55 protein-coding genes (1 of these 55 running past the window's edge) are annotated in these 57,671 nt (G+C 44.5%); 15 read left to right on the top strand and 40 right to left on the bottom strand.

What is annotated here, in order from left to right:
* From ACOTX5_RS20765 to ACOTX5_RS20740, 6 genes are all read right to left on the bottom strand, one after another.
* Positions 1-335: the 5' portion of a TerD family protein gene (locus tag ACOTX5_RS20765; protein WP_000301247.1), read on the bottom strand. 241 nt of this gene lie to the left of the window's left edge; the window shows 335 of its 576 coding nt (coding positions 1-335); the start codon lies at positions 333-335; its stop codon lies off the left edge, out of view.
* A 68-nt stretch (positions 336-403) separates the two neighbouring features.
* Complete coding sequence (gene terD, locus ACOTX5_RS20760) at positions 404-982, bottom strand: tellurium resistance membrane protein TerD (RefSeq protein WP_000116680.1); 579 nt, start codon at positions 980-982, stop codon at positions 404-406.
* Between the two features lie 48 nt (positions 983-1,030).
* Positions 1,031-2,071 carry a tellurium resistance membrane protein TerC gene (terC, locus tag ACOTX5_RS20755; protein ID WP_000255079.1) on the bottom strand — a complete coding sequence of 347 codons (1,041 nt, stop codon included), beginning with the start codon at positions 2,069-2,071 and terminating at the stop codon, positions 1,031-1,033.
* 22 nt (positions 2,072-2,093) lie between these two features.
* The gene (locus tag ACOTX5_RS20750; RefSeq protein ID WP_000007449.1) at positions 2,094-2,549 is read right to left on the bottom strand and encodes a tellurite resistance TerB family protein; all 456 of its coding nucleotides are present in this window, start codon (positions 2,547-2,549) and stop codon (positions 2,094-2,096) included.
* A gap of 22 nt (positions 2,550-2,571) precedes the next feature.
* Positions 2,572-3,729, bottom strand: coding sequence for a TerD family protein (locus ACOTX5_RS20745; protein ID WP_001054786.1), 1,158 nt, complete (start codon positions 3,727-3,729; stop codon positions 2,572-2,574).
* Positions 3,729-4,310, bottom strand: coding sequence for a tellurium resistance-associated protein TerZ (locus ACOTX5_RS20740; protein ID WP_000254137.1), 582 nt, complete (start codon positions 4,308-4,310; stop codon positions 3,729-3,731). The genes ACOTX5_RS20745 and ACOTX5_RS20740 overlap by 1 nt, the downstream gene beginning before the upstream one ends.
* A 320-nt stretch (positions 4,311-4,630) precedes the next feature.
* Between ACOTX5_RS20740 and ACOTX5_RS20735 the strand changes: the two genes are divergently transcribed.
* The 13 genes from ACOTX5_RS20735 to ACOTX5_RS20675 all read left to right on the top strand — a co-directional run bounded on the left by ACOTX5_RS20735 (position 4,631) and on the right by ACOTX5_RS20675 (position 18,038).
* The gene (locus tag ACOTX5_RS20735; RefSeq protein WP_012695441.1) at positions 4,631-5,689 is read left to right on the top strand and encodes an ATP-grasp domain-containing protein; all 1,059 of its coding nucleotides are present in this window, start codon (positions 4,631-4,633) and stop codon (positions 5,687-5,689) included.
* A 9-nt stretch (positions 5,690-5,698) separates the two neighbouring features.
* Positions 5,699-6,841 carry a phosphoribosyltransferase domain-containing protein gene (locus tag ACOTX5_RS20730; protein ID WP_001280115.1) on the top strand — a complete coding sequence of 381 codons (1,143 nt, stop codon included), beginning with the start codon at positions 5,699-5,701 and terminating at the stop codon, positions 6,839-6,841.
* Positions 6,834-7,607, top strand: coding sequence for a hypothetical protein (locus ACOTX5_RS20725; protein WP_001040058.1), 774 nt, complete (start codon positions 6,834-6,836; stop codon positions 7,605-7,607). The genes ACOTX5_RS20730 and ACOTX5_RS20725 overlap by 8 nt, the downstream gene beginning before the upstream one ends.
* Position 7,608: 1 nt before the next feature.
* A complete protein-coding gene (locus ACOTX5_RS20720; protein WP_001585166.1) occupies positions 7,609-8,688 on the top strand; it encodes a cysteine protease StiP family protein in 1,080 nt (359 codons plus the stop codon).
* Complete coding sequence (locus ACOTX5_RS20715; protein ID WP_011152965.1) at positions 8,688-9,644, top strand: HpcH/HpaI aldolase/citrate lyase family protein; 957 nt, start codon at positions 8,688-8,690, stop codon at positions 9,642-9,644. Before ACOTX5_RS20720 ends, ACOTX5_RS20715 begins: the two co-directional genes overlap by 1 nt.
* Before the next feature lie 10 nt (positions 9,645-9,654).
* Entirely contained in the window at positions 9,655-10,863 is a 1,209-nt protein-coding gene (locus ACOTX5_RS20710; RefSeq protein WP_011152964.1) for a DUF4236 domain-containing protein, read from the top strand.
* Between the two features lie 17 nt (positions 10,864-10,880).
* Complete coding sequence (gene terW / locus ACOTX5_RS20705) at positions 10,881-11,348, top strand: tellurium resistance protein TerW (protein ID WP_001176767.1); 468 nt, start codon at positions 10,881-10,883, stop codon at positions 11,346-11,348.
* A gap of 462 nt (positions 11,349-11,810) precedes the next feature.
* Complete coding sequence (locus ACOTX5_RS20700) at positions 11,811-12,449, top strand: vWA domain-containing protein (RefSeq protein ID WP_001253657.1); 639 nt, start codon at positions 11,811-11,813, stop codon at positions 12,447-12,449.
* Positions 12,450-12,471: 22 nt separating this feature from the next.
* Positions 12,472-13,113, top strand: coding sequence for a TerD family protein (locus tag ACOTX5_RS20695; RefSeq protein WP_000116681.1), 642 nt, complete (start codon positions 12,472-12,474; stop codon positions 13,111-13,113).
* Complete coding sequence (locus tag ACOTX5_RS20690) at positions 13,113-13,751, top strand: vWA domain-containing protein (protein WP_001253658.1); 639 nt, start codon at positions 13,113-13,115, stop codon at positions 13,749-13,751. Before ACOTX5_RS20695 ends, ACOTX5_RS20690 begins: the two co-directional genes overlap by 1 nt.
* Before the next feature lie 84 nt (positions 13,752-13,835).
* Positions 13,836-14,876, top strand: a complete 1,041-nt coding sequence (locus tag ACOTX5_RS20685; protein ID WP_001253656.1) for a TerY-C metal binding domain-containing protein — start codon at positions 13,836-13,838, stop codon at positions 14,874-14,876.
* Positions 14,876-16,513 (top strand): PP2C family serine/threonine-protein phosphatase, encoded by a 1,638-nt coding sequence (locus ACOTX5_RS20680; RefSeq protein WP_000081060.1) that lies wholly within the window; start codon positions 14,876-14,878, stop codon positions 16,511-16,513. Before ACOTX5_RS20685 ends, ACOTX5_RS20680 begins: the two co-directional genes overlap by 1 nt.
* 25 nt (positions 16,514-16,538) lie before the next feature.
* Positions 16,539-18,038, top strand: a complete 1,500-nt coding sequence (locus ACOTX5_RS20675) for a helix-hairpin-helix domain-containing protein (protein WP_001284318.1) — start codon at positions 16,539-16,541, stop codon at positions 18,036-18,038.
* 165 nt (positions 18,039-18,203) lie between these two features.
* On the opposite strand, the gene ACOTX5_RS20670 is transcribed toward ACOTX5_RS20675, so the two are convergent.
* On the bottom strand, positions 18,204-19,286 hold the full coding sequence (locus ACOTX5_RS20670) for a hypothetical protein (RefSeq protein ID WP_001232447.1): 1,083 nt from the start codon (positions 19,284-19,286) through the stop codon (positions 18,204-18,206).
* Positions 19,287-19,646: 360 nt separating this feature from the next.
* The gene (locus ACOTX5_RS20665) at positions 19,647-19,859 is read right to left on the bottom strand and encodes an Hha/YmoA family nucleoid-associated regulatory protein (protein ID WP_001285422.1); all 213 of its coding nucleotides are present in this window, start codon (positions 19,857-19,859) and stop codon (positions 19,647-19,649) included.
* 169 nt (positions 19,860-20,028) lie between these two features.
* On the opposite strand from ACOTX5_RS20665, the gene ACOTX5_RS20660 reads away from it, so the two are divergent.
* A complete protein-coding gene (locus ACOTX5_RS20660) occupies positions 20,029-21,204 on the top strand; it encodes a tyrosine-type recombinase/integrase (protein WP_000795949.1) in 1,176 nt (391 codons plus the stop codon).
* A 301-nt stretch (positions 21,205-21,505) separates the two neighbouring features.
* Here ACOTX5_RS20660 and ACOTX5_RS20655 read toward each other — a convergent pair whose 3' ends face one another.
* The 23 genes from ACOTX5_RS20655 to trhI form a co-directional block, all read right to left on the bottom strand.
* Complete coding sequence (locus tag ACOTX5_RS20655; RefSeq protein WP_001198595.1) at positions 21,506-22,411, bottom strand: hypothetical protein; 906 nt, start codon at positions 22,409-22,411, stop codon at positions 21,506-21,508.
* A gap of 9 nt (positions 22,412-22,420) precedes the next feature.
* Positions 22,421-23,383: a DNA replication terminus site-binding protein gene (locus tag ACOTX5_RS20650; RefSeq protein ID WP_000119428.1), complete on the bottom strand. Its 963-nt coding sequence runs from the start codon at positions 23,381-23,383 to the stop codon at positions 22,421-22,423.
* A 90-nt stretch (positions 23,384-23,473) separates the two neighbouring features.
* Positions 23,474-23,920: a hypothetical protein gene (locus tag ACOTX5_RS20645; protein WP_000549069.1), complete on the bottom strand. Its 447-nt coding sequence runs from the start codon at positions 23,918-23,920 to the stop codon at positions 23,474-23,476.
* A 16-nt stretch (positions 23,921-23,936) separates the two neighbouring features.
* Positions 23,937-24,473, bottom strand: coding sequence for a hypothetical protein (locus tag ACOTX5_RS20640; protein ID WP_000107167.1), 537 nt, complete (start codon positions 24,471-24,473; stop codon positions 23,937-23,939).
* 73 nt (positions 24,474-24,546) lie between these two features.
* On the bottom strand, positions 24,547-24,804 hold the full coding sequence (locus ACOTX5_RS20635) for a hypothetical protein (protein WP_001371933.1): 258 nt from the start codon (positions 24,802-24,804) through the stop codon (positions 24,547-24,549).
* A gap of 7 nt (positions 24,805-24,811) precedes the next feature.
* Positions 24,812-25,402 carry a hypothetical protein gene (locus ACOTX5_RS20630; protein ID WP_000578891.1) on the bottom strand — a complete coding sequence of 197 codons (591 nt, stop codon included), beginning with the start codon at positions 25,400-25,402 and terminating at the stop codon, positions 24,812-24,814.
* A 44-nt stretch (positions 25,403-25,446) separates the two neighbouring features.
* Positions 25,447-25,722 carry a hypothetical protein gene (locus ACOTX5_RS20625; protein ID WP_001004201.1) on the bottom strand — a complete coding sequence of 92 codons (276 nt, stop codon included), beginning with the start codon at positions 25,720-25,722 and terminating at the stop codon, positions 25,447-25,449.
* Positions 25,723-25,985: 263 nt separating this feature from the next.
* A complete protein-coding gene (locus ACOTX5_RS20620; RefSeq protein ID WP_000149830.1) occupies positions 25,986-26,942 on the bottom strand; it encodes a hypothetical protein in 957 nt (318 codons plus the stop codon).
* Between the two features lie 171 nt (positions 26,943-27,113).
* Entirely contained in the window at positions 27,114-28,052 is a 939-nt protein-coding gene (locus ACOTX5_RS20615; protein ID WP_000472041.1) for a hypothetical protein, read from the bottom strand.
* A gap of 66 nt (positions 28,053-28,118) precedes the next feature.
* A complete protein-coding gene (locus tag ACOTX5_RS20610) occupies positions 28,119-29,039 on the bottom strand; it encodes a hypothetical protein (protein WP_000991697.1) in 921 nt (306 codons plus the stop codon).
* Positions 29,040-29,107: 68 nt separating this feature from the next.
* Positions 29,108-30,043 (bottom strand): hypothetical protein, encoded by a 936-nt coding sequence (locus tag ACOTX5_RS20605; RefSeq protein ID WP_000691119.1) that lies wholly within the window; start codon positions 30,041-30,043, stop codon positions 29,108-29,110.
* Between the two features lie 69 nt (positions 30,044-30,112).
* Complete coding sequence (locus ACOTX5_RS20600) at positions 30,113-30,991, bottom strand: hypothetical protein (protein ID WP_000762003.1); 879 nt, start codon at positions 30,989-30,991, stop codon at positions 30,113-30,115.
* 78 nt (positions 30,992-31,069) lie between these two features.
* Positions 31,070-31,591: a hypothetical protein gene (locus tag ACOTX5_RS20595; RefSeq protein WP_001011130.1), complete on the bottom strand. Its 522-nt coding sequence runs from the start codon at positions 31,589-31,591 to the stop codon at positions 31,070-31,072.
* Positions 31,592-31,860: 269 nt separating this feature from the next.
* Complete coding sequence (locus ACOTX5_RS20590; RefSeq protein ID WP_000220379.1) at positions 31,861-33,093, bottom strand: DUF7146 domain-containing protein; 1,233 nt, start codon at positions 33,091-33,093, stop codon at positions 31,861-31,863.
* 113 nt (positions 33,094-33,206) lie between these two features.
* On the bottom strand, positions 33,207-33,428 hold the full coding sequence (locus ACOTX5_RS20585) for a hypothetical protein (RefSeq protein ID WP_000192120.1): 222 nt from the start codon (positions 33,426-33,428) through the stop codon (positions 33,207-33,209).
* 72 nt (positions 33,429-33,500) lie between these two features.
* Positions 33,501-35,507: a VWA domain-containing protein gene (locus ACOTX5_RS20580; protein WP_000762700.1), complete on the bottom strand. Its 2,007-nt coding sequence runs from the start codon at positions 35,505-35,507 to the stop codon at positions 33,501-33,503.
* A 77-nt stretch (positions 35,508-35,584) separates the two neighbouring features.
* Positions 35,585-36,712: a DUF3150 domain-containing protein gene (locus ACOTX5_RS20575; protein ID WP_000174396.1), complete on the bottom strand. Its 1,128-nt coding sequence runs from the start codon at positions 36,710-36,712 to the stop codon at positions 35,585-35,587.
* 63 nt (positions 36,713-36,775) lie between these two features.
* On the bottom strand, positions 36,776-36,949 hold the full coding sequence (locus ACOTX5_RS20570) for a hypothetical protein (protein WP_001176645.1): 174 nt from the start codon (positions 36,947-36,949) through the stop codon (positions 36,776-36,778).
* Positions 36,950-37,080: 131 nt separating this feature from the next.
* On the bottom strand, positions 37,081-38,139 hold the full coding sequence (locus ACOTX5_RS20565) for an ATP-binding protein (protein ID WP_000063335.1): 1,059 nt from the start codon (positions 38,137-38,139) through the stop codon (positions 37,081-37,083).
* Positions 38,140-38,196: 57 nt separating this feature from the next.
* Complete coding sequence (locus ACOTX5_RS20560; protein ID WP_000810361.1) at positions 38,197-39,174, bottom strand: hypothetical protein; 978 nt, start codon at positions 39,172-39,174, stop codon at positions 38,197-38,199.
* Between the two features lie 60 nt (positions 39,175-39,234).
* The gene (locus tag ACOTX5_RS20555) at positions 39,235-39,612 is read right to left on the bottom strand and encodes a hypothetical protein (protein WP_234101251.1); all 378 of its coding nucleotides are present in this window, start codon (positions 39,610-39,612) and stop codon (positions 39,235-39,237) included.
* Between the two features lie 57 nt (positions 39,613-39,669).
* Positions 39,670-40,542 (bottom strand): hypothetical protein, encoded by an 873-nt coding sequence (locus tag ACOTX5_RS20550; RefSeq protein ID WP_000041927.1) that lies wholly within the window; start codon positions 40,540-40,542, stop codon positions 39,670-39,672.
* Between the two features lie 394 nt (positions 40,543-40,936).
* Positions 40,937-42,721, bottom strand: a complete 1,785-nt coding sequence (gene trhI, locus ACOTX5_RS20545; RefSeq protein WP_000517885.1) for an IncHI-type conjugal transfer helicase TrhI — start codon at positions 42,719-42,721, stop codon at positions 40,937-40,939.
* A 179-nt stretch (positions 42,722-42,900) separates the two neighbouring features.
* Between trhI and ACOTX5_RS20540 the strand changes: the two genes are divergently transcribed.
* Positions 42,901-43,773 (top strand): hypothetical protein, encoded by an 873-nt coding sequence (locus ACOTX5_RS20540; RefSeq protein WP_000771834.1) that lies wholly within the window; start codon positions 42,901-42,903, stop codon positions 43,771-43,773.
* Positions 43,774-43,801: 28 nt separating this feature from the next.
* On the opposite strand, the gene trhN is transcribed toward ACOTX5_RS20540, so the two are convergent.
* The 9 genes from trhN to ACOTX5_RS20495 all read right to left on the bottom strand — a co-directional run.
* Entirely contained in the window at positions 43,802-46,990 is a 3,189-nt protein-coding gene (trhN, locus tag ACOTX5_RS20535; RefSeq protein ID WP_000776701.1) for an IncHI-type conjugal transfer protein TrhN, read from the bottom strand.
* An 18-nt stretch (positions 46,991-47,008) separates the two neighbouring features.
* Entirely contained in the window at positions 47,009-48,064 is a 1,056-nt protein-coding gene (gene trhU / locus ACOTX5_RS20530) for an IncHI-type conjugal transfer protein TrhU (RefSeq protein WP_181231580.1), read from the bottom strand.
* A 144-nt stretch (positions 48,065-48,208) separates the two neighbouring features.
* A complete protein-coding gene (locus tag ACOTX5_RS20525) occupies positions 48,209-49,720 on the bottom strand; it encodes a TrbC family F-type conjugative pilus assembly protein (protein ID WP_058685157.1) in 1,512 nt (503 codons plus the stop codon).
* Positions 49,707-50,219, bottom strand: coding sequence for an IncHI-type conjugal transfer protein TrhF (trhF, locus tag ACOTX5_RS20520; protein WP_001286760.1), 513 nt, complete (start codon positions 50,217-50,219; stop codon positions 49,707-49,709). The genes ACOTX5_RS20525 and trhF overlap by 14 nt, the downstream gene beginning before the upstream one ends.
* A gap of 277 nt (positions 50,220-50,496) precedes the next feature.
* Positions 50,497-54,801, bottom strand: coding sequence for an IncHI-type conjugal transfer protein RSP (rsp, locus tag ACOTX5_RS20515; RefSeq protein WP_001232109.1), 4,305 nt, complete (start codon positions 54,799-54,801; stop codon positions 50,497-50,499).
* A 119-nt stretch (positions 54,802-54,920) separates the two neighbouring features.
* Positions 54,921-55,475, bottom strand: coding sequence for a plasmid transfer protein (locus ACOTX5_RS20510; RefSeq protein WP_000235773.1), 555 nt, complete (start codon positions 55,473-55,475; stop codon positions 54,921-54,923).
* Positions 55,476-55,483: 8 nt separating this feature from the next.
* Positions 55,484-55,909 (bottom strand): hypothetical protein, encoded by a 426-nt coding sequence (locus tag ACOTX5_RS20505; protein WP_000836981.1) that lies wholly within the window; start codon positions 55,907-55,909, stop codon positions 55,484-55,486.
* On the bottom strand, positions 55,899-56,351 hold the full coding sequence (gene hdtA, locus ACOTX5_RS20500) for a H transfer determinant A (RefSeq protein ID WP_000952689.1): 453 nt from the start codon (positions 56,349-56,351) through the stop codon (positions 55,899-55,901). Before hdtA ends, ACOTX5_RS20505 begins: the two co-directional genes overlap by 11 nt.
* Before the next feature lie 604 nt (positions 56,352-56,955).
* Positions 56,956-57,671: IS5-like element IS903B family transposase (locus ACOTX5_RS20495; protein WP_285661412.1), on the bottom strand; the 716-nt coding region annotated here is incomplete at its 5' end.

The following is a 57,671-nucleotide window of genomic DNA, read 5'->3' as shown; positions in this document are numbered from 1 at the left end:
TAGATGGTAACGGCAAACACCAGTTTTTTGATATCTGCTGAGACTTTGGTCAGATCGATTTTGACCTGCTCATCGTCGCCGTCGCCTTCACCGGTACGGTTGTCGCCCTGGTGCTCTACCGCGCCATCAGGGCTGGTTTTGTTATTGAAGAAAATGAAATGCGCATCTGACAACACTTTACCGTCTTCGCCTACTGCGAACACGGAAGCGTCCAGGTCAAAACCCTGACCATCGGTTACACGGGCATCCCAGCCTAGGCCAACCATAGCAACATTCATGGTTGGTGCTTCTTTGGTCAGAGATACATTGCCGCCTTTTACGAGAGAAACTGCCATTTTTAGCTCCTGCAAACAGTTGAATGAGGGCTGCATTAACAGCCCCGGGTAGAAAAGTTACTTTTTGATCAGGACGCGTTAATGCCGTACTGAGCACATACAGATGCCAGACCACCAGCATAACCCTGACCTACTGCGCGGAATTTCCACTCACCATTGTGGCGATACAGCTCGCCGAACAGCATGGCAGTCTCAGTGGACGCATCTTCGGTCAGATCGTAGCGAGCAACTTCAGTCTGGTTATCGTCATTAACCAGACGAATAAACGCACCGGATACCTGACCAAAGCTCTGGCGACGAGCCTGAGCATCGTGGATGGTCACAACGAAGATGATCTTGTCAACTTCAGACGGGACGGCGTCCAGTTTAATTTTCAGCGATTCATCATCACCATCGCCCTCACCGGTGCGGTTATCGCCGGTGTGCGTTACGGAACCGTCGGATGACGTCAGGTTGTTATAGAAGATGAAATCTGAATCGCCGCGCACTTTGCCGTTTGAGGCCAGCAGGAATGCTGAAGCATCCAGGTCAAAGTCCTGACCGTCTGTTGAACGCGCATCCCAGCCAAGGCCCACCAGGACGTTTTTCATTGACGGAGCTGCTTTACTTAGGGAGACGTTCCCGCCTTTGGAAAGAGAAACACTCATAAAATAACCTCTTCGATTAGTAATTGTTCAGGTTAACACTTAAGGGGATTAACTCCCCTTTTCCTCAGATTCAGGTTTGCCCGGGAACATGACGCTTGCGAGAATGCCCAGCGCCAGTACACCCAGTACAACATACAGGCTGGTTGTTGCCGCGATGCTGTAACCATGATGCCAGATGTGATCGGTCGCATTCAGGCCGAGTTTTGCCGCGATGAAGAACAGCAGCACGATAACGGCCTTCTCCAGATGAACCAGGTACTGTTTCAGTGCCTCAAGGACAAAGTACAGAGTACGCAGGCCCAGGATAGCAAACATCATGGCACTATAGACGATAAGCGGTTCACGACTGACGGCAATGATTGCCGGTACCGAGTCAAACGCGAACATTACGTCCGAGAGTTCAACCACAGCCACACACAGGAACAGCGGGGTCGCATACAGCGCCGCTTTTTTACCACGGCCAATGGTGACATCGCTGTTTTCTGGTTTCGCCAGTTCAGCATCCACTTCCTTCTGGTTAAGCAGGAAGGCATGCCCTCTGAGCTTCGGCCAGATAGGGAAGAAGCGTTTAACCATGCGGTAAGCCAGATGCTGGGAGTAATCCTCAATTTCATCATCGTCATCACCGCTTTTAAGCATCATGACCGCTGTCCAGGCAACGATAATAGCGAAGACAACTTCAACATACGGCCCCAGACTCAGCAGGCTCGTACCGATGGCGACAAAGATGCCCCTGAAGACAATGGCACCAATGATCCCCCAGTAGAGAACACGGTGGCGATAACGATCCGGAACGGCGAACCAGGAGAAGATGGCCATCATGACGAACAGGTTATCGACCGACAGCACTTTCTCCAGCGCATAACCCGTGACAAACAGACTGGCAACCTCAGCACCGTGGTGGATATAGAGGAAACCGGCAAATGCCATCGCAACCACAACCCAGAATACGGACCAGAGCGCCGCACTCTTCAGCGAAATAGGCTTGTCATCACGGTGCATAAACAGGTCAATAAAGATGGCACCGACTGAAAGCGCAATAAAAACAATGACCGTTTCAGTCGGGAAGCCGATGTGTGTGGAAACCATATTTTACCCTTAGGGATGTGGATCAGAGGCCAAATTCAGCCGGGTCGAAGCCCAACGCGATAGCGATCTCGCGGGAGGCCAGTTTCTCGTCCTGATCGAAGTTACCGTCACTTTTCGCAACGGCAATACCAACACGTAAGGCCAGCTGAGCGGCCTCAGGCTGATCTTTCAGCGCCAGGATGTATTTCATGGTTTCGCCCTTGCCGATTTCAACATCGAAATCGAAGCTTGAAACCAGTTTATTGAAGAACTCAATCACCTCATTGGTATCGAAGACCTTCAGCTCTTCTGAAGAGCGCAGAAAGCCCATCATTTTCTGCTTTTCTTCCGAACTTACGCCGTCACTCGATACGGCAATACGGGCACATACAGCAACGGTGCCCTGCATGAATTTTTTGTTTTTGAAACGGCCAACCTGGCGGGTCAGTTCGTCACGGCCTGAGTTAATGGCACCTTTAACTTTGTCGAAAAAGCTCATACCTGTTTCCTTTGTTGCTGTGTTATTTAGAACCGGCGCTCCAGCGAAATCCCCAGCCAAATGCCCGGTCCATTTCGTCCTGGCCTTTGAAGTACTGGTTAATTCGCTCGACTTTAATTGCGCCGTTTTCGTTTACGAGTCTGGCAATGGCGCACAATGTGCGACGGTTTTCACCTTCGGTCAGGCGGGTCTCAATGGGCGGTTGATCCGGCACATGAATGGTGACCACACCATCAGTCTTGTCCCAGCTGGGAACACCTTCATAAATAAAGGCGTAAATCAGCACTTCGCGGATATGCTTCCATTCACGTCCATTGATATGCAGCCACTCGCCGTCTGATACATCACCCGTCCGGTCATCGCCCTTGAGCTGAACATACGGTTCATCGCGATAATCACCGAATGCATTACCGAGCGCCTGAATGACCGATTTATACCCGTCCTGAAGCTCAACAAAGGCCCCCAGATCCAGGTCGATTCCTTTGGAGCCGAACATGCCTGCAAAGCCTGATTTGCCGCTGCCCCGGTGCCAGTTCAGGTTGATCCGGATTTCACCGAAGTTATCCCGTTTGGTCAGGCTGATTGCAGGCTTCTCTTTTGTCAGCGATACCTTGCTCAGGCTGATTTTTGTCTCAACTGGCGGAGGGGTTACAACCGGAGGAGTCGGGGCTGCGGGAGCCGGTTCGTCGGCAATATTTACGCCGAAATGCTCTGCCAGCGGTTTAAGTCCACCGTTGAACCCCTGCGCAACGAAGCGGAATTTCCAGTCATTATTACGACGGTAAAATTCACCCAGAATTAAGGCTGCTTCCTGACGGCCGCTCAGTTCGACACTGCCGCTAACCAGGCCGGTAGCCCCTTGCTCCACGTCGATGGAAAGATTACGAAGACCGGACACCGTCTGCCCACCGTCACAGGTCACGGTGAACGCAATTTTCTGGACATCAGGTTTCAGCCGGTTGAGCGCGACAGTAAAGGTTGAGTACTGGCCTTCACTGACCAGGCTGACGGTACCATCATCGTTACGTGGCTGACCATAAAACACCATGTCCGCATCACCCTGCACCTTCCCGTCGGCATACAGGCGAAACGCCGAAGCATCCACCTGGCCGCCCGAGGTGATCCGGACCCGCAACTCCTGGGCTGGAACGGGGGCATTGCCCCCCGGCGTCAGGTTCATTAGCGAATAACCGCTGAAACGATATCGGAGTGCATATCGTCAATTGTGCGGCCGCGACAGGCATGGCCAAGGGCGGTAAAGTCCCAGTTGCCGTTATTACGGCGCAGCGAAGAAATAACGATCCCGGTATGTGAGCCCTGCTCAGTCAGCTTGTAGCGAGCCAGCTCTTTGCCGGTTTGATCGACAACGCGGCAGAACGCGTTTTCGACGTCATTGAACGACTGACCACGGAAGCTGTTTACCGTAAACGCCAGGTATTCAACGTTTGCAGGCAGTCGGGAGAGGTTGACATTAATCACCTCATCGTCACCGTCACCTTCACCGGTCAGGTTATCGCCACTGTGCACAACAGCGCCGCAGGTGGATTCCAGTTTGCGGAACCAGATGGTGTCAATTGTTTTACCGGTGCTGTCCATTAATACGCAGCCAGCATCGAGATCGATTGAGTCGTTGCCTCCAAACAATCCTCCAAGAAGACCTTTTTTCTTAACCGGATCCCAACCGAGACCGAAATGAAGCTGGCTTAATGCAGATGATTCTTTGCTGAGTGATACCGTCTGGTTCTTAACTAATGAAACCATGTTTTATTCCTTAAAATGGTAATGACCGAGACAATCAAAGGTATATTTAGTAACTGACGAAGAAAATCATATCATGATGAAGTTCTCTGACAAGGGAAATTTTGGTAGTTTTCTGTAAAAACACAAAAAGAAATCCTTTTCAGGGTGTTAATTTTCTAAGTTTAATTTAAATATCAATGTGTTATCAGGAATCCAAAAAACCTGACGCACTCCATAACCACAGGAGTTATAAATCATATTATGATTGACATGTAGCTTAGACACTCATAGACTCACTTCTCAATCATAAATTTGCATGGCGTTCCGGATAATTAAAAAAAATGAACAAGAAAATTTGGTTTATGGAAGGTTTATCCTCCCAGCGAGATATTATTCAGGGGGTAAAATCATTTGCAAAAAAAAATAATTTTGCCATTACCGTTTTTGCCTCCCACCGTAACGAAAGAAATGAAATCCTTTCCGTTGCCGACTATTCTTTGACTGAACCTGAAGATCCTCAAAAACGTCTTCAGTTTATCCAGGAAACCATTCAGTCCTACGGCATCCACCATATTCATACTGGCCGTAACAGCCAGTGGTTTGAAGAACACCGTTCAGCCATTGAATCGACCGGTGCCACCCTTACTACCGGTGCAACGGGCGTCGACTGGTTAACTCTGGCTGACGAAAAAGTTACTTTTGCTCAGTTTATGGAGCAAAAGGGTCTCCCGGTCGTACCATCCTGGCGGGTGAATACGCTGGCAGAATTAAAAACACACCTCGCGGCCCCGCCGTTCACTGACAGCCCGGTATGCGTGAAGCCGGTGACGGGTATCTATGGCATGGGATTCTGGCGCTTTGATGACAGTGCTTCGCCTATGGCCGTCTTTAATCATCCCGAACATCGTCTGGTCAGTCCGCAACAGTATATTGCAGCAGCATCAGCTGCTGAGTCGTTTAAACCCCTTGTTTTGATGCCGTACCTGCCAGGCCCGGAATTTTCCGTCGATATCCTCGCGGATAAGGGCGAAATACTCGCAGCCGTGGGACGCCGTAAGGAAGGGGTTATCCAGTATCTGGTAAACGAAGGAAGCGCCTGGGAACTGGCGTGTGACTGCGCCAGGGTTATGAAGGCCGACGGGCTGGTGAATGTTCAGACGCGAAACGATGTGAATGGCAACCCGGTGCTGCTTGAAACCAACATGCGTCCGTCAGGGGGGGTGGGTTATACCCTTCACAGCGGGGTGAACCTTCCTGGGTTATTTGCTGCCTTTAAGCTCGGTCTGATGTCTGAAGATATGGTGCGCCAGAGCGCTAAAAACACCTTTTCTCCGGTTGCGGTGAGATCCATTACGGATGTAATTGCATACCCGGAATCACTCTCTAACCTTCTGAATTAAGGCGTATTTATGTCTGATATCCTCGAAGATATGATTTATCGCCGTACCCTCTCATGCGGTACGATTCAGGTAACCCGCGACCAGGGTGAAGTTTCGCTCGATGACCTGTTTGACATCGCTGAAAGACGTAACCCGAAACGCGCCTTTCTGTTTGTCAGCAAAGTACTCGGCAGGCACATTCCCGTGCCACCCTCAGTCATGCGGCAGGCCTACAGACAGCTTGCCAGCCAGTTCCCCTCGACACTGACAGGACCCGTACTGTTTATCGGTATGGCTGAAACCGCCGTTGGGCTTGGGGCCGGTGTATTTGATGAAGTGCGCCACCAGCATCCTGAATCTGTCTATCTGACCTCTACCCGTCACCCGGTTGATGGCACGTTGCTTTGCGAGTTCAAGGAAGAACACAGCCACGCCACCGATCATCTGATCTATCTGCCAGATGATGAAGAGAAAAGACGTCGTGTTACCAACGCACGAACGCTGGTTTTGATTGATGACGAGGCAACCACCGGTAATACCTTTATTAACCTGCTTTCAGCCCTGCGTAATACCGGCAAGCTTCAACATATTGAACAGGTTATAGCCGTTACGCTTACCGACTGGAGTGGCAAAGCCTTGTCCGAGCGCAGCACCTTACCAGTCACTTCGGTTTCTCTTGTAAGCGGTAAGTGGGGATGGACCCCATTACCTGATGCACCTGTCCCGGACATGCCGAAAGTCAACGTAACTTCACGAGGAGAATGGGACATCCAGGGAAAACAGTCCTGGGGCCGACTGGGGATGCTCGCACCTGCGGCCGATCTCGGCCATGAGGTCTCCGTCCACAAGGGGGAACGTATTCTGGTTCTCGGGACCGGGGAATTCGTCTGGGAGCCGTTCCTGCTTGCTGAACGGCTCGAAGCTGCCGGAGCACAGGCATTTTATGGATCGACCACCCGCTCCCCTATCGCCGTTGGTTATGCCATTGAGTCCGCCATTTCCTTTACGGATAACTACGGGCTGGGCATCCCCAATTTTGTCTATAACGTCGCCCACCAGCAGTTTGACCGCATTCTTGTGTGTACTGAGACACCCGCAGAAAGTATTGACACGCAGCTTCTTAAGGCGCTGGCTGAGGTTGCGGCCGTCGTGGAGATTGTTACCTATGAATAAACCCGTTGTTCTGAGCGACCTTGACGACACGCTCTTTCAGACCCGTCGTAAAATGGTGGACGAGCTGGCCCTGGAGCCATTCCGTACCGGTGCCGTTGATCGCACCCTGAATCCACGAAGCTTTATGACGGAAGAACAGTCCATGTTGGTGGACTGGCTCCTGGAGCAGGCTGAACTCATACCCGTTACCGCACGGGGAACTGAAGAAATCAGCCGCGTACGGATCCCTTTCCACTCCTGGGCAATCACCACTCACGGGGCCGTCATTCTCACGCCAGAAGGCAAACCCGACGAGGAGTGGAAGGCCCATATGCTCGGCCAGCTGGCTCCCTATCAGGAAAAGCTGACATCGATGCAGCGTCTGATCACTGAAATGATGGACGCAAAAGGGATCAATGCCTGGGCAAGGCTGAACTTCGAATACGGTGAAACGGCGGTTTATATGGTGATGAAGCACCGCGACAGCACCCGCCTTGACGAGCTCAATGCCATTGCAGATGAGATAGAAACGGTGTTTCCGACCGAGGGCTTCTACATCCACCGCAACAGTAATAACGTGGCCTGGCTTCCCACCGCGGTTGAGAAAGGGCTGGCAGTCAGATGGCTTCTTGAAAAACTTCGGGCTGAACGCGGAGTCTTCCCCGTAATTGGTCTGGGCGACAGCCTGAGCGATCATCGTTTTATGAAACTGTGCAGCTGGTTTGGCATCCCGCGTCAGAGTCAGTTTGCAGATGCCATTTCACAGCGAATTTTTGGAGAAAATTAAAATGCAGCCACATGACACATTTACCGGCTCATACCAGCCCGGTGACGTGGAATTTCTGCTAAAGCCGGTAGTCATTGAGATGACGCCGGTTGAGCAAAAAGAAGAGCTGATTCAGTCAGGGAAGAAACATTATTCGGACATGCTCAGTCAGGAGCCAGCGCCAACACAATGGCATCTTGATTTGTTTCACCGGGCGCTGGATCGGGGCGCAGAGAGACTTGCAAAAGAAGTCACACAGCTCGCTATTGCTCTGGCCGAACGCTTCGGTGATGAGCCCATTGTACTGGCCAGTCTCGTCAGAGCTGGCGTGCCGCTCGGCGTTATGCTGCACCAGGCCCTGCGTGACATGGGGAAAACCTCATGGCATTACGGTATCAGCATTATCCGGGATCGTGGAATTGACGGTGCAGCCCTCGACGTCATTGAAGAGCGCCATGGTACCAGCGGTATTGTCTTTGTTGACGGATGGACAGGTAAAGGCGCAATTACCGGAGAGCTTGTACGCGCACTGAAAGATCGCCCGGGCTATCCTGAGCAGCCGCGACTGGTTGTCCTGGCCGATCCCTGTGGCTGCTCCTGGCTTGCAGCCAGTGATGATGACTGGCTCATTCCTTTTGGCATCATGGGTGCGCCGGTATCAGGCCTGATCTCCCGGTCAGTATGGTCCTCTGAAGGATTACATGGGTGCATGGTTTGCGAGCATCTCAGTGAATTCGAATGCAGCCGGATGCTTGTCGATACCGTCGCCCATTTCCGTAAGAAGTTAACCCCGTCATCCCTCGCTACCCTGAGCTGGAATATGGAGTCAGCCCGGGTCTTATGGCAGACAAGTCGCGACGTTATCGCGTTCCTGGCCGATGAATTTAAAGTGGACAGCGTCAATCGTATTAAACCCGGTATTGCTGAAGCAACCCGGGCTGTATTACGTCGGGTACCGGACCATGTATTTGTGCGTTCTATTGACGACCCGGACGTTGCCTTGCTTGTAGGGCTTGCTCGTGAAAAGGGAATAGTTGTTACAGAAATGGGGGGAACCCTCGGCCAGTATCGGGCTGTAACCATTATCAAGAAGGTACTCTGATGAAAAATCGTCTTTCTCCCTGGAATCTGGGAGCCACGCTATACATGCCTGCAACACGGGAAGATATTGCTGATGCCGTCCTGCACGGGAAAATCCCGGGTTTGCGCTCTCTGGTGATTTGCCTGGAGGATGCTGTCAGTGAAGCAGACATCCCCATCGCCCTCAAAAATCTGGAGCACCTGCTGCACGAGCTCAGTAACAGCATGCGTAGCCTGGGTAAAAATGACTGGCCTCTGGTGTTCATTCGCCCTCGGCATGCCGAAATGGGCAGATGGTTAAAAGCGCATTATGATCTTTCCGCTGTCGATGGGTTTGTGTTGCCGAAATTTACCCTCAGTTCGTTAGCTGAATGGTGGGATATCATGGGCGGGACTCACCTGTGCATGATGCCAACGCTGGAAACAGAAGACGTCTTTGACGTGGTTCAGATGCGCGAGCTGGCCACTCGCCTGGTGGAACATCCCTGCCACGACCGCATTATTGCGCTTCGAATCGGCGGCAACGATCTTATGAACGTTGTGTCGCTTCGCCGCCCCCGGGACCTGACGCTGTATGACAGCCCGATGGGCTACGTCATCAAAATGCTCGTTTCAGTCTTCGGCCCGCGTGATTTTGCCCTGACCGCGCCCGTATGTGAGCATATTGACGATCATGCCGTTATGGCCAGAGAGCTGGCTCTTGATATGGCACATGGGCTTGTTGGGAAAACGGCCATTCACCCGGGTCAGATAGAGGTCATTCAAAACGCGCTGATGGTCACTCAGGGTGAGTATTCTGACGCTCTGCGGATCCTGAACTCTACCCAGGCCGTGTTTAAGTCGCAGGGAGCAATGTGTGAACCCGCCACACATCGCCGCTGGGCGGCTGGCATTCTGGACAGAGCTCGTTTTTATGGGTTACAGAACGAGCAAAGCGCTGATGGAATCAGATTACTTACCGTGACCCAGCATCATTAAGGAAATCATAATGGGGTTCAGGTTCAGAAAGTCGATCAACATTATTCCTGGCGTTCGCCTCAACCTGAGTAACGGTGCACCGAGCCTGAGTGTCGGGCCGAGAGGTGCTTCCGTTTCTTTTGGTAGCCGGGGGACCTATGCCAATCTGGGCTTGCCCGGTACCGGGCTGAGTTACCGTACCCGGCTTGACCGGGCCGCGCGTTCCGGAGGTGGAAACCGGACGGCAACCGACCCGGGGCTCAGACAGGCGCTTGAGCAGGAAGCCGCTGAACTCATGTCAGCGGTAACCGCAATCCGTAATATTCACGAGCTGACGCCGGATCCAAAAACAGGCATCAGCTGGGCAGAGCTGGAAGCAGTATACCTGCATAACAGAACGTCGCCTTTTCAGGTTCCGGCACCGGTGCGTCCAGAAAAGCCAGACTACCTTGCATTGCCGGAAAAGCCTGCCGAGAGCGAAGGCATTAGTTTTCTGGGTAAATGGTTTGAATCGGAATCAGCTAAAGCTGAGCGCCACGCCGAAAATCTTCGCCGGTGGCAGCAGGAGCTGATTGATGTGGAGCGTGAGAATACCCTTCGACAGCACCGGTACCAGCAACAACGGACGGCCTGGGCCGAACAGTATGCAAACTGGAAGTTTGAAGCAGAAGAACATGAAAAACGGCTCGCCACGGCTCAGGCAGATGCCCGGCAGCAGTTCCGGACAGACGCCGCGTTTTTCGAATCATACCTGGCGGGTGTGCTGGCAGAAACTGAATGGCCGCGTGAAACGATTGTTGCATTTGAAGTAAAGCCGGAGCTATCAGCAGTCCTGCTGGACGTTGATTTAGCTGAGATTGAAGATTTCCCTGATAAGATTTACGGCGTTAATGCCCGGGGCACGGAGCTGACGGAAAAAGCCATGACGCAAAAAGCCGTACGCGAAAACTATGCCCGCCACGTCCATGGCTGCTTGTTCCGCCTGGTCGGTATCGTTTTACATACGCTACCTTTCGACAACGTGATTGTGTCAGGCTTTACGCAACGGGTCAGTAAGCGGACCGGCTATCTGGAGGATGAGTATATCCTGTCCTGCAAATGCACTCGCAGCCAGATGTCGTCAGTAAATTTTGCAGGCATAGAACACATTGATCCGGTTGAAGCGTTAGGCGATCACCCGGTTATTCGAAAGATGAGCAGTACCTTCATTTTTCAGCCTATTGAACCACTAACCCTTTAAGCAGGCTAAATCTTACGATGCAATTAAATACCAGACAGGCCCGGATTTTTAAGCTTGCCAACTTACTGGGCACCGGCAAGCCCGTTTCCGCTGCCGACATTATAACCAGTCTGGAATGCTCAGAGCCGACATTAACCCGGGCCCTCAAAGAGCTACGCGAGTCATATTCTGCGGAGATCAAATACAGCAAGGCAGGTCATTCCTACCATCTCGTTAATCCGGGCCAGCTGGATAAAAAGACCCTTCGCCGGATGAATGAAGCGCTCGCACAGAATGCTGAACTGAAAACCGGTGAGTCTACAGGGAAGGTCGTACTCGATAAGGATAAAAAAACAGCCGTGTCCTTATCGCTACGCATGCGGATCTTAAGAAAAATTGACCGTCTGGCTGCGCTGAGTGGCTCGACCCGAAGTGAAGCGGTAGAGAAGCTGGCTCTGCACTCCGTTGACGAACTGATAAAAGAATACAGCGCTAAAAAGTCCTGACGCTAAATCTCAGACCGGGGTGAAAACCCCGGTTTTGTCATATTTTACCTCTGTATTGGCGTGACGTAGTTTTGATCTATTCTCCTCCCGCAATGCCAGCAGCGCCTTACTGACTACAAAACCTGGTGTCTTGACATCCTCTTGTGCTACACATCAATCTTTGGGCGTTTTACACTCCATTCATGCAGATCTGTGATGTATGATGAATTTCATACATAAGACAGTTTATTTGTCCGAGTTTTTTCAGAAATCTTATATTCCAGTCCGGTCTGAATTATTTTTCTGTTGATAAGAGGCCATTCACATGTCGGTAATTCTATGGTGGTTAACTTATTTCTTTAATGCCGCTTCTGAGTATTTAATCTCCACCCGACAGATGTCGTGCCGTTTTATCAAATCAACAAACCCTGGCCTCTTCCTGAAACTACTCTCCTCTTCCGATCTCTTAAGAAGGAATTACATTTGAGACGCTTACCCGTATATCTGCTACTCGACACGTCCGGCTCTATGCACGGAGAGCCTATCGAAGCGGTTAAAAATGGCGTTCAGACGCTGCTTACCACGCTGAAACAGGATCCGTATGCACTCGAAACGGCTCACGTGTCAGTGATCACCTTTGATTCTTCAGCCCGACAGGCAGTCCCCCTGACAGACCTCCTGAGTTTCCAGATGCCAGCACTAACAGCCAGCGGCACCACGTCTCTTGGCGAAGCGCTTTCCCTCACGGCCAGCTCCATTGCCAAAGAAGTACAGAAAACGACGGCTGACACTAAAGGTGACTGGCGTCCCCTTGTATTCCTGATGACGGATGGAAGTCCGAATGATGACTGGCGTAAAGGCCTGAATGACTTTAAAGCGGCCAGAACCGGCGTTGTTGTGGCATGTGCAGCCGGGCATGATGCCGATACCAGCGTCCTCAAAGAAATCACTGAAATCGTGGTTCAGCTCGATACAGCTGACAGTTCGACGATTAAAGCTTTCTTTAAATGGGTCAGTGCGAGCATTTCGGTAGGCAGTCAGAAAGTGGAGTCCAGCAAAAAAGAAGTGATCGGTCTTGAAGACCTGCCACCGCCGCCGCCAGAAGTAAATGTGGTCTTATAATTTTATTGATTAAGGGGATATCATGTCTGTCAGTCTGAGCAAAGGCCAGGGCGTAAGCCTGAAAAAAAATGAATACGATCTCTCGTCCGTTACTATCGGCCTCGGTTGGGATATTAATGAGGAAAAGAAAGGTTTTCTCGGCGGGATCTTTGGTAAAAAAGAAGAAGAATACGACCTTGATGTGATCGCTTTCCTGTGTAATTCAGCCGGAAAGGTGACCGATCTCGGCAATGTGGAAAATGGTAAACCAACGCTTGTGAATGGCGATATCATCTTTTTCAACAGCCTTCGCCATAAGTCAGGCAATATCTGGCTGACGGGCGATAACCGAACCGGAGCCGGTGACGGTGACGATGAGCAAATTATTGTGCGCCTGAATTCCCTTGACGCTCAGTACGAGAAAATTGTGTTCATCGTTCAGATCTACAATGGTGAAAAGCTCCAGCAGCACTTTGGTAAAGTTCAGAATGCCTTCATCCGGGCAGTAGATGCCCGTAATATTGAAATGGCACGATTCGATCTTTCTGGCGGACCCGCCTTCGCCAGCCAGCGCTCCATGGTCTTTGCCGAGCTGATACGCGAGGCTACAGGCTGGAAACTCAGGGCAATTGGTGAGCCTTCAGAATCAGATTCGTTTGTCTCGCACCTGAGGAATTACATGTGATGCGCCGCCTGCCTGTTTACCTTGTTATCGACACATCCGGCTCGATGCGCGGTGAGTCAATCCATTCCGTTAACGTTGGAATTCAGGCGATGCTTAGCGCTCTTCGCCAGGATCCCTACGCCCTCGAAAGCGTTCATATCTCCATTATCACCTATGACAATGAGGCGCGTGAGTTCATTCCTCTCACGCCGCTGGAAGACTTCCAGTTTTCTGACATCGTTGTGCCAAGCGCAGGCGGGACGTTCACCGGTGCTGCCCTTGAATGTCTGATGCAGTGTGTTGAACGGGATGTACGTCGCTCAGATGGTGATACCAAAGGAGACTGGCGTCCTCTGGTATTCCTGATGACTGATGGAACCCCTTCTGATGCCCTGGCGTACGGTGAAGCGGTAAAAGCGATTCGCGGCCGGGGATTCGGATCCATCATTGCCTGCGCCGTTGGTCCTAAAGCAGGCCATGAGCACTTAAAACAGCTCACCGATAAGGTTGTGTCTCTGGAGACGCTAGATTCAACCGCGTTTGCAGGTTTCTTTAAATGGGTATCGGCCAGCGTGTCTTCCGGCAGCACAAGCGCGGGGATTAATAACGGAACTGATACCCTTCCCCCTCCTCCACCAGAAATCCAGCTGGTGCTCTGACAGACAGAAAGGTGCTGTTTCCGGGCAGCACCTTTCTGTACAGCAACGTTTTCTGCTGGCCGTACCAGCCGTACGAGGAAAATTATGAGACGCCTTCCCGTGTTTTTTGTCCTGGACTGTTCAGAGTCCATGATTGGTGAAAACCTGAAAAAAATGACTGATGGTCTGCAAATGATCGTCGGAGATTTAAGAAAGGATCCACACGCACTTGAAACAGCCTGGGTCTCGGTAATCGCATTTGCCGGTGTAGCCCGTACGATTGTACCTCTTCACGAAATTGCCTCGTTCTACCCTCCCCGCCTTCCCGTTGGCGGCGGTACGAGCCTTGGAGCTGCATTGCGTGAGCTGACCGTGCAAATTGATACCCAGGTCAGAAAAACCACTCATGAGGCTAAAGGCGACTGGAAACCCGTCGTGTATCTCCTTACCGACGGACGTCCGACTGACGACACAACCGCAGAAGTGAAGCGCTGGAAGGATCACTACGCGAGTAAAGTGAATCTCATTGCCGTTGGCCTGGGGCCGTCAGCGGACCTGAATATCCTGCGGCAACTGACAGAGAATGTCATGCTGTTCACCGAATCTCAGGAAGGGGACTTTACCCGCTTCATCAAATGGATCACGGCCTCGGTTACGGCGCACAGCCGCAGCGTCGGGGACGACAAACAACCTGAGCTCAGCCAGACTGAATACATAGTCCGGCTGGCCAAGGACGAGCCAGTAAAAGCGTACGACGAAAACTGCGTTACGCTTACCGGCCGTTGCAGCAAGACCCGTCGTCCGTACCTGATGAAGTATGAACGGCCACCAGCAAGGGTTTCCGGGCTCGATTTCAGTCTGAACCTGAACAGCTTTAATATTGCCGGATGCTATCCCATCGATGAGGACTATTTTGCGTGGTCAGATGCCACCGCTACCGGTTTGCAGGTAAATACCAGCGAACTGCATGGCGTACCGGGTTGCCCCCACTGCGGTAATGCCAGTGCGTTTGCCCTGTGCTCATGCGGAAAGTTGCTGTGTATTGACGGCCCGGATGACGTGATCTGCCCGTGGTGTGAAACAGGCCTGTCATTCAGCAATGATGGCGGAAACACTAACTTCGACGTAAACAGAGGGAGAGGTTGATGTCGCAAAATGCTTTACTTGAAGAGAAGATTATCCGCTTAGTTCTGTCTGAGCTGGGCCACCCTGTTGAAGGTGAGCGGCTTTTACTTCTATCGCAGGACCCATCCCTTACCGAAGAAATTATGCGGCTTAAAGAGCGGATTGAGAGCCTTGCACAGGGTTTATCTGCGCGGGTTAGCGAAGGTGATAACGACGCAGAGATTGCCGCCTCGTCAGCATCCAGTCTTTCCGATCAGCAACAAACGGTCGTAAGTGTTGCTGATAACCCGGGCATTGACGCTACCGATACATCAGCACTGCAACCCCTGCCAGAAAATGAGCCTCATCCTCCGTTCTGGAAGCTGATGCCTTATTACGAATTTGATAAACCAGCACAGAGGGAAGACGAAAACCTGTCTTCCCTGGTATTAAAACCCGGGCAGATACCGACAGGCCAGCAGCGGGCCAGCTTAGCTGTGCCACCTGCCGTTCCCCCGAGAGCTAAAATAACGATCCCCAACGCCCGCGCAGGCGAACGTTTCTCTTCGCCGGTTGCTATCGTTCTGGGTGAGGGCCAGCAGGCTACTGTCAGGGACGTTGTCTTTCCCCGGAACATTGGCCTGTCTTTTGACAAAGAACAGGAGTTGCTGACAGGTACTCCCACCGAAAGCGGCGATATAGAGCTTTCAGTAATCTGGTCATGCACGTCGCACGACGAATGTGAAACAAAACAGCTATTTATAATCAATCCCGATCCGAGAAGCCTGTGGAAGGTGGTAGAGCCACCAGCAGACGCTCCCTACCCTAAGTCCCATCTGGACGCTGCTGGCCTGGTCAGGGGTGATATACGTATTGCTGCCGCCAGTCGCCGGGGACGCTCTCATGAGCATGCCGGAAGCTTCAGAGATGACGACTTCTACATCAACCACTGCCAGGAAACAGGATGGTCTGTCATGCTGGTCGCAGACGGAGCCGGTAGTGCGGTAAATTCCCGGGAAGGCTCCCGGATTGCAGTCAAAACGGCTGGCGATTACCTTTTAAATCAGCTCAGTGGTGTGAAAGGCGTCCATTTAAAGCAGCACATCACGGCGTGGGAAGGGAGCGATCAGCAGGCAACAATAAACGCCATGCTTCATCATTTTAAACAGGCAGCTACGCTCGCGGTCAACAGTATCCAGAACGAAGCCATTTGTGCAGAACAACCTGTGAAATCCTATTCAACAACCCTTCTGGCAACTGTAGCGCTACGAACTGATAACGAGCTGTTTGCGACTGCATTCTGGCTTGGTGATGGTGCGATAGGTGCATACAGCCCTTCCGGTAAAGTCAGGATACTGGGAAATCCCGATAGCGGAGAATACGCAGGACAAACCCGTTTCCTTGACCAGAGCATTATCGCAGACCCCTCGTTTAGCGGCCGCATCAGCGTGGGTAAATGGAATGATGTATCTCACTTGATCCTCATGACAGACGGCGTCTCAGACCCTCTGTTTGAGACGGATAATGGGCTTCGCAGTGACGAAAAATGGACCCGTCTCGTTGATGAGCTCAACCCTGTCCTTACAGACGCCAGTATTGCGCCTGAGAGGTTAGGCGACTGGCTTAACTTTTTCTCCACAGGGAACCATGATGACCGCACTATTGCGGTGTTGTGGTAAGGGATACGCTTTTTCGGTGATCAATATGGCAAATATCGTTACGTGCAAAACAAAGGACGGCGAAACAGTCCAGTATGTTGACGAGGTAATTGGTTCGGGCTCGATGAAGGATGTTTACTTTTCGCCTGATAAATCATACGTCGTCGCTTTTTATCATAAACCGCAGAACGAGCAGGCCCGGGATCGGATTGATATGATCACCGGACGCTACAGGCAAAACATTTTTGGCCAGTCCGGAGGTGAATACTGGAAGGACCTGTTTTGCTGGCCGACCCATGTTGTTGAGCATGGGCATAAAATCGGCATCGTGGTTCCAACCTACAAAAGCTACTTTTTCTTTAAATACGGCTCTAAAAACGATGATTTTCTTGGCATAAAAGGTCGTGAAAAGGAAGGCAAATGGTTTGCCAGCGCCAGCAACCAGAACAAATTTCTCGACCCACGTGAACGAGGCAATACGCTTACCTATCTCAAGGTCTGTCTGCTGCTGACAAGAGCCGTCAGAAGGATGCATGCGGCAGGTCTCTGTCACAGCGATCTAAGCTATAAAAACGTGCTTATCGATCCAGAAATGGGACATGCCTGCATCATTGACGTAGACGGCCTGGTTGTCCCTGGAAAGTATCCTCCCGACGTGGTGGGCACCCCGGATTTTATCGCTCCGGAAGTGGTGAAAACCAGTCATCTTTCCAAAGAGGATCCGAACCGCGTATTGCCAAGCATTACTACTGACCGTCATGCGCTGTCGGTGCTTATCTACATGTATCTGTTCTTCCGTCATCCGCTACGTGGCGGAAAAATACATGACATGTCGGATGAAGTACGTGATGAGACCTTATCTATGGGTGAGAAGGCACTCTTCATTGAACATCCGACAGACAAAAGCAATGCAGTCAAAGTCAGTCAGCTATCGTCCTTTTCACTGCCCTGGGCTGACCCGGAGAAAATTCCTTACACCATCATGGGCCCTTATCTGACACCTTTGTTTGAGCGCGCCTTTATAGATGGCTTACACGATGCCACTAAACGCCCGACCGCCGATGAGTGGGAAAGCGCCCTGGTTAAAACAGTCGATCTGATACAGCCCTGCCAGAACAAGGCGTGTGAACAGAAATGGTACGTTTTCTCGGGTAAGACAAAGCCGGTTTGTCCCTACTGCGGTACGCCATACAAGGGTAAATTACCGGTTCTAAATTTATATTCTTCCCGAAAGGAAGGCAGTTATCGTCCTGACGACCACCGGTTGATGGTGTGGAGCGGGCAGTCAATCTATGCGTGGCATGTGAATCGCCTCATTGCGCCAAATGAGCGTACAACCGATTTGCAAAGGAAACGAGTTGGGTATTTTGTTTTCCATAACGATCAGTGGTGGTTAGTAAATGAAGGCATAAATGGGCTTATGTCATTACCGGATAAACGACAGATTGCCATTGGGGAAAAAATTGAACTGACGAATAACGCTCAGTTTGTTCTGTCAAAGGAGGAAGGCGGCAGGCTGGTCGTCGTTCAGTTAGTAGAAAACTAACGGACGCCCATAACGACTAAAACGTTCTGGCAGCATACTGAACCTGTTTAATGAATCACTATATTAAGCTGTGTCAAATTTAAGCTGCCAGAAAAACTGACTGTCTGTGCCGGATATGCGGTACACCTCCTGCGGCAAGGGTTTAATGCGCAAAGCCCAATTTATTTATAAGAGTGAATAGTTTTGTGGCTCTACCCTGCCGCTCTCCTTTCCTGTGTCATGGTTTTTAACATCTGAAATACTGACATTGTTAAGCCGGTGATTGTATAAGGCGATGCGGACAATCTCATGAAGATATTCAAGTTCGTTTTGTGTCAAGGACTGGCCTTCCTGGGTTTTTGAAATCATTTCCTGCCAGCAGATCAGTCTTTCGTAACTGACATGTTCGCTGTTTTCCAGGCAGTGCAACCTGAAATAGCGAAGGAACAAAGGAAATTCATCGGTCTGAGCGATGTCATAAGCCCGAACCGTTAACCGACACAGACATACAATCGTATCCTGCTGTAACCTGACTAACGCGTTATGACTGCCCGGAAGGATATCAGGCAATTTCATCTTACAGTCAGCAAGGCGCTGAAGAAGAGGCCCTTCCTCTGAAGGCTCCCGTCCCCGATACTCCTGAAGAGGTTCAGATTCAAGTTCATGCATTAATGGATGATATAGCCATTCCCGGGAACTGGTCTCATCAATGATCAGGCTTTCAATGCACTCACTGTATGTTGTTTTACGTCGCCCGAGCTGCACCTGACTGATTTCATATTCAATATCTGGAAGATCGATACGCAATGCGGCAACTCTTTCGGAAGGATGAAGGTGGTCAAAGGTTAACTTCGCAGAAATGCTACGATCCCTGTCCAGAAAGACGGCCACACATAAATCATTAACCTTTACGAACAGATCAGCTGTGCCTCCGAACATACTGCCGCTTCCAATAACCTCATTCAGTGAAACCGGCCCACCATCGTCGCCAGCGAGAAGATTTGGGAAACCAAGAACCTGGTGCTCGTTGATGACTTCAATAATTTTTCCCCGGATGGCTTCCATCAGACCATCACAGTCACCGGCTACAGCAGTACTGTGTGAGAAATGCCAAAGCTTGACCTCCCCCTGCTTTGCTAACAGATCAGTTTTGCAAGCGGGGCAGATGCAGTTACAGTCGATACCCCGGCTGACCTCTGTAATATCTAAAAAGAGTCCTGATTCTCTCTGGAGTCCAAATGGAATACCAAATGTGTAACTCTTACGCATGGCTGCACCCCGTTTTTGATAATTATTCAAACTATATCCGAAATAACGGAGGAGGATTTCTGTAAAACGAATTAAAAGAAATGATTTTTTAGTTTTCCAGATTAATGTTTGACAAGAATCAAATGAGAGCCTTACAAATATGGAGAGAGAAGTTTAGGTAAAGTAACTTTTATCACAACTTCTAAAATTAAGGAGAATATCGGATGTATTTAGCAGTGGGCTTGGCTTATGATTAAAGTCTTTCTCCGAACTTAATAAGAAAGTTAAAAAGACAGGCTATTACAGTGCCTTTAGCCCCGAAAGGGGCATAAACTATTTTCAAATCCAGACACAGTCTTTTTGTTGTGCCAATATCAATAATTACTCGCGAACAAAGGTCCACACACTCGCAGGAACTTTGTCATATAACTTTTTCATTGTCAGTTCAGCTTTACGATGATCATAAGCACCAGAAATTTCAAGAGAGGCGACACCCGAGTTTTTTTCACATAACCTTTCAAATACTTTTTCGAGCGTTTCGAACGAACTACACTTACGGAATTTCATTAAATAAGACTGCTTTGTGTCAGACATAATCAACCTTCTTTAGACAGGCCTCAACTGGCCAGGGATAATCTTAATATCATTTTTCACTTAAGCCTAACGATTTCACAACCTTTTTCGTTGTTTCCACCCTGTTCATAACCAGGTACATGAGTGCTAAAATGACTGTAAATAAAACCAGTGTATCCCGGTGAGCAGGATGAAGAATCAATCAGTGATCAGACAGTTTTCGGAAAGCGAATTGCATCAGCAGCTGGAAACGTTCGGCAACCATGATAAACAGCTTTCACGCTTGATCCGTTACTTTTCCCATCTGAGATACAACACAGCTAAAACCTATCTGCACTGGCTACGAGTATGGAACGAATGGTATCAGGCGAATGCCCGGTTGCATACAGACTGGCCAGTAAGTTCGCTCCCCGTGTCTGAGGAAGCTCTGCTGGCGTTTATGGGGCATCTTGAAGGCAAATTGTCACGAAGCAGCATAAACAGCTGTCTTCAGGCCTTAAACAGTATCCATAAAAAAGGGCTTAACCTGCCCGGGATTATTACGTCTGAAGCATGGTACATGCTGGAAGCCTTAAAACAATCGGAAGCCCGGAAGCGAAAGACGACTAAACAGGCAACTCCCTTTCTTATTGGCGATCTCAAGGCTCTGATAAAGTTACGCAGTACTACAAACTCAGTTCGTAAGCTTCGTGACCTGTGCCTGATCTGGACAGGCTTTGAAACACTGCTCCGTTCATCCGAAATTCGCCGTATACGTCTGAAAGATCTGTCTCTGGATAGTATGACCGGTGAATTTAACCTGACGGTATACCGTACAAAAACGAACATCAGTACACTTCTTACCTACCGGCTGACACGTCAGTTAACTAACTGCCTCTTGAGATTGATGAACCTTGTGAAAATGGATCAGCACAGTCATCCGGATGAATACCTTTTCCAGGCCGTAAATTTCCATGATACAGGCTATATGCCACCCGGCTGGAAGCTTCGGAGTAAAGGGAATGAGCTATCTGAGCTTCTTAAACGGCATAACCTGCCCTACCGTGCTAAACAAAGTCTTCTGAACGATGAAGATGAGGAAGACACTGTGGACGATGCCGGTATGCTCAGCAAAAATTCCCTTTTACGGGCATTTAAAGAAATGTGGAATGAGCTTTATCCAAATGAGACTAAAACCCGTTACTGGACAGGGCACAGCGTTCGTGTAGGCGGTGCGATACAGCTGGATATTGAAGGTTACTCGCTACCACAGATTATGGAAATGGGGAACTGGTCGAATGAAGAAATGGTTATGCGCTACATTCGCAATATTGAAGCTGGTAAAAAAGCCATGATCAAGCTTATGCGAAATGCCTTTGATGAATAGCGCCCTCACGGGCGCATAACTTTATTTTTTCTTGAACGGGTTAAGTCTGGTGAGATTAGAGAGTGCCCCTCCCGGAGGCAAAATTCCCGTCCTTTTATATTTGTACACGCCATTTAATTTCATTGTCTGGATTCCAAGATTAATAAGCGTGACAAGTTTAAGGGTATACAGGAGTGTAAATTGGGGAGCAACCTGAATAAAAACTAATAACAAGCCTGCACACATTACACGTAGCCATGCCGCGTACTCCATGCTCAGCGGACGCTTGAAATAGAATCTTTCGAGCAAATCAACTGTCTTATTACTGATCCACGCCGCCGCCACTGAGAGTAACAACACGATGCACACCATAATGCCCAGTTCCATTTTCACTCCCTTCTCTTTTAGTCTGTTTAAGTTGAGGCTTAGCCACAGTAGTTTTGTTTTTTGCTTTTTTCTTAGGTTTGGTATGGTGAAACAGAAAACAATCCACCATTACCCAACCATTTTTATATCGAGCCACCAGCATCTTCTGGCTGGGGTAATGAGCATGAAACAGCATTTTCACGTCCATGGTGCCCATCAACGACTGTTTGCGCTTTAGCTCATCCTCAGCCATCTGAAATTCTTGTAAGAATTCTGAAGACAGACGCTGACGCAGAATTCTTATGGCACTGGAGTTTTCATCATTCTTTGCCAGGTGCCCGAAGCGTACAAGTGCCTTGTGGGTTATCTGGATGGGTCCCAGATGAGAGCTGAGCTGTTCGTACTGCCAGAAGTAGGTCAAATCCACCTTAACCCAGCTGATGCTGTCCAGCAGAGCCTCGTTCATGATGGTTCCGGACATAGGTACCATTGTCAGCCTGGCCAGACGCATATGTATGTAGTCCGTAAGCAACCTCAGCGACTCAGGAACGTTTTTATTGAGTAGGAGATGCTGAAGCACCGGGGTTGCGGTCTGCCAACACAGATTGCGCCCGTCAGGCAGGAAAGCAAACTTTTGATCGTCAGGCGCAGAGTTCGAAGCGTTTTCCTTACGAAGCAAAAAATAATGGCCGCACAGCAGCTCTGCTCTTACCTGGTCCTCGTCAGGGTCATGTCGGGCTTTACTTAGATCAACGGTTAGCACAACGCGGTTAATCGCATCAGCGTGATATTTTTTTACCCAGACGCAGACACGATAGAGACGCTCATCGATTTTCTGGCTGGCTGTGGAAATCCATTGCATTGTTGTTCCTTAATTTTCGGGGCTGACAATGAAAATGCCCAGCTCAGCCCCCGGCACGAGTTCTGTATATTTCAGGCTCAGCTTCCGTTGGTTGGACGGACCCTGGCTGTTTTCAGGAGCCCAGTCAGAGAGCGTTTTTAATTGAGGTATGTTGCCTGCTGCGAAAATGGGCAAGGATGCTTTTACTACTGAATAATCAGTCTCAGCATATTTATTCCCGTTTCGTTCCTGCCCTTCAGGCCTAAATGCAAAAATGTGAGCAATCGGAACAGGGAAAGAGTTAGTTCGACAAAGGCGATAAGATTCGCCCTGCTTCAGTGGGTGAAATTCAAGACGGTGTAAAGCCTTATCGATATTAGACACGACATTCAAATTGGTAGTTGCTACATTTTTTACTTCTGAGGCTCTCCTGCGCTCCAACAAACTCACAAGTTGCTCTGCTGTTTTAACTTCCTGGTTTCGGTTTAGCCGCCATGAAAAAGTAACTTTTTTAAGCTGGGACTTGATGAAAAGGATATTTCTTGTTGAGTGCATAGCGACAAGGCCCGGGAGCTTCTTGTGCACTTTATCAAAACGGACATTCTTTTTATTATCGATACGCCTCATTGCCGCAGCAAAATCATTTTTTGCTTCGTTTATAGAAGTGATCAAGCTTTCGAGAAGATCTGCTCTTTCGGGGACAATGATTAGACCCGGGTATTTAGTGGTTACTTTGGTGGAATCATGACTTAATGACTCTATGTCATCCACACAGATGTCAGTAAGTGCCTGAATAATTTCCTCAACCGAAGCATCGTCTTTAATACTAACCCTGATGGGTTTAACCTGCTTCAAGCGCTCTTCTGTTCTAGATACGGTGGAGACAGTCATCAGGTTTGCCATCATCGGGGGGGTGTTCGAAAGAAAACACTTGAGCGAGTCGATGCGTTCCAGAATCTGGTCACGAAAATAGGGCAAATCGTCATAACTCATACGTTTCTCCAGGCTCATGTTATTTCCAATCAATTTTGCTGCCCAGGCTGACCTTGCAGAACATAAATGTCATGTAAACCTCTAAAGAAGTCATTTTGAAACAGCTTTCACAGCATGCGATTTATGTTCGATAGGGCTCATGAACAAAGGATGATAATGGAGACGCCATGGATAGTGGATAGTCTTACCCACCTGGGTGATCCGATTGAGGCGAAAACGACCATTTATACAGTCAACTGACCAAAGCCCGGGAGAAACTAACCTCTTCCAGCGGTAAAAAGAGAAACCTGCAACACAGAGGTCATGCTCCAGGAAATGTTGAGTTTCGACGACGCGAACTTTTATCAAAAACCCCAGCATTGGCGAAAACCAGATCAACAACCATGTTGGCGGCAGGATGACTTTGTTCAGGAGATGATCTGTCATAAGCAAGGCAGATAACATCAGAAAACTGATAGTCAACCACAGGGCCATCCAACCGGCCCATACGCGGCTCTGACAGGGTTTCCATTCGAGAAGAAAAAGTTTTTTATGCATTCTGCCCCGCCTAATTTTAATGTATTGCCGAAGTATGCTGCATCATGATGGTGGTGCGGGGAAAGATTTCAAACTTCCACAATTCTGAAGCCGTGTTCCAACCATGAAAGATCCCGTCTCCACAGCGAGTGTTAAAAGCAAGAATTTCATCCCTGACCTGGTAAGCGAGCACTTCTGGCATATCAATAAACTCAGGTAAGGAAAGAAGAATTCCATGGATAACTTCTCCGGTTAACTTACTCATAACCTCTTCCTCAGACAGGGCAGCGTCCGGGAACAAACACAACGGAAGTGAAAAACAACATAGGTCAAGACCAATAGCAGCCCTTCCTGCGTCGTAGCCTTCTTCATTAACGACAAAACGAAAGAATTTTTCTGTCTCACCCCGTAATGATGACGGTCCTTCAGACGGAACTTCAATACCACTGAAGACTTTATCGGTCCAGTTGGTAAAAGGACTGGTGAAAACCCAACAAATTAAGGATAACGCCAGCTCTTCCTTAAACATACGTTCAGTGCCGGTAGTTCTGGAAAGTTGCTTTTGAGTACTCATGTTTTACCTGTTGCATGAAATTATTGATGTTATATAAACACAACCGGCATTTTATCTAATAGGTTTGAAAACACTAAAAATCGCAAATGCTGGTACCTTTCTGTTTTAAGAGATTTTCAAGGTAAAGTGAGGCTAGATCAATTGGCTGGTTCTCTTCAAGACAGGCTCGCACAAGATCTTCAATAGAGACCGAATCAACCCCCCTTCCCTGTAAAATTTCTTTAGCAGATGCCAGCGTTTTATGAACGCTTCGACTTAGTTGTAATCTGACTTGTGTGCGGGTATCAAAAAGACAATCTTCTGTGACACTTTGTGAAACGGTTCTACTCATTGAAAAATCACTCCATTTCTGGGATCGAATGAAAATTAACAGCTATAGATGTATCAGGTTTCCCATTTTCTACGATACTCAACCACGTACGCGCTGAGATTTGTTGTTCACAGACGAGTATGTAACCTGTTCCCTGTTGATGATGTAGCTCAAGAGCTTTTAGGATAGGCTCTGAATGAGGTCCGAGAGCATCACGCGTGTGAATAAGCGTTTGCTCTGGCAATACGTTGCTAAGCATAGACAGCAGAACATTACGCTCATCCTCATTATCCGACAAAACAAGAATTATACGAAAACCCGTTTTTATACGAAATCTGATTTCTGAAACTAACTTTCTTAATCTTAATTTATATATGACCAGGCGGAATCGAGTCATCAGTAAAGAGACCACTGTGAAGATAACGATTACTGCGCCATATTTTGACCTGTAGAACCACCAGTTAAGGCCTCCAGCAACTATCAGGATTAACATTAAAATTAAACTCCCATAGAAAAAAAGTGCTGGGTAGCGAGTTGTCTTTCCTTCAATTAGTGCTGAGGCAAATATCAAAATGGATATTCCGTAAATTACCCAGTCAAAAATACTTTCTCCAATCATTCTTTAGTGAACATCCTTAAAAGTGGAAATGTAGGTTTATGGGTTTATGCATTTTCCTGATGGCCTTGACAACCAAGGATTTCACAGAAATTGTCACAGTGTGAAGCTGTAACAAAGCGCTCTCCACGTTCGAATCGCTCAACCAAATCCTTTCTTACTTCACTTCCAGGTTTCTGGAAGATGTACTCAAGCTGGAGATCCTCGGCCGTTGAAAGTAGTCGTTCTATGCTGAAATCAACATGGTAAAAGCAAAACTGATTATCAACCGGGGGAAAGTTGCTTTTGGTACTGTTCTCGTTTTTGGATTTTAGTTCATTCATGAGCTCTCCTTGGTTGAGAACAGTATACAAATCTCTTTAGGGATTTTTTTTCGTTAATAGCACTTTTTTGAGTTTAAAGAGTATGTTCATACCAGAGCATTAGAGGCTACGAAAAGGATAATGGAATTAGAAAGATAGATTTTAAGTGGTGATGTAAGGTGGGATAGGTAGAAGAGGAGTAGACGCTTGTAAGCGAGGCAAAAAAAAGGCACGGAAACCGTGCCATAAGAGTATGTGAGAAAAAATCAAAATCAGGGAAAGAATCAAGCAGCTTGTGAAACTGAATCTCCAACTGCAAGATTTAAATTTCTTAGGTTATCGAAAACTTCAGATACTAAGTCATTACGGTCGTGGATTTTAATCCGCCCACCGGTTAACTCTGAAACATAAACGGTATGGCAGAGGTCAGTAACCACTTCGCCGTATTCATCAACGACTTCCAAAGATGCAATCATCGGAATATAAGAAGCCGCAGCATAGCTCTCATAAATACTTATTATGGAGTCATTGTTGCGTCGAGAAATTACCCTACCAGAAGGTAAAGCCTCATCTTCCATATAGCAATCAGATAGGTCCTCACAGAAGTCATTTTCTTTAAGTGAAATATTAAGGGTCAATTCACTGTTGATAGAGCGTGAATAAGAATATTCACTCAGTTTATAGCAAGCCAAACTTATATCACTAAAAGTTTCATAAGCTTTATAGAGGCTCGATGTTATAGACTCAGATACAAATGTTATTAGTCCAATAAAATGAGTATCCCAGAACTGTTGCAAAGCAAAACGGGCAATCATAACCTGACCATCAACCTGCATCAGTCTGTTATATTCATCCCGGTCATAACCTTTCGACTGAGAAACATCATTAGACATGCTAAGAACTTCACTACAAACATCATCATATTCAAAACGGCTAGTTGCAAAGTGTTTTCCTGAAATCTCAAGGTACTGACCAGAGACTGCGTCAAACACCTCAAGAAAGTAACAGAGTCGAGATTTTAAAGATTCTCTGTTTAAAGCTTCTATTTCATTCTCAGAGATACTATCGACATATAAATCAACAGCATTCTTGAGTTCAATAGCTTTGATATTACAGGTAAAAGAAAGCTCGTCACTTTGACAATGGCAAACACTTAATACTATATCCGCCTCATCAAAATCTATGCCAAGATAGCTCAGAACTGCTCGGACATAGTTTTTATCATCAGATGAATGTGTCATATACACTACCTCAAATTTGAGAGGAAGTGCCCCAGAAGGGAAGCGACTTCCCCACTGGGTTAGATAAAAGTTTGGTTAAGCTAAAAGAAGATGCCAGCGACAGATTTTACATTGTCATAGACAAGTGTCTTCAGCCAACCAAAGTTACTTTTTTGGACTGAAGCAAAAGGATCATTGAGACGCGTTACGAAAATCGTCAAAAGCTTCAGTTATTAGTAATGTGCGATCAGTTACTCTGTATCGGTCATTACTTTCGAGAGATACGTAAGTTGAATGCGAAGAATCACAGACAACACGCCCTCTTTTATTGATCAATCTTACTTCCATCATCACCGGCACATTGATAATTGAAGCAACATCGGTATAGAGGGATATGAGGGCATCATTGTCACAATATAACGCCCCGTTCCCATCAAATGTATCGTTAAACTTAATATATATATCTGGCATATTTGCCGGATAATCATCAGTATTGAAATCAATGCATAACTTTAAGTCATCATTAATACGGCGATTAATCTTATGCTGCCCAACACGTACAAAGCCATGTTCAACAGCTTTGATAATCCTTAAAGTTTCATTAAGACAATCTGTAATTCTTTTCTCGACAAATGAGATAAAGTCACCAAAGTCGGAATGAAAAAACTGTTTAAGTGCAAATTTCGCAACTAACACTTTCCCATCCACCTTCATTTTATCGAGATAAAGATTTCTTATAGCATCAGTAGAAGAATTAGCTTTAGATAACTCTTCACAGTCATTAATAATCATTGAAACAATATCAATAACTTTAACTGGGCTTAAAGTATTACTATATCCGCGAATATCAAACGTAAAAAATCCGAAATTCTTAAATACTCCAAGAAAATAAATTATTTTTTGTTTCAAAAGAATAGAATCGGAGTAAGATGCGTTGTGCTTTATTAGTTCAGATATGTAGAGATCCAACATACAATTTAAATTATCGATATCTACATCGTAATCAAAGGTTACTTTGTCGAACGAAGTATCAGATAATTGAACGGTTATATCGTCAGCGGGAACATTAAGGCCTAAATTTTGATAAAGAAAGGCACTAACAAATTCCACGTGGTCAGATTCTTTAAACATTTACACTACCTCATGACTAAAAAGGAAGTGCTTCCCACCGGGAAGCAAGTTCCCGGATGGGTTAGATTAATTATAAAAGAGTTCTTCAGAAGGTACATGCATTTCTGGTTTGAACTGTTTTAAGGAGTTGTTTATAGCTTTTCGATATAACCCTGAAGAGTGTGGCTTAAACATTTGATATTCCGTAACGAGCAGAGGAGACGTAAAGCATCCTAAGTTCACTAGTGAAATATTTGATGTTTCTTCACAAACATCTAATTCAGCGTATATCCGCCTCTTCATTACCCTGCCTGCTAAATAGCGACGAACATGATTTATAAACTTGTCCGCATCTGATATAGAATTAACTATATAATCAGATGTGACTATCTGATTAGATACAGTTTCAGGTATAGCTTCGGCTATTATTTTTACGTTCATTTCATAATCAACACTATGGAAGCAAGCAAGAATTTGTGGCTTCGCGCTTTCTAAAATCTTTTCAAGAACAGAAAAAATCAGAGAGAACTCGTTTAAAATTCGCTTTTGTATAAGTCCATGTAGATGTTTTATGAAAGGAGAACCGTGTTCAACAAGGCCTAGTATAAGATCCTTAGAGGCCAAATCTGAGCGGTAATAAACGTATTCTAGATTATCCCGGTTAAATCCTTTGATAAGCAAATCAGGCTGCTCTGAGACCAGTCGTAAATGAGTTGAAGCTATAGAAACTTCAAAACGAAAGTTCGCGAGATTTACAGGGCCTGCTTTTAATGTAGCCGCTTCGGAAAAATAAATGAAAAGAGGATGCAAATCATCGTTACCACAGTAAAGATGGTCTGCGCCCTTAAGATATTTCACCAAATGAGGTAGAAAAGATATTACTGGAATATCAGCCACAAATCGAATATGCCGAAATGGTTTTGAATCCAAATATATATTTTCCACTACAGCGCCAACAAAACCCATTTTAACAAGAATAGATTCAACTAACTTTTGTATCGCATTCATTTAAATACCCTCTTAATAGAGGGATTTCTCCCAAAGGGAGAAATCCCTATGGGAGAAAATAATTTTAATTAATAATTGTAGCGAAGCGCATGTTCTTTTTCACTAAGATGGTTTTCATATTCCGACTTACCAGAACTTAAACACTCTTTGAAAAAGACCTTTGAAAAATTCTTCAAGTCACTTCGGTTGTTAATTTCTTTGTCAGACATCAACTTAGCTGAGTGTGAGGTATCCACAGGCCCCAACCACCATTCATATTTAATATAAACACAATTGGTTTTTGTATGTCCATTTAGAAATCGTTTTGCATTTCTAAGTATTTTTCTACAACCGTTAAGGTCTGAAAGTAAGATATCTGGAGCAATGAGCTCTTCCAGAATATGACCAGGTAAGCCTTTCCTAAAAAGCTCAACATCGTAACTACAATACCAGTCACGATAATTAAAAGCTTTAATAAGTCTTTCAGGTGTATCCAAAGATATCTTATTCAGGATTTTTAATGCAAAGCATACAGCATCTTTTAACAACTCGTGCACCTCAACATTGATAAATGAGAAAAACGAGCTTAATTCTTTCTCTAAGGAATTATACAACTTACCGTAAATATCCTGAGAAAAAAGATACTGCAATCTTTCTTTATTATAAGTGCAATTCGAAATTGAATAGACTTCTCCTCTTTCGATTTTGCACCCTTCCCTTAAAACTATAGGAAACCTCAAATGGTTAACAATGAAAGAATGATTCTTTCTTTGCTTCAAAGCATCTAATTGAAATTTCGTAATTTCCTCCAGATTTGCATCTTCAAAACCTGGAAAGGGAATATCACAGAAACAAGAACTATATGCTTTTGCTGATTCATACATAAACTCCAGTGAAACATCAGCATCAAAAGACATACCAGAGAACATGCCCTGCCCATTGTCTAAAAATGTAATGTTTTTAACCTGTATTTTTTTATGTTGAACAACCAAAAAGGCATTAATGATTTTTTCGATAATTTTCATGTGATCCTCTCTCAATAAAAAAGGGATCACTCCCATATGGGGTGTGATCCCCACATGGGTATAATTTAATTAAAAATCTGTAAGACCTAAATCTTTATTTCTACCACAAACTGTAGAAGATATAAGACGTTTTACTCGCTTTCGAGCACTTCGGCCTGACGTATCTTTCAAGTACATCGGTAATGACAATGATGAGATTTGATTACTTCGCTTATGATGGCAGACTATATAGCCCTGCCTCCACCCCGAACGCACAAACTCACGGATGCGGTTAATATATGCCGAAGCTTGAGATTTTGTACTTATCGATTCAGAACACTTTAAGTTCTGTTCGATAGAGTAAAGCTCAGCCGCCATTAATTTCACCTCATACAGGTCATCCCCATAACTTATAGTTTTCAACAGCTCTTCCTTTTCCCGAATGAAAAATACTTGCTGCATTCCAAGGATCAGGTCATAGGCCTCTCGAAAGAGGTCGATAAGCTTATTACGAACATAAATCATAAACTCCTCAAAGTGCTGAAGCCAGAAATAAGCCGCATTACTTATTTGTGAATTGTGAGAACAAACAAGCCCTTTAGCAAGCTCGACCTCTTCCTCCCGAAAAGTAAAGTTACTTTTCTTAAACCGACTTTGTTCAAAAATGCTTTGATGCATTTCTATCCATACAGAAACAAAACCGAGGGATTCAAATTCTTCGTTTAACAAATGTAAACTTTCGAAGATTTTCTGAATTTCGATCCCGATGTCATATGACAGTGGACATTCTTTTATAGAATAAACATAACCGGGTAGGAAGTGAGATAAATGCTCAGTTCGCAAATATAAACTGAATTTAAGTTCTGTCAGTGGTTGTTTCAAAGATAATTTAGATGATTCGCTTATATTTACTGGTTCAACACCATTTCTAATCAAAATAGCTTTTACCAGGTCCGTAGCTAACTTCATACAGCCTCCAGTCGTTATTGAGGCCTCCCTGATGCAGGTTGGCCATCAGGGAAAATATGTAAATCAATTAGCAACCAATCAGACCGTTGCCATTACATTGTCAATGTATCTGACAAGGGATGGGCGGTCGTCCTGTAAGGCAAAACGGCGAAGGTCATCAAGATTATACGCAGGAAGATAATCAGCGTAACCTCGAATACGAAGGTCCTCAACCACAACTTTTATATACTCAAATCGTCCAAGATTTCCTTTTAATGGGGGTTTTCCTGGACTAGACAGCATATCGTCTGCTTGCTCCCATGTGATTTCTTTAGCTTCACCACTATGTAGATCAAGATGGACATATATGAATGACTTATAATCTCCACGGCAACGAAGATAATATTTCGGATAGAAATATTTGTCACAACGCAACAAACACGTTCCTGAAGGACGAACTACGTACAACAGGTTTCTGTCATTTTCTAATATGCCATGTTTCAAAATCGTTATATCTATCTCATTATCATGCAGCAAATAGCATGACGATGGTTCATTGACGATGCGCGATTTTATAACAGCAGCAAATTTATTAAAAACTTCGTTAGTTTGAAAATTCATTAAAATGCTCTCCGATGTAAAACGACGAGCATCACCATAACGGTAATACTCCCGTTATGGGTTTTAATAGTTTATGGAATAACCATGTCATACAACCGACCATAGCCAGTAGTACCGCACATTTATTTAACTGAGCAAGCATCTCAGCCGTGAAAAGACCTTAAAGGCAGGTAATTATCACGAAGGAAAGCGGTTATCTTATCAATACAATTTAAAAAATAATATTGATAAGATAACCCCCCCCGCAAAATGCGGGGGAGTTATCGTTGTTACAGCTGATTAAGACATTCAGGAGCCCAGTGAATCGGGAATCCATCCTGCCCTGTTAACTGGAGAACATCGTTCCAGTCGATACCCTTTTTCCCATCAGGAATATCTTGTGCTGGTTCGAAGACTTCAATTGTCAGCTTTGATGCGGGATATCGTTTAGCCAAAAACTCAACCATGCGGCTTTGAAGTCGCTGAGCAGCTTCGATACCGGCACGAGTGCCTTGTGAGTTAGCAATATCCTTATCCGCCCAGATATAAAAGTTTATATATTTTACATCCGGCGGAGGCAGTAAAAAATCAGGAACAGTAACGTTTTCAAGGCACCATGCGGAGCTGGCTGCCCAGCATGGTGTTGAAGTCGCTTCTACAACAGAAAGCGCATTCTCGATCCCTTCAGCCACTCCCAGTGTCCAGGTCGAACTACCTGAATCATAGTGAGGGTCAAACAACTGAATTGAGCCACCTGTCATATCGGCAGGAGGCTTCATCATCAGCTTTGGATTTTCTACAGGTGCCTTATCACCGTTTTTGTCTACGTATGTTCTATGGATAGTCAGAGGCCGACCTCGGGTGTCACGATAGATTGCAATCATTCCCGGATAGATAATCGATTTCTGCTTATCTTTATCCCAATAGTAGATCCGGTTATTAAAGCCTAAATCCTTTGGTAAGTGACTCAGTAAGCGGGAGATCCCACGATTACGGAGGTACAAAGCAACAGGAGTATTAGGCTTTATTTCACCGGTATAGTGATACATCACATCAAGTTTTCGCATTCGCTTTGCCACTTCCTCTCGGTCAAGAGTTTCTGTGGCACGAACTGCTGATTTATAGCGTCGTTCATTTTCAATGTCGGCGTCAGTTAACGGAGCATGCAGATCCATCCCGAAAAAATCTGAGAGAATCTTTTTGCAAGTCTGCGTTTTACTTAATTCATAATATTTCGCCAGAACATCAATTCCGTCGCAAAACTCATTTACCGGAAAGTCATTATGGATCGCACATCCGGTATAAAGGTCTTTTTGCCGGAAACGAAACTTCGATTTCCCTGCGCCAGTAAACGGGCAAGGAACCTGGCTCGGGGCTTTTGCACAAGCGTCTTTGAAAGCAGGTATTCTTTCGAATATATACTTCCAGCCAGACACTTCAGCAATTCGAGCATGAACGAGTTTAATAAAGTGTTCAGATACTTCCTGTGGTTTACGACGAAGAGCCGGGGATGCATAAGTCATGATGATCTCTCTTATCTGGCATTGTGAGTTTCTCAATGCCTTCTGCGGTGCAGAAGACAGGGAGAAACCCACAACGCAGAATTTAAGAAAGAGGGCCCGGGGGCCCTCAACATTTATGCTTCAGTCGTGAAGCCATTATTCTCAAGACGCTGTATGTAGTTATCTACAAGTAACGCAGCCTGCTGGCTATTACCCTCCGCTATAGTGACTTCGCGGAAGATTCTTTCCTGAGGGCTATCATTGCTTATAACTTCACCAACACGTCCGAAAATACGGACTTTATGCATCGCACCGACTTTTTCATGTTCTACACGGTAAGTTTTTATCTGAGTCATATTTTGCTCCTTATTCCTTCATGGAGCAAAAAGACCCACCGGGGCCTTTTTGCCCCGATTGGGTAGAGTTTATTAAGAAAGTATTTGATGAACTAGCTTACTGACTTCAATAGACAATAAAGAAGTATCATCAACTGTTACGAAAGTGTCCGTTTCAAAACCAATTATTTCATCAGTCTTAATACCAACACCAACGATTTCTATTCCATTACATTTAGCCTTTTCCATAACTTCGACGATAGTAAATTCCGATTTATTCGGATAACCATCAGTTATAAGAAAAATTATTTTCCTATCGAATTGGCTGTCAAGTAACAGATCAACAGCTGCCATTAAAGCAGATCCCGTAGGGGTATAATAACCCTTACATCCAAGAGTGAATTTCGATAGAGATTCCTCAACGCTTTGATCAAACGTTTTGATAATCTCAAATTCACTTTCCTTGAAGGGAAAAACTATATTGGAGACATGCATTTTTGACAAACTTTCAGCGGCCATCGATAAAGCAAGATCTGACTTAATGGCATGAATATATCTTTCATCATTAGCCATTGACGCTGAAATATCACGAACTAATACGAGGCCAACATGCCCTCTATTTTTAGATTCGCTTTGAGCTCTGAAGACATCACGAACTCCCATTTGTGACAGAATTAATCGATTTCCATCGAAGGTAATTCCACGCTCATGAGTTTTGTTTCGGCCACGCATTTTAACCTGCTGTAAAACAGACAAGTCGCTACCGATTGAATGACTCAGAGACAAAGCCTCATTGTAAACATTCAAATCGATAAGGAGATCAGGGATATCCCATTCAGAAGCACCGAATTCGGCTTTCACGTCATCGGATACTTTTGATGCAATACCTTCAATCTCTTTAGCCAAAGCATCGTGATAATCTTCGCTATCCTCATCACTGCTAAGAAAGGCATCCAACAAATCTGCCAGTATCTCCCATTGAGCCGATGAAAAGTTACTTTCATCTTCAACGTTAGTCGAACTGGCTTCATCTGATTCACTCTCGGAAGGGTTAATCGCATCAGTATCGTCTTCAATAATGTTATCACCCGTGGGATTGCCACCGGTGGGTTCATTATTTCCCTCGTTATCTTCAGCAAGTTCTGAAGGCTCAGAACATCCCTCTTGAGCAAGATCAGCGTTATCGGAAGTATCTGCCTGACCTTCACTATCGTCCTCAGAATCATCCTCACGACTATCAGTCGACGTAAGCGATTTATCTTCTGATTCGGTATCGGTATCGGTCTCGGATTCATCATATGCCTCCTGCTCCTCCTGCTCTGTCTGCTGCTGTTGTTCCTTTGCCTCATCCCGCAGTCTCTCTAAAAGAGCCAGGGTCTTACGAGCAAGGGATTCACAGCCCTGAGTATTTTCACAACCAAGAGCATCATGAAAAATTTCCTCAACATCAGAAATTACTGGAGAAAGTATCTTTTGGGCATAGTCAAAAAACGGATCGAGGGTTTCTTTGTGACCTACCTGCTGAAGGACTTTTACTCGCAATGAGTTAAGCAGATACCACTCAATAAATAGGACAGGATTTTCCGGACGAGAAGATATATCAGGAGTCATCCTTCCGGCTTTAACCATCAGTGCGTAAGTGGCTGCAAGCCGCCGCTTTGCATCCGGATAATCGTTACCAACCTTCTCTTCCATCTGTACATCATCGAACAGATTTATAAGCCCGGTAAGACGTTTTGCCCTGCTATAAGCTTTACGTTTCTCAGCGAGGCTCTCAAACTCTGCATTCATTCCGTCATCGAAGCGTGTAAACCCTTCAGATGACATGAGAACACTATTAAAGGCGTCACTGTAAACCTCACTGACGGTATAGCGACCATGACCAGCTTCATGACAGGTAAAACCTTCAATCAGACTGACAAAGTCATCATCGCTATAATCGCCGTTTGGTAAAACACAAACTTTATTGACAGGATCAAAATACGGTCCTTTGGTATTGTCGTCTATTACAACTCTTACATCGCCTAAGCCGCTAATGACTTTTGCTATATTCTGTAAACGCTTAATATGGCGCGGCGATGATTTAAGATCTAATTTCATAGAATACCTCTTTATAAAAAAGGGGTACTCACCCAGATGGTGAAGTACCCATCTGGGGTTTTTAATAAAGCAAACAGTTACCAGCCTTTGAGCTCGATATCAAAACCATTTTCAGCATTGTCTTCCTGTTGCGAAACTGATTTCTCAGGTTCAGCTACAGAATCAGTGTTTGAAAACGTGCTGTTTTTTATATCGTTCTCTACGACAGGTTCAACCTGAAACACATTTGTTGAATCTAAAATAGCTTCAATACCTGTGTTCTGTAGCGCGTTCGGTTCTGTTTGTGAGCTTTGATTAAATGATCTGGTAATAGATTCCAACCAGTCAGTAACCTTTTGCTCTCCTGAAATAATACGCTTTAACATTGAAGCATCACTCATGAAATAAAACCACTGCTGTAACACCGCAACGTCGCGAGGTTCAGAAATGGCACCTTTAGGTAAATTATTCATTATGTGTTTTATAGCTTCTGCAAGTACTGCCGCCTCTTTATGTATAAACATGAAGCTAATGATCTTATTTTGCATTTGCTTCAGTCGGTCAATAGTACTTGAGCGCAAATTATTATTTTTACTAATTTTTTCATAAACCCTCATTGCTTCTTCTGCCAGATCTGTTATCAATTGTTCCTGATAGTAGTCCTGGGTTTCATCACCTTCAACGCTAATAGGCGTAAAAGGAATAAAGTGAGCAATATTAAATCTAAAGGATTTTATGAAATCATCTTTAGTTAATTTCAACTGATCAATCAAAGAAGACATTCTTGGGCTTCTATTTTTTTCAGCCTCAATATGCATCTCATAATTGTCTACAACGTTTTGAATACCTGCCTGAAACTCTCGTTCAATCTCTTGGGCCCCTTCCAGAAACTCTTCCATACTGGAAACTGGTAAAATCCACATATTGCTATAGCGGATGCACAAGCGTGAGCAAAGGGTTGATATTCTGCTGGTAATCGTACTTTTGAAGCTAAGGGCTTTTATGTCAATCCAACGTACTTCGCTTTTAGATACGCTTTTTTGATCCGTAATATCATCTCCATCATAAGACAAATCGATTTTATCGGTTCGACGCGATCCTTGACAGCCACTTATTTCAATTTTTGTTATAACTGCACCTTCCAGTAAATCTGGATATGATTTTGCAAAATTCTCAGAGATTTGTTTTGCAGATACTTTGTTAAGCATTGAAGTATTTAAAGTCATGGGTTTCTCCAAAAAAAAGGGGAAACCCTCCCCAACGGGAAAGATTTCCCGATAGGGTTGATATTAAAGCTTCTCTGGTGCAATTAAAAGAATACCGGGAAACTCAGCGGCAACATCATCATTGCCCATTGCTCCCTGATACATATAACCTTTTAATTCCATTTCTTTAATTAGACCTTCCATATTTATTTTACCATCATGATAAAACAATAAAGAATAGTCGTTATTCAGTTGCATAAGTCCAGTAAAATTAGTTCCGTTTTTTGCTATAGCAATGGTAGCAGCACCATCCGTACTTAAAAACGCACTAAATTCAAGATGGGATAACTCTGAGATACAAATATCAGAGGTTTCATAACAAATCCCATCTAACTCGACTTTTTTGCTGTGAAATACTCCAGCGATTTATCCTTGTCTTCGCCAAGAGAAAGATCTATAGCTTGAAGAACAAGATCGACCACATGTAAAGGTAAAGCAGAAGCAAAAGCTATTTTGAAAGTGTCAAGAAGACTAAAGGTTTTTAACGTCATCGACGTGCCAACCCAAGCTACTAATTGACGAATATCCATCACACTGTCTTCTGTACCAGAGTCATTTACTGCAATCGCTACTCTTACGAACTTCTCAATGACCTGAAAAGGCAAAGAGCTATATCGTTTAGTAAGCACATTGGTTAAAGCAACTTTGTCGGGCTTCTCCATTTCAACTATCAAGAACCGCTTTATAAAAGCTGCATCTTGACGTTGAGAAGAAACGAACCGGCGAGCGCCTCCACTCATGTTTGTGTTTGCAGTACCAATAAATCGCGTGTAGCCATTAGCAGTTATAACCTCACCACCATTAGCACTGAGTGACCAGGGCTTACGTTCAATGGGCATGTGAAGTTTTGCTGCCGTATCAGGATCGATTTTGTCCACTTCATCCAGAAGAATGAGGTGACCATTACGAAATCCCGTTACCAAATCGCTGTGTACAAAACCTGTATTACCACCATTAAGACTGCGCTCACCTTCAAGCTCATCAACTCGAATATTGCTGTTGATCTGCTTAATTGTCAGCGGCCAATTCATCATGTGGCTAATGTACATTACCATTTCAGTCTTGCCAGAACCGGACTCACCTTTAAGACACACACTTAAATCTATATCCGGACTGATAAGCAGTTTAACCACTTGTTCAAGTATTCGGGGATTTGGTATGTAGTCTTTGTTCAGCGGAGCTCGATACGAGGTTTTAGTTTTGAAAACAGGCACAGCCATCTTTGGATCCATTTCTGGAATACCAAAAAGGTCCTTTGCTAGAACTAAAAGATACTCACCTTTATCCACATAATGTTTTAACTTTATAACATCCGGGGAAAGAAGAGCTTCTAATTTTTCATAAGCATCAGAAGATGTTTCATTTAACTTCATAGCGGCATTAGACATTTTTAACTCCGGTAAAATGCAAACACCGCCCTCTGGCAGATGTTTGCCAGTGGCATTTTATTTGAGATTCATTTGGCAAATAGTTGCCATCAGTTTCCTGATTTGAGGCACATTATAACCAAGATGATTTCCCACTATTTCAAAAGCTTCAGACATGATCCATTCAAAATGATTTTCGAATATTGGATTTATTTCTAACTTGCCAAAAGCGTTTCGTTTAGTTAACAGATCACATGAAACAAGCTCGTCAAACAACTCTAATGTGGATTTAAAAGCTTTTATGTAAACATCCATAATTTCCCTGTCAGTCCATTTAACAGCCAGTTTTTTTTCTGACATTAAATAATCCTGATCAAAGAAGATGTCCCAGCCCATATCGTCATTGCAATCATGCAAAATGATTTCATCATCATTCCTGCATTCAGCTAATTTCGTGTTTTCACTAATCGAACGATGCGAATGATAATAGAGCCATGATTTTAATTCCGCTCTAAATTCACATGCATCAAGTCCATGAGATAAACAAGTGTATTCAAATGATTTTGACATATACCACCGTGTTTCAGCTTCTAAAAGTGGATTCACTGTGATATTACCATTGTCATCTTTGAAGAATAACTTTCTCCTCAACACTAGTTCTTTAATGATTTCCAAAGACTCTTCCATAGCGGATAGAAAAACAACATACACATCCTCAGGGGTCCATTCTATTACCAGACCACCCAAATCTGGGTTATATTCTTCAACCGAATATAGATAATCTGTTTCTGCTGCAAAATTAATTGTATGCAAAATCTGATTTTTAAGTAATTTGGATTTTTCATAAAGGTGATTTTCACGCCTTTCAGAATCATAATTTATCTCAGAAATGTTACTTTCATCTGATTTAAAGTTTAATCCGGACGTGTATGCATCATTTAAATGCTCTTTGGGTGAATCAACTATTTGCGTTATTTCATCTTCATCTATATCGAATATAGAAAAAAAACTAAGTTGATTACTACTTATTGCAGTAGCCCTAAATTTTTGTTTCATGGGGACTCCAAAAGGAGAAATCCCATGAAGGGATTTCTCCCCTTTAGGGTGGGTTTAATGTCAGATCTGATTAAAGCTACTTTGTCCAAAACCTTTTAGAGGTTTAGGTATGTGAGCCAACTTACTTGTTGCTACCACTATCATGTAGTCAAGAGGATGTTCTCTCCCTTCAATCATAATAGTATCGACAACAATATAACCGGAGACCATCAACTCATCACCCTGATTTATACCAGTGAAACAGGTTGAATACATTTCAGGCGACACCTTGATTTGAACTGAAAATTCTCTCTCAGTGATTTCACCATCAACTTCTGTCTTCATCCTATTTTTGAGCTTTATTAACAAACCTATACTCTGGTCAGTCATTTTTTTCTCCACAGCACTGATAACTATCCCGGACACTTTTACTTCATTGATATATTCAAGATATGACATTTTCCGCTCCTCGATTTGTTCAAAGAGAAGCCCCGTTAGGGTTCCCCCTTAACAGGATTAAATAAATTTATTAGTTACATACATGAACGTGCAGACTACCAAACAGGCAATTCCGGCAATATGTAACCAATTTCTTGTTGGTTTAGTTGGTGCAATCGCTAAAGAGTTCTCCAACTTCTCTGTTACAAGACGTCGATTCTCTGCTTTAGCCGCATCATCTAAATATTGAGTTTCACGCTTAGCGAGAGTCTCAATTTTCGATTTTATTGCATGGTCCCATCCTTTAGTTTCAAAAACGCTTAACTCACTAAAGGTGTGCGTCATGAGATCTTCTGGGAAACCCAGTTTTTTCATTAACGGACGAATGGTATCATACATTTTTTCTACATTTTCGTAGTGGGCCTTTACTGCGACATCAAAACGCTTACGTAAAGTTAATTTTTCACGTTTGCAAATGATGTCCGAAACCCAATTTATTAACTGCTCATTTTTGAGTTCACTGGCTTTTTCAAGTGAGTAATCCAGATTATCCACGTCAAGAAATGAATTTAATCCGTATTTTTCAAACTCCTCAACAAGATATTTATCCAGTTCAGTTAAGCTTTTAAAAAGTGGTACATCTGGGGAAGCTTTAAGAAGCTTATAAGCTCCTTCGAAATCAATTTTCTTGACCACGAGCTCCACAACATCCACATGATAATAGCTTGAATAAGCAGAAAGCTTTTCGGCCAACAAAGACACAGGCTTAAGAGACTTAAGTTCAATGATATTTGGGCCGTCCTCATTCAAAATAACAATCAGTTCATTATCACGTTCTGTATATTTCATCAGAACTTCTAAGAGCTGTTTGTTTAGCGCCTTATCCATCTCTGGAATAATTTCACTAAAGGTTTGATGAAGGGCTTTACTGCGAGCTTTATTTTTAGACATTTGGGGTCACCTATATATAGTAAGAAGGAAGAAACAAATTTTTGTTTCAACACGAAGGCAAAGCCTGTCATTCATCTCCCGTAAGCTATGAACCGCCTGATTTATACTATCTGGCATTAGAAGTACGCAACAAAAATAGCCCCAGGAGGAGCTAAATTAGTTACGGTTTGGTAAATTCAGATTGCCTTTTGCAGGCATGGGAAGTGCACCAGCGACAAAGGTGACATTTTGCCGGTGGTGTCTTACAGCTTGTTTAAGCTGGCCGCTTTTCACGGCTAAATCAACGCTTAACGCGAAAGTAACTTTAAGCAAAGTTACTCAAATTTGGGAGCTGATATTTAAGCTCATTGTTTTTATACTATAGCTTTAAGCATAAGTAAATGCCCATATCGAATTATTCTGTATAAAGTGGAGAAATTCGAATATTAGCTGCTTCTTTTATCTTTTCTTCACTGCATTCTCTTAAAAAGAAAGAAGGATCACCATACCACATTACAAAAAGTTGCTTTTCTGCACGCGTAAATCCAACATAAAGCAAACGTCTTTCTTCTTCTATTGCCTCCTCCCCAACTGATCTTTTACTTGGTATCTGATCCGCATTACAACTCATTATTATTACTTTATTCCACTCAAGACCCTTTGAACCATGCAAGGTTGATAGGACTACTTTCTCTGGGCTGTATTCCTCGTCCTTCTTCCTAGGGCCTAATGACATTGCAGCAGCACGATTTATCATATTCATCCAACCAGTCTTTTCTGCCCACTGTTTACAAGTGTCTAAAGCAATTTTTGTTAAGGTTGCTGTACCTTTATTACTCCTCATCTTGATTGACGACGATTCCATCCATTTCGTAAGGTTGGCGAAACGTTTTGCTATCTCAACTTTATCAGAACTTTCCTGGGTAAAGCGCACGAAGTTTGAATGTAATGTTTTTGTTTCGAGAGAACTGTCCTCCGGGATGGCAAGGTCGCCAAAAGTAACTTTTCTTCCTCTCATACTCAATGCCACTTCATCCAAAACTGATTCCTGTTCTCCAAACAATGCCAATACTCTCTTCATTAAGCGAGGATCATTTGATTGTCGGAAAAAGGCCATAAGGCTTAACACATCGCTTGTTTCTTTTTCATCCCAGAATGATTTACCTCCGTAACGAATTACTGGCTGTTCGATCAAACTTTCTAGCTCATCCAAGTGAGCATTATTGCGGCTTAGAATTGCCCATCCATGTGGATCCTGATTTATAAGGCTTAAAATACCCTGTATCTGTTCCTCCATATCTACATATGAACGAAAAGTGACCTTTCCCCCTCCCTTTTTTGCCGAGCGTAACTCTTTGGCATAACGGTAAACATTCTTTCCTATCAGTGCTCCGGCCACCTCTAAAATTTCAGGTTCACACCTAAAGCATGTGTTTAAGTAAAATATGTTAGGTCTGAAGTGTTTTTCAAACTGTTGAAATATTTTGACTCCTCCTGAGGATCTGAAGGAGTAGATGGCCTGATCATCGTCTCCAACTATACTCGTATAGACTCCAGCTCTTGTATGCAATGCTATCCATGAGAATTGTATAGAGTCAGTATCCTGAACTTCGTCTACTATCAAATGTGTCAAATCTAACGTGCGCATTTTTCCCGAATGCATTTGACCGACAACAAATTTTGAAAGAGCATTGAGGTCCGCCACATGGTCTTTCTGGCATAACGCCTGATAGGTATTAAACAAATGGATCTGTTGTCTGTTATGCCGAACTGAAATCACATCCGTATCCATTTCTCTGCCGATAGCATCAATAACGAATTCAGCTTCAGCAAACTTCATCGTTACACCGGATTCTTTCAAAGCCCGGTGAATGACAGATCTCTGTGCTGGCCCTATCAACATCTTTCCCGGCCAGCGAATCATGTCCAGTTGCTTCTTAACGAGTCCGTGAAAAGTATCCACCAGCACCCGGTCAAGATCCTTCTTGCTCAATCGCTTTTGTAACTTTGCTGCAAGTGCGTTTGTTGCAGCGCGAGTAAAGGTCACCATCCCGATTCTTGCATATGGATACTTTTTGAGAATCGATATAACCGCTTCTATCATGGTGAACGATTTGCCTGATCCAGGCGCTGCTATCACCATATTGTTTGCGCTAGCATTCTCGATAACAGGTCTTTGCTCTTCTGTTGGCTTACCCATTTCAACCTCATTACTTCGTTTTAATAATTATACATTTTTATAAAAGCGCTTTTCTTGTGTACTGCTGGTTCTACTGGAAATCACTTTTTTTCCTTTTTTATGCAATCAGGTTGTTTGTGAAACGCGTGACTATGGAATAATGGTTCCATCTCCAAAAGACATTACAAAAAGGGCTTTAAATGAAACTTTTACGTTTAGTATCTCTGGTCTCTTCTGTCGTCATTGGTTTTTCCCTATCGGGTTGTGCCGGTGACACCGGCACTACGCCAGGCACCGCTCTGAATGCGTACAGTCACGGCCAGTACTGGCATGCTAATGCAAATGATTCTGTCGCCAAGAATGCCTATTCGTTTGCTGGTTTCGACGTTAATTTTAAGGAGCAAGAGGTTACTCCTGGAGGGGATGCCGACAACTTTCTTTCTAAGTATCTCATCAATAGTTCGATGGGCTACGTAACAGGCGGTCTAAAAGGTTTTGGGATCATGAGCCTCAGCTCTTTGTACAGTTCTTCTGACGCCGAATACATCCAGGTCAATCAATACCTAGTGTTCGTCCCCAATCCAAAAAAATTGCCTTACAATGATGAAAGTTTGGTACGTGAGGGAGCTAAGTATGTTTTTGAGCATACAAAAGCAACTCAGGCCTCATTTGGATACAACCCTGAAAAACAGAAAGCAGCTCTGGCCACATGTAAAATTGATATGGCAGTCGTCAATAAATGGAGTACCTGTGATCTGCCCTCTAAGCCTGATGCTGATGTTTTCCCTACAGATTCAATGTACAGCTTTCAGGCGATTCGCCCCGCAACAGGAACCGAAATTCCTGAGCTAAACCTTCCCGCTGGTGATTACGCTGTAATTCGTTATGTGTTCATCCCATTTAAAGGAAACGAAACAAGCGCTGATTTTTCGGGTATCATTTTCCGTTCTGATAGCCCAAATACAACAACTCCAGGGGGTGTTGCAGCCTCCATCAACGGAAAAGATTATTACCTCTTTACCGGTGAATACGGTAAAAAAGGCTTCCCAGAAAAAACATTGAAAGCCAAGTAATTAAAAAAGGGGCCTAACGGCCCCTTCTTCAATATTTCGGCAACTGCTTGCCCGTAACCGGATCCAGCGTAGTTGAACCTACCTCACATATGGCCGGTCGAGGTAAATAGCTACAATCTACATTTTCCTCTTTTATAGCCTGAGCATTTTCTTGTCTGGCCTTTATCATATTTTCTTCACCGCCCATTGCTTCCTTGGTACGTTCTGATGGAAGTTGATAGTTCTCATTCTGGAATGGTAAGTTTTCCACAATTGATTCTTCGGAGAATTTTGAATATTGATCAGGAACTTCTCCTACCTGAACTGCATCATTAATCCACTCCGTCAGATCAATTTTATCGAAATCCAGTTGCTGTATTTGCTTTATTGATAGCCCCACGCAATTAGAGGCGACAGGGTCTATTCCTAATTGCGGATAAGCTTGTTGCATAATAACGCGTGACAACATGGAATTATAACAGCACATGTCTGTTGCTTTTTTAACGCATTTCTTTGTGAAACCAACATTCAGATATTTGACGCATCGTTCCGTATCTAATGTAAAACAGGATTTTTGATTCTTATGAATAGAAGCTTCCATCTCTTTCTGGTCGCATGCTACCAACATTTCTAAAAGCATTTTAGTGACCTGATAGGCTGTATAAATCCAACCGATCACGTTTAATGCAAGCATAAAGTTTTGAACCGCAGCCGAGAAGACAACCTCTCCTCCGGTAGTAGCAACGTTCTTAAAGACAAAGTCACGAACTGTATCTGGTAGCAATTCGTAGGCTTTCTTCATTGCCATCTGCTTAAGCTGACCTATACCGAAGCTGGACATTGTTTCCTGTGCCAACTGGCCAGCACCTCCTGCCCCTCCAGAAGTTGCGGAAGACCCAACTGCCCTGCTTAGATTACCAGCGACGTTTTCATATACGCTCGTTAAGGAGCTCGTGACGTTGTTCCACATTTGCCCTACTGTTTTACCAGCTGATGCAGTCCACTCTCCGACCGCATTAGACATAGAAGCCCATGTACCTGTATCACCGCCGGTCCATTTTATTAGCTGAGCATTAACTCTGGTCCAGTTTGTGTTTCTGATCATAGATCCGGCAAGCATGATACCTTCAAGTGCTCCTGCGGTTCCCTGTGGTGCTTCGCAGCAGTCCGTCTTTGCCAGGCCATTTACAAAGCCTACTGAACGACCACACCATTCAGGTTTTCCTTCAAAGACGGAACATGAATTGGCATCGTTAGGGTCTTCGCATTTGGCTTCGCCCTGCATGTACTGAACCATGTTTGAATAAGCCGCAACTTTTCCAAAATCGTTGTTCTCTTCCTTTGGCCCAGTTTCGCATGTTCCACCTGAACATGGGATCATGCCAACACAGGCATTTGTAGAAGATTCAACCTCCCGAACTACATCCTTCCCTCTGTCACAGGTGTATTTCTGTTCATACATGTAGCAACTGTTAGTGCCCTCATCGAACCAACCCTCTGCACATGTTTGTTTATCGAGTACACATGCTGCATCATTTTTATAAGCACTACATGCATCAGGCATACTCTTTATTTCTTCATAGTTGTAACAGAGGTCCTTTCCATTAGCGTCTTTCATAATTTTTCCACTAGCGTCATAAGAGCAAATTTTGTCTTTGGCCAATGGATCACAAAAGTAGCCTTCAAGGTTTGTCTTCCAGGTAAGAAATCCTTTATCACCTTCATACAGAGGCTTTGCCAATGAAAGCACGCTTTCCGGAAGCCGTTTTGTGCCAACATCCATATCTTTAAACCGATCGAAACGGCAGAATGTATTCGGAGCTTGTACAGCATCGTAACAACCAGCTGGTTCCTGGACGTGCTTATCTTCGAGCTTCATATTTTCAAAAGTCAGCTCAACCTCAAAATACCCTTCACCCTTCCCACCAACCCATACTCTGGATGCCATTGTCACTTCTCGATCAGGCTCCTCATACACCGATTTTCTGACCTTATCAGTCACATCGTAAACCTTGTCGAGTTTCCACGATTTTTTTAACTCCCAAGATCCCTTAGGAGCCGGATAGTCACTTTCTCGATATGCACCATCTATGTGAGCAAAAATCTGCGTGCCATCAAGTGTTACCCGCATGTGGTCATCCCACTCCGCGTTAACAATCTTTGCTGAGGCCAATTTTGCATCCGGATGGAATTTTAATGTCAGTTCGTTATCATATACCCCGTCACTCCAGTAGTTGTCATCACGGCGACCAAACCATATACGCACACAATTATCGCCGCACATCGACATGTCTCCGTTTCCGCCTGAAATGTAAACAGGGACTGAAAAATCACGGGTTATCGTGCAGCTGCTGAAGTTATCTTGCTTAGGCGAGTTACAGTAGAACTCTTTGTAATCAGGATAGTGTGTGGTTACTGTTTTTTTAGAGGTCTCAACATTACAGTTCTGAAGCCAGTTTCCAGTACCAGCAACAGCATTTGTTATCTCATTTCTCCCCGCAGTAAACATGGGATCGTTAGGCTTTATAGATGATGCCGGGTTGTCCTTGTTAGCATTTACGAGGGTGCGGTAGGCAACGCCATCATAACTTTGAGCATCAAATAACTGGCTTTTCCGATTCTTTATATCGTTTACAAAGCCATCCTCATCCCCATAACGATCTGCGGCATTGAACTTAATATCGCTGTGCTTTTGCTCTGAGCTGAAAATCTCTCCGGTATTTGTTTTGGTTCCAGGAGTAGTATTGGGATTACTGCTTATACCAATGTTGCCATTAGCATCCCGAGAGAGCAGCTTTGCCCCTTCCTTGGTATAGTTTGAATTGATTGTCCCTCCAGACATACTCGGCAGTTGTACGGCGCTACCAATGGACTTTCCATCGGATGCGGCATTTTTCATGACACTTTCATTTGAGTTCCCTGCCCCATACTTTCCGAGATTAAGATTAGCGGATTCGGCTTTACCCACGTATTTCTCGGTGATCTTCCCACTGACATTCTCGCCTGAATCCGCATTCTTGTACTTCTCAACAATGTCCTGAGCACTGGTTGTCGCATTGCGATTTGCGTTAGGATTAGCAAGATTAAAGTTACTTTCGAGCTGGTCAAATATAGCGTCTGCCGCATAAATACGAGGAGTCATTACCATATTTATGAGAGAGATATAAAAAGCCCAACTCATAGTATTGGCAATCATTGATGCAATAATAGTTGAAGCTATCGTTTTTCTAAGTTTCATTATTTTTACCCTTAGAAATCAAGCGCCTGGTATATATCTGACGCAACAGTCATTGTAACGCCACAACATATAGACATAATTATCATTGCCTATTTTTTTGCGCCCACCTTTAAGGGTTGACCAGTCATGTACCGAATCACCAAGACGATGACAGCAATCCGGCCCTTTCGCCTCAGGAGTTGGGAAAAGCATTGAAAGCCGATACTGGGAACGAGGTGTAAAGTATTCCCACGTTTTCTCACACATTGCGTCTGCTCCCATCGTTCGCATCAGCATTCCCTGGCGATGTAGTTTAGTCAGAAGACGCTGGGTTATCAGTGAACTCGTCCTTACAGCGTCATCATTTGCGTAAATGTGGCCGGTTAATGGATAAAGGTTGCCATCGCATCCGGCACAAAAGTATGCAGCGAGATTATCCTTTCCTGCTGTTACTGCTACACAGTCAGCAGCGCACACCATTGAGGCAATTGGGTTTGCAAAAACTACTGCCTCTGGATTCAGGACGAGTGTAAGCAGATCACTTTCCCACATAGGGTCCACTTCGCTTATATAGGTCAGGCTGGCATCTATATAGGGTTCAGCAGTGCACTCGCCAATAATCAGTAATTTGAGCATTGTCATGATTGGGAACTCCCAAAGATGAACATCGTAAAATCCGGCTTCAGTTGCTGTCATTGGCTGATTTGTGTTGCTTTTACCAATATCAAACTGCGATTTTTGAAGCATCGTGCCTTCAAGAAAGGGGCTGCACCAGGGGCTCTTTACAACTTCAACAATCTTCACCGGCTGAAAGAAGCTCAATTGCCAACCTATTTCCGGTACGCCGTTCTGATCTGTGCAGTAGCAACCCGGACGTGAAGGAGCAGCGCCTTCTGGAGCTGCCCCTATGCCCATTATCCTCATGGGAAAAATGCAGCTCCAACAGATATTCTTAATCAAGCCCTGCCACACTCCAGCTGACTGACACATAGCCCCAGGGACTCCAGCATCTGCTGCCATAGCCATACCCGGTATAGAAAGCGAAAGCATAACTGCTACAATGAACTCTAAAAGTAACTTTTTGAATTTTTTCACCATCATGCTCACTTGGATGTAATAAATGTTGCAACACTTTCGATATAGTCGACGGCTTTGGTAAAATAACTTCTCATCTGGTCCGGATAATTTAGCGTCAGCCATGTTGCAAAGAGAGCGCCTATAATAAATCCGAGTTTCATCTTATTTTTCCTCTGAAAGATTTGGGGCTCCGATACCACGGACTTCTGCCTCGCTAAACAGGGTGATCCGGAATTTATCTTGGTCAGTAGTTATAAGCGCAGGTGTGTTTTTAATCTGAAAGCGTGAGATGATCTGTTCGTTAACTTTAAACACCTTACCGTTAAATTTTTCACGTAAATCATTTAGGTGATCCCATCCATTATCTTTTTGGATACGGGTAAACATTGGCATTACTTTTCCACTACCCAGACGTTGTCGATACTGCTGCTCAGCCCATACCAGCTGGCCCGGATTGAGTGGATCGAAAATTATCATCGTCAGGTTTTGAGGAAATCTCGAAAGTGGATTAATCAACTCACCGGCGGAAGCTATTACACGGCCCTGCTTATCTTTTACGTCCTGAGTGACCCTCACTGTAGGGTCAATTAAAAATTCTTTGTGTTCCTGGGCAGGAGGGAGGTCGACCATCCATTGATTTTTCCATGTGTCAGAAACGGCCCTTTTTTTTGCACCTTCCCAGTCATATTTTTGTGCACGTTCTTCCAGTTCTTTAATGATGCTCTTTTCTTCAACGGGATAAGTGGTACCAGCAACCGGGAAAATATCCTGATCGGGTTTTTTAGCAAGTTCTCGCTGAAAAAACTCAACGTTGAAGGAGCCTACCATTTTTGCAAAACGAGCTTGCTCCCTAGAAATAATTGTCGGTACTTGAGTTACTTGATACTGACTGAAGCTATCAGGATCAATTGTAATCAAAGGAGATTCAAATTTTCCTTTGACAATCATTTGGTTTATTGCTGCCTGTGTCTCTGGTAGCCGAGTAGTTCCTTTCTTTAGACCATTGAAAACTACACGAGCTTTATGCTCTGAGGCCGTACGTAGAAGGTCTTCCAGTACATAATCCGGCAAGCTAAATGAAGCAAAGATCGTTATTCCATTTTCAGTTGATAGTGCTTCTTCACGTGTGCTATCCATTTTTCTTTCGAAGTCAGCAGCTGTGATGCCCGAGGAACCAAACAATTTTTCGATATTTTTAGATTGTCCTCGCATGACTTCCGGCTTATTTTCCGCAGCTTTCAGAGCCGCTTCATTAAGGCTGGCGTTTTCTTGAATTTCATCACGTCTTCTAATTATATCGTTGACAGCTTCAGAGTTATTACTTTGGGCCCTGATAGCCTGGGTATGGTCTATAACTGCTTGAACACTATCCGCATTCATACCGGGGACGTAACCACGGTTTATTTGCTTGCTCAGGTCCTGGTTTTTTTGGAGTGCTTCAGCTTGCGCTATGTACTTCTGCACATCTGGTGATTTTAGCGTAGCATCAAGGCTAAGAGCCCCATCTGGCTGCTGTGCACCTTTAGCCTGTGCCCCAAGCCCTTTTGCTTGCTGAGCGATTAGGTCAGCATCATGTTGATACTCAGTGCTTGCATTTGTATTACTTAAAACTGCACATAACGCAAGTCCAGGAAGTATTGGTAAATATTTTTTATTTACATTAAAAGATCGCATATGTTTTCCCAATTACTGAATTCAGCTTTACTGTTCCCCAAAAACGGGAATCCCATGAGTGATCGGTTTGCCCAATTAGGAAAACTTCGCCTTCAGGAATTATCAATTCTTTTTCAATCAAAATGGACGGAATATTGTATTTCTTCGAAATACGACGTGCATTAGCTTCAAAAAATTTGTCCCCGTTATAAACCCCATCCATTGTTACTTTAAGTTTGTCACCGCCCACACCGGCAACAATTTTTATGACTCGTTCATTTTCTGGGATAAAACGTACCGATTTCGGCATGTTAAATGCTATGAGTTCACCAGTTTTAATACTTTTATCCGAATGATCAATCATATAAAAATCAGCAGGCAGGCACCCATTCAATAAACCGTATCCAAATGTATAACGGGTGAAAAAGACACACATAACGAGAATCAGCAATAAAATATTAAGGGGGACATACCAATCCAGTATAAGCAGCCCTCTCTTTTTAGGTATGTAGTCGCTCATATTTTTCTCACTGGCACTGAAGAATATTTTTACTAGGCAGATGCACCTCTATCCAAGTAACTATTATCCATGTTTTTCAACGCTCGGAAGTCTGCAAACTAACCTAATATTCACCTATAAGAATGTTAATTCCTCAGCATGTATACGCAGCTTTGTTAGCGGCCATGAAAGATGCCTTTGGAGCAAAGTTACTTTCCGACATTAATTTTTCAAAGGTCCAATTATTGGGTATAAAAAAGCCGGGACATAATGTCCCGGCTTTATATTTAAAAATTAACTACTCACTGCTTGGTATTGATACAGTGTTTTCAGACTTACTTGCCTCTTCAGCCGGTCCGAAAACTGTCACGTGCTGTGTTGCAAAGTCTCCACTATCATCATAAGCAATTACTTTTATGTCCTGCTTACCACGGTTAAGGTTTTTAGAAAGTGTAGCCGTACTACCGAAAACGTTCCTTAATTCGCCGTTGATGAACCATTCATATCTAACCATTTTTCCATCAGTATCATCACATTTATTGGTAAAGCTCCAGCTTAGGTTGGTTTCCGTGTAGCTCAATGTACAATTAGGCACTGCGTTTTTAACGACATCAAACTCAACAGATGCTGAACCTCTCTGTCCAAGTTTACTAACAACATCAATTGTAATCTCGTATTTCTTTTCTTTTAAACCCGAGATCAGTTGAGCCCAATAATTTTTGCCGCTGGGTATTACTTCACCGTTCACCTTGTATGTGACCGTATCTATCGAGTCCGCCGAATGAGATAGCTTGATGTTTGACCTTAAGGTTACATCGAGTGGAGCTCTCATATATTTGTTAGAGAACTTGGGTGTCATCTCAACGTTCATTGGCGTTTGTTCATCGACAACAAAGGTATTTTCGATACGCTGTTCATTGTTTCGGTTATCTTTGAAAACAACCATCAATGTATATTTGCCAGGATTTTCAATTGTAAATTCTTTGGTGTCACCTTCATCTTTAGTGATTACCAGATTCTCTTTGTCGTAGATCCATTCACGGGAATAAGTAACACCAGGATAGTCTCCATCCTTAATACCGCTCAACGCAACGCGTAGGGTGGTCGGTGCCATGTCGTATTTAAGTTTGGAGCTTATTTTCATCTCGGGAAATTTATAAACCCACGATTTGACAGAAACTCTACGGGTAGAAACCGTATTCTCCTTATTGTCCGCTAACCATGCACTGTATTCAAAAGCAGCATATCCCTGTTTATCCAACATTTGCTCAGTAAGGGTAACAGACAGTGAAGAGCCCTTAAATGTCTGGCCATCCGGTGTTTTCCATTCTTCAACTACGTTATTACCATTCTGGTACTTACTGTTAGGGTTCGTGAACTTACCTTCCAAAGTAACTTTTTGACCAACCTCTACCTTTGAAACCCCCGTTACCGAGACAGAAAGGCGCTTGGGTTTTGCGGCTGCCAACCGAGCAGACGTTTCCTTCCATGAAGACTCCTCTGCCAGTTCATCGGAATCAAGGTAACGCATCCGGGCATAAATCGTAGACGGTAGGGTATCAGCTGAAGCCACAGTGTAAGTTGTATCTCCCTGCACCCAGTTGACTTTATCCTCTGACCAGAGAACCTCAGCGGTGCCTGCTGGTATAGGTTCATCGTTATCAAGCAGGGTTACAGGTATATCTGAGCCCTGAAGAATGTCTGTAACATCTATACTGAGCTTAGGCTGCTTGTAGGTAACTACCGTTAAGGCATCTGTGTAGGAAATCTTGGATGTGAATTTATTAGTCATTTTTGCCCTATAAAGCCACTTTCCTACTTCTGTCTTTTTGATACTTACACTTCTCTTTCCGGTCATGTCGGAAAGCATGGTCCAGGTTTGACCATTATCAGAGGACTGCTGCCATTCGGTGGGGGCGAGTGCATCAGAGTTAGCCGTACTGGCAGATTTGAAGCTTACCAGAGTACTAAGTGGGATCCTTCCGATAATAAGGCTTTTCGACAGGTTACCCTCCAGTTCCTCACCTTTATAGATTCGAATGCCTACAGCACTGGTCTCACGTTTCATTTCAAAATCAGAGAATGGCGATCTGACCTTAGCCACACCAACCAGACGCATATTACCCAGATCCATATTTTCAATTTTAATCTTGGTTTCGACAATGCCCGCATCATTGACCGGCAATGCTTCAGTCAGCGCAGTTCTTTCGTATGTAGTTTTATAACGGCCTGTTTCTGGATCTTTGCCGTATACACTTTTTTGAGAGTATATCGTGACGTCCCATTCTCCCATTGTTTTACGGTCAAATGCACTTTTACGTGTGGAGTTGTTATAACGCCCCACTGTTACCTTTAAGGGCACTTCAAGAGATGTGGCTGTTTTTTTGTCATCCACTTCCATCGATGCTCGAATATTGAAATCAGGCACCGTATATACGTTGAGGGTGTCTGTAGTTCTTAATTCTGGATCCTTTGAGTATTCTACAGCTATGTCAAAGACGTTCTTTGTCCACAATGGTGCAGCAGCAACCTTGACCCTTTGTACAAAGGTCGTTGCATCGTTGTTTGAGGAACGATTTTTAAATGACGTTTTGACAGCCTCAGAGCCGTTTTGAGAGACGATCATCGTAACGTCAGCTGGTACCACCTTCGCTAATATTCGAGCGGCCTCCCCCCCGGTCGTATAAGCCAGAGCAGTGTTCGGATTGATGCCTGCTATGACTTTATTCTTTTTGTAAGAGATGATCGGGTTGTATGGTAATTGTGTGGTCAGAGTACGGCGATTCCTTGCGGAAACCGCTTTAGAGCCCTTCCCGTTAATCATATAGACTTGATAGTCGAGCAGATTCTCACCTGTTTTATTAAAGAATCCAGTTAGACCCGGGGTACGTCCTTTAAAATAGAACTCCAACCCATCAGGGACATTGTTCCACTGAGGGTAGCATGCTGTAACATCTGATTTTTCCCCATACCAGGCGAGGTAAGCATTCGCATTTTCCTCTGTGGTAAACAGAGTGCATTTATCACCAGCTGTTTGACTAAGCAGGTCCGTATACTGACGTACGCGCGAGTAAAGAGTTACGTTTTTTTCCAGATTCTTAAGAGTGAATCCAGTAGGTTGATAAGTGAACACGGTACTGAAATTTACGTTTTTTCCATAAAGGTTTTCAGCCACCACAGTAATCTCGTGATCCGAATTAACTGCTAAATCGTCTCCAACCGGCAGGTAGTAAATACCTTTATAATTTGTAGGTGTTAACGAAACTACTTTGTTGTCTATTGTTACTGATTTTATGTCAGCAACCCCAGCCTGCCCCTGGAAAGCTGCAACGATAATCTCGTTCAGGAAGTATACGGGTGCTCGTTTAGTTAATACCTGCCCATCTTTGAGAACCATAAGCGTTGGGTTATCAGACAGCATCAGTTTGCTTTCAGGCTCAGTGTACGTAGAAGAGTTTTTGCTCGTATTTTCTACTGTAAAAGTCGCTGCGTAGGACCCGTTTATAAGATCCGTTAAGTCAAAGATATAGAGGTACTCATCACCGACTTTTTGAGGTCCACTTACCGGCTGTAAAGTTCTACGTAAAGGGGTTGCCCAGGACTGTTTGAAATCAATCTCAGTGCCATCATCTAAAGTCACTTTAGTCGTCGGCTTAAACACGCCATCCGGAGTCATAGTGAGCGACATAGCTGTTGGGAGCCACCATTCACCTTCTGTTTCTTGCTGGGGTACCTTAACGGCCACAGCAACGGTTTTGGCTCCGGTATAGATGTCCTGGCCACCTACTTTGATTGTTTTAGCCTCATCGGTAAAATTCCAAAGTGTATGGTCTACTACAGGAGGCCGATAATCCCAGTTAACAACAAGCTTTTTGGATTCAGGAGGTGCGAAATAATTATTCTTAGAGTTTGCTGTAATTGTGATATCACGTGAACCCAAAAGTTCATCTGTATCACTGGCCTTAATGCTTCCAACTTCAATGGTACAGGAAGTTCCGCCAATAGGTACTTCACAGGCGGAGCCTGAACCTATTGAGATGTATTGAATATAATTGCGGGGTTCAACAGAAACAGCGATATCTTTGATCGCTTCATCCTTTAAATACGATTTGAAAGAAAAGCCGTCATAGACTAATCCGTTCAGGGATGATTTAAGACCGGTGATAGTTGGTTTTACCGGTGCCACACTTTTGATTGAATATTCACCTTTTACTATTTCAACTTTTTTCCGTTCAGAACCAGAGAAGTAAGAAATCTTGTAAGGTAGTTTTAAATCACCGGTGGTGTTGGGAACGCCTGAAAGAGTGAAGCCGTTAGAAGTTAATCCCAAGGTATTGGGTAACCACTCAAAAAAACAAACGAGGTTATCAACAGAGGAAGTCGCTCGATCATCAACCGTTACATTACAGGCTGTGCCTGCACCTGAGGCAGTGATAGTGTTAGAATTAACGTATGCAACAAAGTCGCCCGGCCCCGGGTCAAAGGATACGGCTGGCAAATCAGCCTGTAGCTTTCCTGAAATCATAATCGCTTCAGCATAGACCGCTTTAATCGGAGCAATTAAAGAAAACAACAGGGCTAAACCTAAACCTGATTTTCTCATGACGAATACCTGTTTTTCTGAGCAAAATTAAACTCACTTTACGATGAAAAACAGAAATATCCGTTCGTATAACATTTAAAAAAACCTGTATTTTTCCGTATATTCCGTATGTTAATGCGCTATTTTGAATTCTTGGCTTCAGATAAGCGAAGCGCGGTAATTATAGACTCGGAGCTTACCCAGGGCGTTTTTTGAGCAAGATATCCAAGTATGTAGAGGCCAATTTTAACGCAATCCATTTGTGAGACGGGGACCATGTGCATGAAGGGTTTTAAGCCATCTTTATCGACTGGAACTATCCCTGCGGATAACAACAAACCGCCCCTCTCGTTTGGGGTAACGCTTATATTTTTGTATACGACGTGGCCATGATGTGAGGTTTTCCTCTTATCAATCTTTAAAGTATGCATGATTCTAAGAAATACAGATGCCATCTGCATAACTTCATTCGTCGACAATTTTAGAAGTACAGAACGGTTTGAGCCCCAGTCATAATCTTTTTTTGCGTTCCTTGGAGCGACGTGCAATGTAAGATAATAATTATCAATCTCATTTGAAAAAGGTGAAGGTTTTGATGAGCTAACATCTTCATTGTTCATCTCAATGACAAGGGCTGCATCCTGACCAAATGCTTTAACATTATGGTTTTTAAGAGCGAAGTCTGAAGTTGCCATATAAAAAGTCACTTTTGATAAAACCACATACCGCCTAATGATTCATCATCGGCAAGATGCTTGAAATTTGATAGTGTAAATCCTGTTTTGGTTTCAGAAATCACCAGGCTGTAAGATGCCGTATGTACAAGGCGAGAATTGTTTAGATCAAGATCATCACAAAAACCAGGGCTTTTGACGGGGTCAGCCTTTTCAACAAAAGTTACTTTTGAAGCGATGCCGTTGATCACGATTTTCTCGTTATCAGCAATTTTAATGTTTAAAGAAGGCGAGCTTTTATCACATGGCAGGAAGAGTGATGTCTTTTTAAATGTGTTTCCAGTGAAGTCCAAAAGGTCAGGTTTAACCGGAACATTGTTTAGGATTTTATAAACTCCAGCAAATGCACATAACACAACAAAACCAGATAAAACATATCTAATCTTAGACTTCATCCCCCAGTTCCTCTCCTAAAAGTTTTAACGCGCTTACGCACATAAGCCTCAACTGATACAGTAAGTTATCAGCGGTTATTCCACCAACGAAGGTAACTGTACGTCGTATTGATGCTCCGCCAGGCTCGCACTGGATATGGCCAATACCAGAATCACGGAGGAAGTCATTTTCTGCACTTACAAGGTCTGACTCTACAGGTGGAATGATAACTTCAATGAGTATTGTATCAACTGGGGCCCACTCCCAATCGAACTTAAGAGAGGAAATTGGGGATATAGAAACAAGAAGCTCATCAATATTAAAAATTACGGGTTTTATTCCCATAACCTCAGACTGAATGAAGTGGCTTTCTACCATAACTACCGGAAACTCTGAAATAGTCAGAACTCCGATTAACTGGTCTCGGCGTAAACCATGTATTAGTGAGTTGCGAGATAGCATTCGATCAGCCTTTATTATAATAATCAATCATTTGGGACAAGGACAAAAGGGATTACAGAAACGAAGATTCTACATGAACATCGTTGTCAGTGACCTTAGGTCCATCGGGTATAAGGGTATCAAAAAATCCTTACATAACCATTAAACCACAAAGACTTTTTACGTAAAATAATAATTAAGTACCAGATTTATTAAGATAATTCTTAGGTTTTTTACAAATTTAGGAAAAATCCGCACTTCCTGTAACAGCATCCAAATTAACCTAAAATACCGTTTCATTAACAGTAATTTTACAGATTCAGCTGAAGCCTGAGTTTATTATAACAAAAAAAAGGCCAGCAAGTATGCTGGCTTTCCTGGTAAGACAAGTTGAACTCAGAAGTCGATTGTACTGTCTCTCACCTATCTTGCCAAAGTCGCTAGTCGCTTGTTTGCCTTAGCTTTAGATTTTATGCTTATGGAGGCGGTTTGATTTTCATCCGATACTTTTTCTAGCACTGGCACCACAGAGGAAATGGACTTTTCTTTTGAAATTTTGGATGCACCTGGGCTTTGTTGAATAAATCAGATTTCGGGTAAGTCTCCCCCGTAGCGGGTTGTGTTTTCAGGCAATACGCACGCTTTCAGGCATACCTGCTTTCGTCATTTTGTTCAGCGCTCGTACCAGGGCCATAGCCTCCGCAACCTGACCATCGTAGTCACGCAGCGTCAGTGAACCCCCGAACAGCTGTTTTACCCGGTACATCGCCGTTTCCGCTATCGAGCGACGGTTGTAATCTGTTGTCCATTTCCACCGCGCATTACTCCCGGTCATTCGCTGATTAGCCACTGCACGGTTACGGTCTGCATATTCACCGGGCCAGTAACCCGCACCTTTTCGGGGAGGGATAAGCGCGCTGATTTTCTTACGCCGCAGTTCATCGTGACATAGCCGGGTATCGTAAGCGCCATCGGCGGCGGCTGACCTGATTTTCCGGTGGGTTTGCCGGATTAACCCGGGGAAGGCCTCTGAGTCCGTAACATTGTTCAGCGACAGGTCAGCGCAGATGATTTCATGTGTTTTACTGTCAACGGCGAGATGCAGCTTACGCCAGATACGGCGGCGTTCCTGGCCATGCTTTTTGACTTTCCACTCGCCTTCACCGAAGACCTTCAGCCCGGTGGAATCAATTACCAGGTGTGCGATTTCACCCCGGGTGGACGTTTTGAAACTGACATTAACCGACTTTGCCCGCCTGCTGACACAGCTGTAATCCGGGCAGCGTAGCGGAACGTTCATCAGAGAAAAAATGGAATCAATAAAGCCCTGCGCAGCGCGCA

Source organism: Enterobacter cloacae complex sp. IR5441, assembly GCF_049238215.1.
GTDB lineage: Bacteria > Pseudomonadota > Gammaproteobacteria > Enterobacterales > Enterobacteriaceae > Enterobacter > Enterobacter hormaechei_C.
The sequence above is the reverse complement of the archived record's forward strand: the minus strand, read 5'-3'. Positions and strand labels throughout refer to the sequence as shown.

What these genes read in the sequence shown, in the direction of transcription:
- terD (WP_000116680.1), bottom strand. Translation starts at nt 982, where the DNA reads ATGAGTGTTTCTCTTTCCAAAGGCGGGAACGTCTCCCTAAGTAAAGCA.
- terC (WP_000255079.1), bottom strand. Translation starts at nt 2,071, where the DNA reads ATGGTTTCCACACACATCGGCTTCCCGACTGAAACGGTCATTGTTTTT.
- ACOTX5_RS20750 (WP_000007449.1), bottom strand. Translation starts at nt 2,549, where the DNA reads ATGAGCTTTTTCGACAAAGTTAAAGGTGCCATTAACTCAGGCCGTGAC.
- ACOTX5_RS20745 (WP_001054786.1), bottom strand. Translation starts at nt 3,729, where the DNA reads ATGAACCTGACGCCGGGGGGCAATGCCCCCGTTCCAGCCCAGGAGTTG.
- ACOTX5_RS20740 (WP_000254137.1), bottom strand. Translation starts at nt 4,310, where the DNA reads ATGGTTTCATTAGTTAAGAACCAGACGGTATCACTCAGCAAAGAATCA.
- ACOTX5_RS20735 (WP_012695441.1), top strand. Translation starts at nt 4,631, where the DNA reads ATGAACAAGAAAATTTGGTTTATGGAAGGTTTATCCTCCCAGCGAGAT.
- ACOTX5_RS20730 (WP_001280115.1), top strand. Translation starts at nt 5,699, where the DNA reads ATGTCTGATATCCTCGAAGATATGATTTATCGCCGTACCCTCTCATGC.
- ACOTX5_RS20725 (WP_001040058.1), top strand. Translation starts at nt 6,834, where the DNA reads ATGAATAAACCCGTTGTTCTGAGCGACCTTGACGACACGCTCTTTCAG.
- ACOTX5_RS20720 (WP_001585166.1), top strand. Translation starts at nt 7,609, where the DNA reads ATGCAGCCACATGACACATTTACCGGCTCATACCAGCCCGGTGACGTG.
- ACOTX5_RS20715 (WP_011152965.1), top strand. Translation starts at nt 8,688, where the DNA reads ATGAAAAATCGTCTTTCTCCCTGGAATCTGGGAGCCACGCTATACATG.
- ACOTX5_RS20710 (WP_011152964.1), top strand. Translation starts at nt 9,655, where the DNA reads ATGGGGTTCAGGTTCAGAAAGTCGATCAACATTATTCCTGGCGTTCGC.
- terW (WP_001176767.1), top strand. Translation starts at nt 10,881, where the DNA reads ATGCAATTAAATACCAGACAGGCCCGGATTTTTAAGCTTGCCAACTTA.
- ACOTX5_RS20695 (WP_000116681.1), top strand. Translation starts at nt 12,472, where the DNA reads ATGTCTGTCAGTCTGAGCAAAGGCCAGGGCGTAAGCCTGAAAAAAAAT.
- ACOTX5_RS20690 (WP_001253658.1), top strand. Translation starts at nt 13,113, where the DNA reads ATGCGCCGCCTGCCTGTTTACCTTGTTATCGACACATCCGGCTCGATG.
- ACOTX5_RS20685 (WP_001253656.1), top strand. Translation starts at nt 13,836, where the DNA reads ATGAGACGCCTTCCCGTGTTTTTTGTCCTGGACTGTTCAGAGTCCATG.
- ACOTX5_RS20680 (WP_000081060.1), top strand. Translation starts at nt 14,876, where the DNA reads ATGTCGCAAAATGCTTTACTTGAAGAGAAGATTATCCGCTTAGTTCTG.
- ACOTX5_RS20675 (WP_001284318.1), top strand. Translation starts at nt 16,539, where the DNA reads ATGGCAAATATCGTTACGTGCAAAACAAAGGACGGCGAAACAGTCCAG.
- ACOTX5_RS20670 (WP_001232447.1), bottom strand. Translation starts at nt 19,286, where the DNA reads ATGCGTAAGAGTTACACATTTGGTATTCCATTTGGACTCCAGAGAGAA.
- ACOTX5_RS20665 (WP_001285422.1), bottom strand. Translation starts at nt 19,859, where the DNA reads ATGTCTGACACAAAGCAGTCTTATTTAATGAAATTCCGTAAGTGTAGT.
- ACOTX5_RS20660 (WP_000795949.1), top strand. Translation starts at nt 20,029, where the DNA reads ATGAAGAATCAATCAGTGATCAGACAGTTTTCGGAAAGCGAATTGCAT.
- ACOTX5_RS20655 (WP_001198595.1), bottom strand. Translation starts at nt 22,411, where the DNA reads ATGCAATGGATTTCCACAGCCAGCCAGAAAATCGATGAGCGTCTCTAT.
- ACOTX5_RS20650 (WP_000119428.1), bottom strand. Translation starts at nt 23,383, where the DNA reads ATGAGTTATGACGATTTGCCCTATTTTCGTGACCAGATTCTGGAACGC.
- ACOTX5_RS20645 (WP_000549069.1), bottom strand. Translation starts at nt 23,920, where the DNA reads ATGCATAAAAAACTTTTTCTTCTCGAATGGAAACCCTGTCAGAGCCGC.
- ACOTX5_RS20640 (WP_000107167.1), bottom strand. Translation starts at nt 24,473, where the DNA reads ATGAGTACTCAAAAGCAACTTTCCAGAACTACCGGCACTGAACGTATG.
- ACOTX5_RS20635 (WP_001371933.1), bottom strand. Translation starts at nt 24,804, where the DNA reads ATGAGTAGAACCGTTTCACAAAGTGTCACAGAAGATTGTCTTTTTGAT.
- ACOTX5_RS20630 (WP_000578891.1), bottom strand. Translation starts at nt 25,402, where the DNA reads ATGATTGGAGAAAGTATTTTTGACTGGGTAATTTACGGAATATCCATT.
- ACOTX5_RS20625 (WP_001004201.1), bottom strand. Translation starts at nt 25,722, where the DNA reads ATGAATGAACTAAAATCCAAAAACGAGAACAGTACCAAAAGCAACTTT.
- ACOTX5_RS20620 (WP_000149830.1), bottom strand. Translation starts at nt 26,942, where the DNA reads ATGACACATTCATCTGATGATAAAAACTATGTCCGAGCAGTTCTGAGC.
- ACOTX5_RS20615 (WP_000472041.1), bottom strand. Translation starts at nt 28,052, where the DNA reads ATGTTTAAAGAATCTGACCACGTGGAATTTGTTAGTGCCTTTCTTTAT.
- ACOTX5_RS20610 (WP_000991697.1), bottom strand. Translation starts at nt 29,039, where the DNA reads ATGAATGCGATACAAAAGTTAGTTGAATCTATTCTTGTTAAAATGGGT.
- ACOTX5_RS20605 (WP_000691119.1), bottom strand. Translation starts at nt 30,043, where the DNA reads ATGAAAATTATCGAAAAAATCATTAATGCCTTTTTGGTTGTTCAACAT.
- ACOTX5_RS20600 (WP_000762003.1), bottom strand. Translation starts at nt 30,991, where the DNA reads ATGAAGTTAGCTACGGACCTGGTAAAAGCTATTTTGATTAGAAATGGT.
- ACOTX5_RS20595 (WP_001011130.1), bottom strand. Translation starts at nt 31,591, where the DNA reads ATGAATTTTCAAACTAACGAAGTTTTTAATAAATTTGCTGCTGTTATA.
- ACOTX5_RS20590 (WP_000220379.1), bottom strand. Translation starts at nt 33,093, where the DNA reads ATGACTTATGCATCCCCGGCTCTTCGTCGTAAACCACAGGAAGTATCT.
- ACOTX5_RS20585 (WP_000192120.1), bottom strand. Translation starts at nt 33,428, where the DNA reads ATGACTCAGATAAAAACTTACCGTGTAGAACATGAAAAAGTCGGTGCG.
- ACOTX5_RS20580 (WP_000762700.1), bottom strand. Translation starts at nt 35,507, where the DNA reads ATGAAATTAGATCTTAAATCATCGCCGCGCCATATTAAGCGTTTACAG.
- ACOTX5_RS20575 (WP_000174396.1), bottom strand. Translation starts at nt 36,712, where the DNA reads ATGACTTTAAATACTTCAATGCTTAACAAAGTATCTGCAAAACAAATC.
- ACOTX5_RS20570 (WP_001176645.1), bottom strand. Translation starts at nt 36,949, where the DNA reads ATGCAACTGAATAACGACTATTCTTTATTGTTTTATCATGATGGTAAA.
- ACOTX5_RS20565 (WP_000063335.1), bottom strand. Translation starts at nt 38,139, where the DNA reads ATGTCTAATGCCGCTATGAAGTTAAATGAAACATCTTCTGATGCTTAT.
- ACOTX5_RS20560 (WP_000810361.1), bottom strand. Translation starts at nt 39,174, where the DNA reads ATGAAACAAAAATTTAGGGCTACTGCAATAAGTAGTAATCAACTTAGT.
- ACOTX5_RS20555 (WP_234101251.1), bottom strand. Translation starts at nt 39,612, where the DNA reads ATGTCATATCTTGAATATATCAATGAAGTAAAAGTGTCCGGGATAGTT.
- ACOTX5_RS20550 (WP_000041927.1), bottom strand. Translation starts at nt 40,542, where the DNA reads ATGTCTAAAAATAAAGCTCGCAGTAAAGCCCTTCATCAAACCTTTAGT.
- trhI (WP_000517885.1), bottom strand. Translation starts at nt 42,721, where the DNA reads ATGGGTAAGCCAACAGAAGAGCAAAGACCTGTTATCGAGAATGCTAGC.
- ACOTX5_RS20540 (WP_000771834.1), top strand. Translation starts at nt 42,901, where the DNA reads ATGAAACTTTTACGTTTAGTATCTCTGGTCTCTTCTGTCGTCATTGGT.
- trhN (WP_000776701.1), bottom strand. Translation starts at nt 46,990, where the DNA reads ATGAAACTTAGAAAAACGATAGCTTCAACTATTATTGCATCAATGATT.
- ACOTX5_RS20525 (WP_058685157.1), bottom strand. Translation starts at nt 49,720, where the DNA reads ATGCGATCTTTTAATGTAAATAAAAAATATTTACCAATACTTCCTGGA.
- trhF (WP_001286760.1), bottom strand. Translation starts at nt 50,219, where the DNA reads ATGAGCGACTACATACCTAAAAAGAGAGGGCTGCTTATACTGGATTGG.
- rsp (WP_001232109.1), bottom strand. Translation starts at nt 54,801, where the DNA reads ATGAGAAAATCAGGTTTAGGTTTAGCCCTGTTGTTTTCTTTAATTGCT.
- ACOTX5_RS20510 (WP_000235773.1), bottom strand. Translation starts at nt 55,475, where the DNA reads ATGGCAACTTCAGACTTCGCTCTTAAAAACCATAATGTTAAAGCATTT.
- ACOTX5_RS20505 (WP_000836981.1), bottom strand. Translation starts at nt 55,909, where the DNA reads ATGAAGTCTAAGATTAGATATGTTTTATCTGGTTTTGTTGTGTTATGT.
- hdtA (WP_000952689.1), bottom strand. Translation starts at nt 56,351, where the DNA reads ATGCTATCTCGCAACTCACTAATACATGGTTTACGCCGAGACCAGTTA.